At 66.3% G+C, this 55582-nt stretch carries 51 protein-coding genes and 1 riboswitch (2 of these 52 cut by a window edge); of the genes, 31 read left to right on the top strand and 20 right to left on the bottom strand.

The features are described from left to right. The 12 genes from nrdR to ACVRRC_RS19095 all read left to right on the top strand — a co-directional run. Window positions 1-163, top strand: the 3' portion of a protein-coding gene (nrdR, locus tag ACVRRC_RS19150; protein ID WP_003304016.1) for a transcriptional regulator NrdR. Its footprint begins 305 nt before the window's first position; 163 of the gene's 468 nt are visible here — the last part of the coding sequence; its start codon lies off the left edge, out of view; its stop codon occupies window positions 161-163. Further along, on the top strand, window positions 160-1260 hold the full coding sequence (ribD, locus tag ACVRRC_RS19145) for a bifunctional diaminohydroxyphosphoribosylaminopyrimidine deaminase/5-amino-6-(5-phosphoribosylamino)uracil reductase RibD (RefSeq protein ID WP_472997379.1): 1101 nt from the start codon (window positions 160-162) through the stop codon (window positions 1258-1260). The genes nrdR and ribD overlap by 4 nt, the downstream gene beginning before the upstream one ends. Before the next feature lie 537 nt (window positions 1261-1797). Then, entirely contained in the window at window positions 1798-2460 is a 663-nt protein-coding gene (locus tag ACVRRC_RS19140) for a riboflavin synthase (protein WP_011912026.1), read from the top strand. 11 nt (window positions 2461-2471) lie between these two features. Next, window positions 2472-3551, top strand: a complete 1080-nt coding sequence (gene ribBA / locus ACVRRC_RS19135; protein WP_013981740.1) for a bifunctional 3,4-dihydroxy-2-butanone-4-phosphate synthase/GTP cyclohydrolase II — start codon at window positions 2472-2474, stop codon at window positions 3549-3551. A 59-nt stretch (window positions 3552-3610) separates the two neighbouring features. Further along, window positions 3611-4087 (top strand): 6,7-dimethyl-8-ribityllumazine synthase, encoded by a 477-nt coding sequence (gene ribH, locus ACVRRC_RS19130; RefSeq protein WP_003289143.1) that lies wholly within the window; start codon window positions 3611-3613, stop codon window positions 4085-4087. Beyond that, window positions 4084-4569 (top strand): transcription antitermination factor NusB, encoded by a 486-nt coding sequence (gene nusB / locus ACVRRC_RS19125; RefSeq protein ID WP_011912029.1) that lies wholly within the window; start codon window positions 4084-4086, stop codon window positions 4567-4569. Before ribH ends, nusB begins: the two co-directional genes overlap by 4 nt. Window positions 4570-4581: 12 nt before the next feature. Further along, complete coding sequence (thiL, locus tag ACVRRC_RS19120) at window positions 4582-5544, top strand: thiamine-phosphate kinase (RefSeq protein WP_472997378.1); 963 nt, start codon at window positions 4582-4584, stop codon at window positions 5542-5544. 51 nt (window positions 5545-5595) lie between these two features. Then, window positions 5596-6093: a phosphatidylglycerophosphatase A family protein gene (locus tag ACVRRC_RS19115; protein ID WP_011912031.1), complete on the top strand. Its 498-nt coding sequence runs from the start codon at window positions 5596-5598 to the stop codon at window positions 6091-6093. Between the two features lie 89 nt (window positions 6094-6182). Beyond that, complete coding sequence (locus tag ACVRRC_RS19110) at window positions 6183-6830, top strand: retropepsin-like aspartic protease family protein (RefSeq protein WP_013981743.1); 648 nt, start codon at window positions 6183-6185, stop codon at window positions 6828-6830. 123 nt (window positions 6831-6953) lie between these two features. Continuing rightward, a complete protein-coding gene (gene ribA / locus ACVRRC_RS19105) occupies window positions 6954-7571 on the top strand; it encodes a GTP cyclohydrolase II (RefSeq protein ID WP_017244894.1) in 618 nt (205 codons plus the stop codon). Then, entirely contained in the window at window positions 7568-7975 is a 408-nt protein-coding gene (locus ACVRRC_RS19100; RefSeq protein WP_125886477.1) for a hypothetical protein, read from the top strand. Before ribA ends, ACVRRC_RS19100 begins: the two co-directional genes overlap by 4 nt. Continuing rightward, window positions 7975-8775, top strand: a complete 801-nt coding sequence (locus ACVRRC_RS19095) for a cobalamin-binding protein (RefSeq protein WP_125886478.1) — start codon at window positions 7975-7977, stop codon at window positions 8773-8775. Before ACVRRC_RS19100 ends, ACVRRC_RS19095 begins: the two co-directional genes overlap by 1 nt. A 22-nt stretch (window positions 8776-8797) precedes the next feature. Here ACVRRC_RS19095 and ACVRRC_RS19090 read toward each other — a convergent pair whose 3' ends face one another. The 4 genes from ACVRRC_RS19090 to ACVRRC_RS19075 all read right to left on the bottom strand — a co-directional run bounded on the left by ACVRRC_RS19090 (window position 8798) and on the right by ACVRRC_RS19075 (window position 17742). Next, window positions 8798-10663, bottom strand: a complete 1866-nt coding sequence (locus ACVRRC_RS19090) for a TonB-dependent receptor domain-containing protein (protein WP_265661363.1) — start codon at window positions 10661-10663, stop codon at window positions 8798-8800. A 97-nt stretch (window positions 10664-10760) separates the two neighbouring features. Further along, a riboswitch (cobalamin riboswitch) is annotated at window positions 10761-10977 on the bottom strand. A gap of 106 nt (window positions 10978-11083) precedes the next feature. After that, window positions 11084-14737 carry an AAA family ATPase gene (locus tag ACVRRC_RS19085; protein WP_472997377.1) on the bottom strand — a complete coding sequence of 1218 codons (3654 nt, stop codon included), beginning with the start codon at window positions 14735-14737 and terminating at the stop codon, window positions 11084-11086. Further along, window positions 14734-15969 carry an exonuclease SbcCD subunit D C-terminal domain-containing protein gene (locus ACVRRC_RS19080; RefSeq protein WP_053528033.1) on the bottom strand — a complete coding sequence of 412 codons (1236 nt, stop codon included), beginning with the start codon at window positions 15967-15969 and terminating at the stop codon, window positions 14734-14736. The genes ACVRRC_RS19085 and ACVRRC_RS19080 overlap by 4 nt, the downstream gene beginning before the upstream one ends. A 900-nt stretch (window positions 15970-16869) precedes the next feature. Continuing rightward, window positions 16870-17742, bottom strand: coding sequence for a helix-turn-helix transcriptional regulator (locus ACVRRC_RS19075; protein WP_011912039.1), 873 nt, complete (start codon window positions 17740-17742; stop codon window positions 16870-16872). A gap of 312 nt (window positions 17743-18054) precedes the next feature. Between ACVRRC_RS19075 and ACVRRC_RS19070 the strand changes: the two genes are divergently transcribed. Then, a complete protein-coding gene (locus ACVRRC_RS19070; RefSeq protein ID WP_014595808.1) occupies window positions 18055-18270 on the top strand; it encodes a hypothetical protein in 216 nt (71 codons plus the stop codon). Window positions 18271-18277: 7 nt separating this feature from the next. Here ACVRRC_RS19070 and ACVRRC_RS19065 read toward each other — a convergent pair whose 3' ends face one another. The 4 genes from ACVRRC_RS19065 to ACVRRC_RS19050 are packed head-to-tail and all read right to left on the bottom strand — an operon-like array spanning window position 18278 to window position 20879. Further along, window positions 18278-19594: a sensor histidine kinase gene (locus ACVRRC_RS19065; protein WP_472997376.1), complete on the bottom strand. Its 1317-nt coding sequence runs from the start codon at window positions 19592-19594 to the stop codon at window positions 18278-18280. Then, window positions 19591-20256, bottom strand: a complete 666-nt coding sequence (locus ACVRRC_RS19060; protein ID WP_011912041.1) for a response regulator transcription factor — start codon at window positions 20254-20256, stop codon at window positions 19591-19593. The genes ACVRRC_RS19065 and ACVRRC_RS19060 overlap by 4 nt, the downstream gene beginning before the upstream one ends. Further along, window positions 20256-20561, bottom strand: coding sequence for a PepSY domain-containing protein (locus tag ACVRRC_RS19055; RefSeq protein WP_011912042.1), 306 nt, complete (start codon window positions 20559-20561; stop codon window positions 20256-20258). Before ACVRRC_RS19055 ends, ACVRRC_RS19060 begins: the two co-directional genes overlap by 1 nt. Before the next feature lie 9 nt (window positions 20562-20570). Further along, window positions 20571-20879 (bottom strand): PepSY domain-containing protein, encoded by a 309-nt coding sequence (locus ACVRRC_RS19050; protein ID WP_014595811.1) that lies wholly within the window; start codon window positions 20877-20879, stop codon window positions 20571-20573. 162 nt (window positions 20880-21041) lie between these two features. On the opposite strand from ACVRRC_RS19050, the gene ACVRRC_RS19045 reads away from it, so the two are divergent. Further along, a complete protein-coding gene (locus ACVRRC_RS19045; protein ID WP_045159153.1) occupies window positions 21042-21401 on the top strand; it encodes a copper-binding protein in 360 nt (119 codons plus the stop codon). Window position 21402: 1 nt separating this feature from the next. Here ACVRRC_RS19045 and ACVRRC_RS19040 read toward each other — a convergent pair whose 3' ends face one another. Next, on the bottom strand, window positions 21403-22182 hold the full coding sequence (locus tag ACVRRC_RS19040) for a DUF899 domain-containing protein (protein ID WP_472997375.1): 780 nt from the start codon (window positions 22180-22182) through the stop codon (window positions 21403-21405). Window positions 22183-22394: 212 nt separating this feature from the next. Between ACVRRC_RS19040 and ACVRRC_RS19035 the strand changes: the two genes are divergently transcribed. The 3 genes from ACVRRC_RS19035 (at window position 22395) to ACVRRC_RS19025 (ending at window position 24540) form a co-directional block, all read left to right on the top strand. Beyond that, window positions 22395-22658: a PepSY domain-containing protein gene (locus ACVRRC_RS19035; protein WP_014595814.1), complete on the top strand. Its 264-nt coding sequence runs from the start codon at window positions 22395-22397 to the stop codon at window positions 22656-22658. A gap of 150 nt (window positions 22659-22808) precedes the next feature. Beyond that, window positions 22809-23693 (top strand): RluA family pseudouridine synthase, encoded by an 885-nt coding sequence (locus ACVRRC_RS19030; RefSeq protein WP_423567070.1) that lies wholly within the window; start codon window positions 22809-22811, stop codon window positions 23691-23693. Between the two features lie 64 nt (window positions 23694-23757). Then, complete coding sequence (locus ACVRRC_RS19025; RefSeq protein ID WP_472997374.1) at window positions 23758-24540, top strand: DNA-formamidopyrimidine glycosylase family protein; 783 nt, start codon at window positions 23758-23760, stop codon at window positions 24538-24540. A 50-nt stretch (window positions 24541-24590) separates the two neighbouring features. On the opposite strand, the gene ACVRRC_RS19020 is transcribed toward ACVRRC_RS19025, so the two are convergent. The 5 genes from ACVRRC_RS19020 to ACVRRC_RS19000 all read right to left on the bottom strand — a co-directional run bounded on the left by ACVRRC_RS19020 (window position 24591) and on the right by ACVRRC_RS19000 (window position 31107). Then, on the bottom strand, window positions 24591-25487 hold the full coding sequence (locus ACVRRC_RS19020; protein WP_472997373.1) for a ribose-phosphate pyrophosphokinase: 897 nt from the start codon (window positions 25485-25487) through the stop codon (window positions 24591-24593). Then, a complete protein-coding gene (locus ACVRRC_RS19015; protein WP_014595818.1) occupies window positions 25487-27067 on the bottom strand; it encodes a thymidine phosphorylase family protein in 1581 nt (526 codons plus the stop codon). Before ACVRRC_RS19015 ends, ACVRRC_RS19020 begins: the two co-directional genes overlap by 1 nt. A gap of 111 nt (window positions 27068-27178) precedes the next feature. Next, entirely contained in the window at window positions 27179-27949 is a 771-nt protein-coding gene (locus tag ACVRRC_RS19010; RefSeq protein ID WP_048328572.1) for a 3-hydroxybutyrate dehydrogenase, read from the bottom strand. A 154-nt stretch (window positions 27950-28103) separates the two neighbouring features. Next, window positions 28104-29495 carry a GntP family permease gene (locus tag ACVRRC_RS19005; RefSeq protein ID WP_014595820.1) on the bottom strand — a complete coding sequence of 464 codons (1392 nt, stop codon included), beginning with the start codon at window positions 29493-29495 and terminating at the stop codon, window positions 28104-28106. A gap of 271 nt (window positions 29496-29766) precedes the next feature. After that, window positions 29767-31107, bottom strand: a complete 1341-nt coding sequence (locus tag ACVRRC_RS19000; protein WP_045159158.1) for a short-chain fatty acid transporter — start codon at window positions 31105-31107, stop codon at window positions 29767-29769. A gap of 111 nt (window positions 31108-31218) precedes the next feature. On the opposite strand from ACVRRC_RS19000, the gene ACVRRC_RS18995 reads away from it, so the two are divergent. Continuing rightward, complete coding sequence (locus ACVRRC_RS18995; protein ID WP_270066867.1) at window positions 31219-31635, top strand: DUF192 domain-containing protein; 417 nt, start codon at window positions 31219-31221, stop codon at window positions 31633-31635. 31 nt (window positions 31636-31666) lie between these two features. Here the strand turns inward: ACVRRC_RS18995 and ACVRRC_RS18990 are convergent, their stop codons facing one another. Then, complete coding sequence (locus tag ACVRRC_RS18990; protein ID WP_014595823.1) at window positions 31667-32137, bottom strand: Lrp/AsnC family transcriptional regulator; 471 nt, start codon at window positions 32135-32137, stop codon at window positions 31667-31669. Between the two features lie 241 nt (window positions 32138-32378). On the opposite strand from ACVRRC_RS18990, the gene ACVRRC_RS18985 reads away from it, so the two are divergent. The 10 genes from ACVRRC_RS18985 to ACVRRC_RS18940 all read left to right on the top strand — a co-directional run bounded on the left by ACVRRC_RS18985 (window position 32379) and on the right by ACVRRC_RS18940 (window position 47472). Beyond that, on the top strand, window positions 32379-35849 hold the full coding sequence (locus tag ACVRRC_RS18985; protein WP_472997372.1) for an indolepyruvate ferredoxin oxidoreductase family protein: 3471 nt from the start codon (window positions 32379-32381) through the stop codon (window positions 35847-35849). Window positions 35850-35970: 121 nt separating this feature from the next. Then, window positions 35971-37065 carry a Glu/Leu/Phe/Val dehydrogenase dimerization domain-containing protein gene (locus ACVRRC_RS18980; protein WP_336315433.1) on the top strand — a complete coding sequence of 365 codons (1095 nt, stop codon included), beginning with the start codon at window positions 35971-35973 and terminating at the stop codon, window positions 37063-37065. Window positions 37066-37193: 128 nt separating this feature from the next. Then, window positions 37194-38603 (top strand): sodium-dependent transporter, encoded by a 1410-nt coding sequence (locus tag ACVRRC_RS18975; protein ID WP_045633067.1) that lies wholly within the window; start codon window positions 37194-37196, stop codon window positions 38601-38603. Window positions 38604-39010: 407 nt separating this feature from the next. After that, window positions 39011-40096: a 4-hydroxyphenylpyruvate dioxygenase gene (gene hppD, locus ACVRRC_RS18970; RefSeq protein WP_014595827.1), complete on the top strand. Its 1086-nt coding sequence runs from the start codon at window positions 39011-39013 to the stop codon at window positions 40094-40096. Window positions 40097-40285: 189 nt separating this feature from the next. Next, window positions 40286-41425 (top strand): homogentisate 1,2-dioxygenase, encoded by a 1140-nt coding sequence (locus tag ACVRRC_RS18965; protein WP_014595828.1) that lies wholly within the window; start codon window positions 40286-40288, stop codon window positions 41423-41425. Further along, window positions 41425-42408, top strand: coding sequence for a fumarylacetoacetate hydrolase family protein (locus ACVRRC_RS18960; protein ID WP_011912061.1), 984 nt, complete (start codon window positions 41425-41427; stop codon window positions 42406-42408). Before ACVRRC_RS18965 ends, ACVRRC_RS18960 begins: the two co-directional genes overlap by 1 nt. Continuing rightward, window positions 42398-43057, top strand: coding sequence for a maleylacetoacetate isomerase (gene maiA / locus ACVRRC_RS18955; protein WP_242100574.1), 660 nt, complete (start codon window positions 42398-42400; stop codon window positions 43055-43057). The genes ACVRRC_RS18960 and maiA overlap by 11 nt, the downstream gene beginning before the upstream one ends. Before the next feature lie 81 nt (window positions 43058-43138). Further along, on the top strand, window positions 43139-44599 hold the full coding sequence (locus ACVRRC_RS18950) for a sodium-dependent transporter (protein ID WP_011912063.1): 1461 nt from the start codon (window positions 43139-43141) through the stop codon (window positions 44597-44599). A 188-nt stretch (window positions 44600-44787) separates the two neighbouring features. Next, entirely contained in the window at window positions 44788-46665 is a 1878-nt protein-coding gene (locus tag ACVRRC_RS18945) for a methyl-accepting chemotaxis protein (protein WP_472997371.1), read from the top strand. 123 nt (window positions 46666-46788) lie between these two features. Next, window positions 46789-47472, top strand: coding sequence for a type 1 glutamine amidotransferase domain-containing protein (locus ACVRRC_RS18940; RefSeq protein WP_125856313.1), 684 nt, complete (start codon window positions 46789-46791; stop codon window positions 47470-47472). Between the two features lie 3 nt (window positions 47473-47475). Here ACVRRC_RS18940 and rimA read toward each other — a convergent pair whose 3' ends face one another. Both rimA and ACVRRC_RS18930 read right to left on the bottom strand, forming a co-directional pair. Then, complete coding sequence (gene rimA / locus ACVRRC_RS18935; RefSeq protein ID WP_014595832.1) at window positions 47476-48288, bottom strand: S6 modification regulatory phosphodiesterase RimA; 813 nt, start codon at window positions 48286-48288, stop codon at window positions 47476-47478. Between the two features lie 50 nt (window positions 48289-48338). Then, window positions 48339-50012 carry a cation:proton antiporter gene (locus ACVRRC_RS18930; RefSeq protein WP_236450873.1) on the bottom strand — a complete coding sequence of 558 codons (1674 nt, stop codon included), beginning with the start codon at window positions 50010-50012 and terminating at the stop codon, window positions 48339-48341. 181 nt (window positions 50013-50193) lie between these two features. On the opposite strand from ACVRRC_RS18930, the gene ACVRRC_RS18925 reads away from it, so the two are divergent. Next, window positions 50194-51519, top strand: a complete 1326-nt coding sequence (locus ACVRRC_RS18925; protein WP_045159164.1) for a DEAD/DEAH box helicase — start codon at window positions 50194-50196, stop codon at window positions 51517-51519. A gap of 61 nt (window positions 51520-51580) precedes the next feature. Continuing rightward, entirely contained in the window at window positions 51581-51901 is a 321-nt protein-coding gene (locus tag ACVRRC_RS18920; protein ID WP_049324765.1) for a DUF2845 domain-containing protein, read from the top strand. 74 nt (window positions 51902-51975) lie between these two features. Here ACVRRC_RS18920 and ACVRRC_RS18915 read toward each other — a convergent pair whose 3' ends face one another. Further along, window positions 51976-52563, bottom strand: coding sequence for a LysE family translocator (locus ACVRRC_RS18915; RefSeq protein ID WP_053527343.1), 588 nt, complete (start codon window positions 52561-52563; stop codon window positions 51976-51978). A gap of 101 nt (window positions 52564-52664) precedes the next feature. Further along, complete coding sequence (locus tag ACVRRC_RS18910; protein ID WP_053527342.1) at window positions 52665-53504, bottom strand: AraC family transcriptional regulator; 840 nt, start codon at window positions 53502-53504, stop codon at window positions 52665-52667. 195 nt (window positions 53505-53699) lie between these two features. On the opposite strand from ACVRRC_RS18910, the gene adhP reads away from it, so the two are divergent. Further along, window positions 53700-54722, top strand: coding sequence for an alcohol dehydrogenase AdhP (gene adhP, locus ACVRRC_RS18905; protein WP_013981783.1), 1023 nt, complete (start codon window positions 53700-53702; stop codon window positions 54720-54722). A gap of 27 nt (window positions 54723-54749) precedes the next feature. On the opposite strand, the gene ACVRRC_RS18900 is transcribed toward adhP, so the two are convergent. Beyond that, a protein-coding gene (locus tag ACVRRC_RS18900) for a TIGR03862 family flavoprotein (RefSeq protein WP_472997370.1) crosses the window boundary here: on the bottom strand, window positions 54750-55582 show its 3' portion. 451 nt of this gene lie beyond the right edge of the window; only the last 833 of its 1284 coding nucleotides appear in the window; its start codon lies beyond the right edge, outside the window; the stop codon is at window positions 54750-54752.

The raw sequence follows: 55582 nt of genomic DNA, 5'->3' as shown, positions 1-55582 counted from the left end.
GATCAAGTCGCGCGTGCTCGGCGAGCTGGTGATGGCCGAGCTGCAGAAGCTCGACGAGGTCGCCTATATCCGCTTTGCCTCGGTCTACCGCCGCTTCCAGGACCTCAACGAGTTCCGCGAGGAAATCGAGCGGCTGTCCCGCGAGCCGGCCAAGCCCGAATGACGGCCGATCACGCCTGGATGGCCCGGGCGCTGCAGTTGGCGCGCAAGGGGCTTTATTCGACCCATCCGAACCCGCGGGTCGGTTGCGTCATCGTCGCCGATGGCGAACTGGTCGGTGAGGGCTGGCACGTACGCGCCGGCGAGCCACATGCCGAAGTCCATGCGCTGCGTCAGGCCGGCGAGCGCGCCCGCGGTGCCACCGCCTACGTCACCCTCGAACCCTGCAGCCATTACGGGCGCACGCCGCCCTGTGCCGAAGCGCTGGTCAAGGCCGGTGTCGGGCGCGTGGTGGCGGCCATGCAGGACCCCAATCCGCAGGTCGCCGGGAACGGTCTGGAGCGGCTGCGCAGCGCCGGTATGGAAGTTGCCAGCGGCGTGCTGGAAGGCGAGGCGCGGGAACTCAATGCGGGCTTTATCAAGCGCATGGAAAGCGGCCTGCCATACGTGCGCGCCAAGCTGGCCATGAGCCTGGACGGGCGCACCGCGATGGCCAGCGGCGAGAGCCAGTGGATCACCGGCCCGGCGGCGCGTGCCGAGGTGCAGCGCCTGCGCGCCCGCTCCAGCGTGGTGCTGACCGGCGCCGACACCGTGCTGATGGATGCCGCGCGGCTGACCGTACGCGGCGCCGAACTGGGGCTGGATGCGGAAACGACCGCGCTAGCGCTGCAGCGCCCGCCGCTGCGGGTGCTGGTCGATAGTCGGCTGCGCGTGCCGCTGGATGCGCCGTTCTTTCAGGCCGGTCCGGCGCTGGTCGTCACGGTGGTCGCCGGCTGCGAGGAGACCTATCGTCGCGCCGGCCACGAGGCGCTGGTGCTGGGGCAGGAGCGGGTCGACCTGACCTCGCTGCTGCGCGAGCTGGCTGCCCGTGGTGCCAACGAGGTGCTGGTCGAGGCCGGACCGCGGCTGGTCGGTGCGTTCGCCAGCCTCGGCCTGATCGACGAGTACCAGCTGTTCATGGCGGCCAAGTTTCTCGGCTCCTCGGCGCGGCCGCTGCTGGAGCTTCCGCTCGAGCGCATGAGCGAGGCGCGCGAGTTGAAGATCGTCGACATCCGGGCGGTGGGCGACGACTGGAAGATCCTGGCGCGCCCGGCCAACTGATCGGCAACCCGTGTCGGCGGTGTCCGCCGATAGCCTGCGTCTTGCATTCAGATAGCTGCTACCGGGCGATAACGGGCTGCCCCGCGTCGCTATTTGTGTTAAAAACGCTGCCGGGCCGCAAACGGCCCAACGTTCTCAGGGCGGGGTGCGATTCCCCACCGGCGGTAATGGCGCAGTAACAAGGATGAAAGCGTAGCGAGCGCTGAGCAGGCAAGGCGTGATTCGACGAGAAGGCGGGCTTTACTGGGGGCAGCGAGGCCTTGGTAAATGAGCACTTCGAGGAGGAGCACAACGCAGCATGCTCTGCGCGCAGTAGCTTTCAATCGCGTCTAGCCCGCGAGCGCTTGCTTCGGCAAGGTCAGCAGACCCGGTGTGATTCCGGGGCCGACGGTATAGTCCGGATGAGAGAGAGCGGGATATTCCGATGGGCGCCGTCCGTGCACCCGTCATGCATCCCTATCGATCCGTAGCGCCCTGTTTTTCAAAAACAGGAGTTCGTCGTATGCAGCGTTTTATCCGCCTTCCACGGGAGGCCACATGTTCACCGGAATAATCGAAGCCATCGGCACCATCCGTGCGCTCACCCCCAAGGGCGGCGACGTCCGCGTGTTGGTCGAAACCGGCAAGCTGGATCTGGGCGACGTCAAGTTGGGCGACAGTATCGCCGTCAACGGCGTCTGCCTGACGGCGGTGGAGCTGCCGGGCAACGGCTTCTGGGCCGACGTCAGCCGCGAAACCCTGGCGCGCACCGCCTTCATCGATCTCAAGGCCGGCAGCCGGGTCAACCTGGAAAAGGCCCTGACCCCCACCAGCCGCCTCGGCGGTCATCTGGTCAGCGGCCATGTCGATGGTGTCGGCGAGGTCGTGGCGCGGGAAGATAATGCCCGCGCCGTGCAGTTCCGCATCCGCGCGCCGCGCGAGCTGGCCAAGTACATTGCGCTCAAGGGCTCGATCACAGTGGACGGCACCAGCCTCACGGTCAATGCGGTCAACGGGGCCGAATTCGAGCTGACCATCGTGCCGCACACCCTCGGCGAAACCATCATGGCCGACTACCGCCCCGGGCGGCAGGTGAACCTGGAGGTCGACCTGCTGGCGCGCTATCTGGAGCGCCTGATGATGGGCGACAAGGCCGCCGAACCCAAAGCCTCGGGGCTCACCGAAGGTTTTCTCGCCGAGCACGGCTACCTGAAGAATTGAGGAGACGCCCGATGGCGCTCAATACCGCTGAAGAACTGATCGAAGACATCCGCGCCGGCAAGATGGTCATCCTCATGGATGACGAGGACCGCGAGAACGAGGGCGACATCATTGTCGCCTCCGAGTGCGTGACCGCCGAGCACATCAACTTCATGGCGCGCTTCGCCCGCGGCCTGATCTGCATGCCCATGACCCGCGAACGCTGCGAGCTGCTCAAGCTGCCGCTGATGGCGCCGCGCAACGGCTCGGGCTTCGGCACCAAGTTCACCGTTTCCATCGAGGCCGCCGAAGGCGTGACCACCGGCATTTCCGCGGCTGACCGCGCGCGTACCGTGCAGGCCGCGGTGGCGAAGAACGCCAAGGCCGAGGACATCGTCAGCCCCGGCCACATCTTTCCGCTGATGGCGCAACCGGGCGGCGTGCTGGCGCGTGCCGGCCACACCGAGGCCGCCTGTGACCTGGCGCGCATGGCCGGGTTCGAGGCCAGCGGCGTGATCTGCGAAATCATGAATGACGACGGCACCATGGCGCGCCGTCCTGAGCTGGAAGTCTTCGCCGAGCAGCACGGGCTGAAGATCGGCACCATCGCCGACCTGATCCACTACCGCATGATCCACGAGCGTACCGTGCAGCGGGTTTCCGAGCAGCCGCTGGAAACCGAGCTGGGCCAGTTCAACCTGGTCACCTACCGCGACGGCGTCGAGGACACCGTGCACATGGCGCTGACCCGCGGTGAGATTTCCCCGGAAGAGCCGACCCTGGTGCGCGTACACAACATGGAGCCGCTGCGTGATCTGCTGCTGGTCACCGTGCCGGGTCGCTGGAGCCTGCGCGCTGCGATGAGCGAGGTGGCCAAGGCCGGTAAGGGCGTGGTGCTGCTGCTCGGCAATCCGCTGACCGGCCCGCAGCTGCTGGCGCAGCTGACCCGCCAGCAGCCGCCGACCCCGGCCACCTACAGCACCGTCGGCGCCGGTTCGCAGATCCTGCGTGACCTGGGCGTGCGCAAGATGCGCCTGATGAGCGCGCCGATGAAGTTCAACGCGATATCCGGCTTCGATCTGGAAGTTGTAGAATACCTCCCGGCCGAATAAATCAGAGGCGCCGCGCAGTCCGCGGCGCCTTCGTTCTTTAAAGAAATGAGAAAGCACCCATGCCCCTGAAGACCATCGAAGGAACCTTCATCGCCCCGCAGGGCAAATACGCCCTGGTCGTAGGCCGCTTCAACAGCTTCGTCGTCGAGAGCCTGGTCAGCGGCGCGGTCGACGCGCTGGTTCGCCACGGCGTCAGCGAAAACGACATCACCATCATCCGCGCACCGGGTGCCTTCGAGATTCCGCTGGTCGCCCAGAAGGTCGCACAGCAGGGTGAATACGACGCCATCGTCGCCCTCGGCGCGGTCATCCGCGGTGGCACGCCGCACTTCGAATACGTCGCCGGTGAGTGCACCAAGGGCCTGGCCCAGGTCTCCATGGAGTTCGGCGTACCGGTCGCCTTTGGCGTGCTGACCGTCGATTCCATCGAACAGGCCATCGAGCGTTCCGGCACCAAGGCCGGTAACAAAGGCGCCGAAGCCGCACTCTCCGCACTGGAAATGGTGAGCCTGCTGTCGCAGCTGGAGGCGAAGTGAGCCTGAATCACGACGATAGCCAGGACGCACCGCAGCCCAAGGCCAAGGGCAAGATCGCCACGCGCCGGGTCGCTCGCAGCCTGGCGATGCAGGCGTTGTATCAGTGGCACATGGCCGGTCAGAGCCTCAACGAGATCGAGGCGCAGTTCCGCGTCGACAACGATTTCAGCGGTGTTGACGGTGCCTACTTCCACGAACTGCTCAATGGCGTGGCGCGCAAGAAGACCGAGGTCGACCAGGCCATTGCGCCGAATCTCGACCGTCCGCTGGACGAGCTCGATCCGGTGGAGCTGGCCATCCTGCGCCTGTCGACCTACGAGCTGATGCAGCGCATCGACGTGCCGTACCGCGTGGTCATCAACGAAGGCATCGAGCTGGCCAAGGTCTACGGCGCCACCGACGGACACAAGTTCGTCAACGGCGTGCTGGACAAGCTGGCCCCATCGTTGCGCAGCGCCGAAGTGCGCAACCACAAGCGCTGAGGGCCGCTCGCCTTGCTGGGTGAGTTCGAGCTGATCCGTCACTACTTCGCCGCCGCCGCTTGTGCCAGGGCCGGCGGCGAAGTCGTTCTCGGCATCGGCGATGATTGCGCCCTGCTGCAGATCCCCTCCGGTGAACAGCTGGCCGTGTCCACCGACACCCTGGTCGCCGGCGTGCATTTCCCCGATCCCTGCGATCCGTTCCTGCTCGGCCAGCGCGCCCTGGCCGTCGCCGCCAGCGACCTGGCCGGCATGGGCGCCACACCCATCGGCTTCACCCTTGCCCTGAGCCTGCCGAGCGGCGATCCGCTCTGGCTCGCCGAGTTCGCCCGCGGACTGGATGCCATGGCGCTCGACTGCAGCCTGCGTCTGATTGGCGGCGATACCACCCGTGGCCCGCTGAGCCTGACTGTCACCGTGTTCGGCCGCGTGCCGTCCGGGCAGGCACTGGTTCGGTCCGGCGCGCAGGTCGGCGATCTGCTCTGCGTCGGCGGCGTGCTGGGCGAGGCATCCGGCGCGTTGCCGCTGGTGTTGCGGCAGGCCAAAGCCGATGCGGATGTCGCCGAACACCTGCTGGCGCGCTACTGGTCGCCGCAACCGCAGCTGGCCCTGGGCGAGGTGCTACGAGGCAAGGCCACGGCGGCGCTGGATATCTCCGACGGCCTGCTGGCTGACTGCGAGCATATTGCCAAGGCATCAGGCGTCGCGCTGCAGATCGAGCGTGATCGGCTGCCGTTGTCCGAGCCGCTGCGCCGTTTCGCCGGCGACGCCGAAGCGCTGCGTTGCGCGCTGGCTGGCGGCGACGACTACCTGCTGGCCTTCACCCTGCCGCCTGCCGAGCTGGCGCCGCTGCAGGCTGCCGGCTGGCCGGTGCAGGTCATCGGCCGGGTGATGGCGGGGCAGGGTGTTCAGCTGATCGATGCAGCGGGCAACGAAGTGCCCGTCTCCGAGCGCGGCTACAACCATTTCAATGCGTAAGCGCCGCTGCGAGAGCAGCCGCTTGCCTCCGACCCGATAAGGAACGCTGTTTTGACTGATACCTCACCGGTCGCGGCGAAGCCCCAAACCCTGGTCTGGTCCAACCCCTGGCACAACCTGGCGTTCGGCTTTGGCTCCGGGTTGATGCCCAAGGCGCCGGGCACCTGGGGTTCGCTGGTAGCGCTGCCGTTTGTGCCGCTGTGGCAGTTGCTGCCAGGCTGGGGCTATCTGCTGATGCTCGGCCTGACCATGCTGTTCGGCGTCTGGCTGTGCGGCAAGGTGGCGCGCGAGCTCGGCGTGCACGACCACGAAGGCATCGTCTGGGACGAATTCGTGGGTATCTGGATCACCTTCTGGCTGGTGCCGGAGGGCTGGTACTGGCTGCTGCTCGGCTTCGTGGTGTTTCGCGTGATGGATATCGCCAAGCCGTGGCCGATCAGCTGGGTGGATCGGCATATCCATGGCGGGGTGGGCATCATGCTCGACGATATCCTTGCCGGGGTCGCCGCCTGGGCGGTCATGCAGGGGCTGGTGGCGCTGTTGGTTTGATTGTGCGTCCGGTCGCTGCAGGTCGCTGACGGTTGGTGGATGATCGGCGGCTCCGGTCCGGGCGGCCAGATTTCGAGGAAGGAATAGCCATGCGTAGCATCCCCGTTCTGTTCGCCGGCCTGTTGCTGCTGCCCGCGCTGACACAGGCCGCCTCAATGGTGCAGGTGGTCGGGCTGTTTCCCGGCGCGGCGGTGGTCAACGTCGACGGCCAGCGCAAGCTGGTCAAGGTCGGGCAGACCGGGCCGGGCGGCGTTCAGGTGGTCAGTGCCGATGCCAGCGGCGCGGTGCTGAGGGTCGACGGCGTCGAACGTCACTACAACCTGAGCCGCGAATACAGCGGCGCCTACGCGGCGCCGAGCAAGACCCAGCTGAGCGTGGCCAAGGGTACCGGCGGCCATTACTGGATCGCCGGTGCGATCAATGGCCAGCCGATCCAGTTTCTCGTCGACACCGGCGCCACCTCGGTGGCCATCAACGAGCACCAGGCCCGCCGGCTGGGCATCGACTACCGCGTCAACGGTCGGGCGATGGTGGTGAGCACCGCCAGCGGCACGGCCAAGGCCTGGCGCGTGCACTTGAACAGCGTCAAGGTCGGGGCGATCGAAGTGCTCGGCGTCGAGGCCGTCGTCGTCGAGGGCGGTTCGCCCACCGACGCGCTGCTCGGCATGAGCTTTCTCGGGCGCGTCAGCTGGCGCGAGGAGCAGGGCGTGCTGGTGCTGGAGTCGAAGACGTCCTGAGCGCCGACGGGGTTGCCGGTCTGGACGGCAGTATCGGCGCGCTCGTCGGCGAAACTCTCGCGCCTGATTCGCCCGCAGTTAGTGTTACAATGTCCGCTTTTCTGCCGCCTGGGACTTCCGCCCGTGTCTGTCGTGTTCGTCGCCGCTTCCCAACTGCCGACGCCGTTCGGCGTGTTCACCATGCATGGTTTTCTCGACCAGGACACTGGCAAGGAACATGTCGCGCTGACCCTCGGCGATGTGGCCGATGGCAAGCCGGTGCTGGGGCGTCTGCATTCCGAATGCCTGACCGGCGATGCGCTGTTCAGCCTGCGCTGTGACTGCGGCTTTCAGCTGGAAGCGGCGCTGCGCGCGATAGCCGACGAAGGCCGCGGCGTACTGCTTTATCTGCGCCAGGAAGGCCGTGGTATTGGCCTGCTGAACAAGATCCGCGCCTACGAGCTGCAGGATGCCGGCGCCGATACTGTCGAGGCCAACGAGCGCCTGGGCTTCGCCCCGGACATGCGCGACTACGGTATCTGCCTGCCGATGCTCGAGCATCTGGGCATCGGCGAAATCAAGCTGATGACCAACAACCCGCGCAAGGTCAAGGCGCTGCAGGGCTTCGGCATCCGCGTGGCCGAGCGCAAACCGCTGCAGATCGCACACAACCCGCACAACCGCAAGTACCTCGCGACCAAGGCCGGCAAGCTCGGTCATATGCTCGGCGAGATCCACCAGGGCGAAGCCGAGCAGTCGTGAGCCGCGTCGCCGCCCGCCGCCAGCTTGCGCGTGACGGCTGGCTGCATACGCTGCTGATGGTGGTGCCTGTGTTGGTGCTCGGGCGCGCATCGGTGGTGTTTGCCGATTGGGGGCAACCGCTCTTCGCTGCTGGCATGGTTTCGCTGTTCTTCAGCCTGCGGGCCTTCACCGCCTTCAAACATGTATTGATCGCCACCGAACAGGCGCTGGACAGTCCTGCCGAGGCGGAAGCCTGGGCGCGTTTGCGCCGCGTTCGCCGACGCGGCCTGTTGATCGCGTCGCTGCCGGCCTGGTTCGCGGCCGCCGGGGCTCTGCTGGGCATGGAGCCGGTCGCCCGCCTGTTGCTGGTATTCGGCAGCCTGGTGCTGCTGGTGCTCTACCGTATTCCGCGGCAGCTGCACTGATGCGTCTCCTGCTGCTGACCGCCCTGGCACTGCTGGCCACGTTGCCTGCGGTTGCCGCGCAGCGGGTAGTAAGCCTGGCGCCCTCGCTCAGCGAAATCATGCTGGAACTCGATGCCGTAGACCGCCTGGCCGGTGTGCTGGACGGCGGCGAACGTCCCGCTGCCCTGGCTCAGGTACCGTCGGTGGGGCGTTATGGACAGGTGGAGATGGAGACCTTGCTCAGCCTGCGCCCCGATCTGGTCCTGCTCTGGCCGGACAGCGTGCCGCGCAGCCAGCGCGAGCAGCTGCAGCAGTTCGGTATTCCCGTGCTGGTGGTGGCGCAGACTCGCCTCGACGGGCTGGCCGAGCAATTCAGGGTGATCGGCGAGGCGGTCGGCCGCACGGAGCAGGGCGAGCGCCTGGCCGAGGCGTTTCGCGCCGGCCTTGCCGAGCTGCGCACAGCCTATGCCCGTGAACGGCCGTTGCGGGTGTTCTACCAGATCTGGAACCGCCCGCTGTATACCCTCGGCGGGCAACAGATCATCAGCGAAGCCATCGAGGTGTGTGGTGGGCAAAACATTTTCGCCGACCTGACCCTGGCCGCCCCGCAGGTGAGCATCGAAGCGGTGCTCGCCCGCGACCCGGAAGTCATCCTGGCCGGCAGCGGGGCGCAGCTGGACGAGTGGCAGGCCTGGCCACAGCTCGATGCCGTGCGCAACGGGCGATTGCTGGAAGTGCCGGACAAGGGCCTGGAGCGACCGAGCTTCCAGATGCTGGGGGCGATCCGGAAGCTCTGCGAGGTGATGGCGGCAGCGCCCTGAGCGGGCGCGCCGGTAAACGTGATTAGAGCGAGGGCGTCCAGGTGACGGCGAACAGCGCGGTGCGGCCTTCGGTGTTGTATCCGTAGCGTCCGTTGGTGGTGCTGTAGGTGGTTTCCGCATAGTCCTTGTCGAACAGGTTGTTCAGCTTCAGGTCCAGCTTAACCTCCGAGTTGGCCTGCCAACTCCCACGCAAGCCAAGCAGGCCGTAGCCGCCGAGCTCGATGGTATTTTCAGCGTTGTCATAGCGTCCGCTGACGGCGCGCCAGCCCGCGCCGACCGAGAAGTCACCGAACTGGCGGTCCAGATCCAGGCTTAGCGTGCGCTTGGCGCGACGGGCGAGTGTATGACCGCTATCGCGATCGCGCGGGTCGATCAGACCGGCCGCGAGGCTAGCCTGCCAACCGAACACGTCCTGCCGGAGGGTGGCCTCCAGGCCGTTGATCCGTGCAGTCTGGACATTCTGAGGAATCCAGAAGGCGTCCGAGACGATGGCGTCCTCGATGTCAGTGCGGTACAGCGACAATTCCAGCGACCCGCTGTCGCTATAGCGGTTGCGCCATTGGAGCTCGTAGCTCTTGGATTTTTCGGGCGTAAGGTCCGGGTTTCCGAACAAGGAGTCGTACAGTTCGTTAAATGTCGGGGCGCGGAAGCCCTCGCTGTAGGACACGATCACGTCGTTGCGGGTATCCAGCGGTACGGTTAGCGCCGCGTTCCAGGTGTTCTCGCTGCCGTACTGTTCGTTCTTGTCGTGGCGCAGGCCAATCTCTGTAGAAAAGGCGTTGCCGGTATAGCGGTGCTGGATGAAGGCCGCCTGGTTCCAACGGGAGTCCTGGGCAAAGTCGCTCGAGCTGTGCAGCTGGTCCTCATGCCAATCGGCACCCAGCAACAATTGATGGGCCGGATCGAGCTGAAGTGTATTCACCCAGCTGGCCGAGTCACGATAGGTCGAGTAGCTGAAAAACACATAGTCAGGAGCCAGGGGGCTGTCGTTTCCGGTGTCCCGCTTGTCCTCGCTGTGCCCGACCTCAAGGCGGCTGTTCCAGACATCATTGAGTTTGGCGTCAACGAACCCGGAGATGCTGCTCAACTGGAAATCCACGGTCGGCTGAAAGCCGTCGAAGGTGTCGTCGAACTCAAGTTCGCCTCGCTGATCGAGCGCGCTGATACCCGCCTCGAGCCGATCATTAAAGCGGTGTGCAACGTTCAGACTGAGCGAACGATTGCGGTAAGCGTCGTCATCGCCATTGGCGCCGAAACTATCGCGCGTCGCGTCGATACCTTGGGTTTCATCCATCGCGGCCCCCAGGTTGAAGCGAGTCTGCCCATTCCCACCGGAGAGGTTCAGGCTGCGTTCGAAGGTGCCGTTGCTTCCCGCGCCGAAGCGGACCGCAGGCGCAAGCCCCTGACCGCTGCCTTGGCGGGTGAAGATTTGCACCACGCCGCCGATGGCATCCGAGCCATACAGCGCCGACCGCGGGCCGCGCACGACTTCTATCCGTTCGATCTGATCGGGGCTTAGAAATTCGAGGCTGCTGGTGCCGCTGGAGGTTGCGGCGATGCGCTGACCATCGACCAGAACCAGGGTCTGGGTACCGGAGGTGCCGCGAAGAAACAGGCCGGTTTGGCTGCCTGCTCCGCCTGTGCGGGTGATGCTTACGCCTGGCACACGTTCCAGCAGCTCCGCGACGCTGCGAATCTGCAACCGCTCGATATCATCTCGGTTGAATACAGTGGTTGCCGCCGGGGTCTGGCTGCGTCGCTGTGGTTCGCGGTTTGCGCTGACCACCGTATCGGACAGCTTCAGCGCTTCGTCGCGTGTCAGCTCAGCAGCAAACACCTGCACGCCAGGCAGCAGCGCCACGGCGAGGGCAAGTCGGGACAGTTTCATTCTTGGAATTCCTCAAAAGATCGCAGACTTTTGAGGAGGGCAGGAACAAGCGCGGGGATGACGGGCAGCAGCGCTTGACGGTGCTGCCCTCCGCAACACCAGTCGAATCCGTCAGGCCGGTCTCCGGGCTTTCGACACGCATCACGCTCACCTTCCCATGTCGGAACACAGTGGTTGTCGAGCGGACGGCGATTCCTGAGGATCGCGGTCGATTACCGTTGCGGGGGCAGCGCCGGCCTTGCTCTTCGAGCGCACCGGCTTCCCGTTTAATGCGGACCTTGCGGTCGTGCACACCTGGGCGGATAAGAAAACGCGCGAACCTTACGGCCGATGCTGGCGAAACACAAGCGGACCGATGGCCGCAAGCCTGTCAGCGCCGGGTCTGCGACGGCGGCAAGGTCGCGCCTGAAAGCGCGACCGCTAGGACAGCCCGCCGACGATCTTCAGCCCGCTCTGCCCGTTGCCCTGGCGCTGCACCTGAATCTGCACCGGGATGCGTTCGTGCATCTCGGCCACGTGGCTGATCACTGCCACCTTGCGGCCCTGGGCTTGCAGCGAATCCAGCGCGTCCATGGCGATCTGCAGCGACTCGGGATCGAGGCTGCCGAAGCCCTCGTCGATGAACAGCGATTCGATCCTGAGCTTGCTCGACGCCATCGAGGCCAGGCCCAGTGCCAGGGCCAGCGAGACGAGGAAGGTCTCGCCGCCGGACAGCGAATGCACCGAGCGCAGCTCGTCGCCCATCTCGGTATCCATCACCAGCAGGCCCAGCGGACTTCCGCCGCGCTTGAGCCGATAACGGCGGGCCAGCTGACGCAGCTGCACGTTGGCGTGCTGCACCAGAAGATCCAGGTTGTAGGCCTGGGCGATCTTGCGGAAGGCGCCGCCGTCGCTCGAGCCGATCAGCGCGGCGATACGCCCCCAGCGCTGCATTTCGGCGCGCGCCTCGTCGATCTGTGCCAGCAGCGCGTGGCTCTGGTGGCGGCGCTTGTCGTCGTCGAGCAGCGCGGCCCGGGTTTCGGCGCAGCGCTGCTCGGCCTGTTCGCAGCGGTGCAGCTGTTCGGCATGTGCCTGTTGCAACTGCTCGGCTTCCGGCACTTCGGCCTGTTGCTGCTGGTGGCTGGCCAGCCGATTGAGGCAGCCATCCAGCCGTTCGCGGCAGCGGGTCAGGGTTTCGGCGTTCTGCTGCAGGCGCTGGCGCGCCTCGGCCAGCAACGCGTCGTCCATCTGCAGCAGCTGGGCGAGGGTGGTGTCGTCCAGCGCCGGATGGGCGGTACGCCAGGCGCCCAGTTCCGCGTTCAGCGCGTCGCGTTCCTGCTGCAACTCGGCGTGGCGCTGGCGGCAGTTCTGTTGCTCGCTGTGCAGGCGCGTCAGGCCAAGCTTGCTCTCGTTGAGCTGCTGATCGATCCCGGCCTGGGTTTGCCGCGCAGTCTGGATGGCCGCGTCCAGCTGATGTTGCCAGGCGCTGGCGCTGCTTTGCTCGCCAAGGCTGGTCCGCAGCGCCTGCTGGCAGGCGAGCAGAAGCTTTTCGCGCTCAGCCTGCCGCACGCTGCAGCCTGCCTGTTTCTCCTGACGATGGTGCTGTTGCAACTGTTCGTCGCTGCGGCGCTGCTCGCCCTGGCGAAGCTCCTCGCTCAGCTCGGACTGCGCCTGCAGCTGCTGCAGCCGCGTGGCGATGCTGGCGTCCAGCTGCATAAAGGTCTGCGCCGGGTCTTCGCGCCAGCGCTGCAGTTGCTCGACGGGCAGCAGTTCGGCAAAGGCCGCCAGCTCCTCGTCGAGCTGCTGGCTGTCGCGGGCCAGAGCATCGCGCTGGCGCGCGAGCCGTTGAGTCGCCTCGACACAGGCCTCGCGCGCGGCCTGCCAGGCCTGCTGCAGAGTTTCGCTGCGCTGTTGCAGGGCGAGCAGTTGCTGCTGAAGCTGGCTGGCGCTGGCGATCTGGCCTTTGAGAGTCGTCAGTTGTGTTTCCAACCATTGCGAACGCTCGGCTTCAGGCTGCTCAAGCAATCGTGCGTGCGCGGGCAGAGCGAGCAGGCGCGGCGCCAGGGCCTGCAGCTGCGCGTCGACTTCGCTCTGGCGCTGCTGGGTCTGGCGCAACTGTGTGCTAAGCGCGACATGGCGATCGCGCAGCTCCTGCAGGCGCTGGTCCTGTTGCTGTAATGCCTGACGCGCGCGCTCGGCCTCGCTGTCATCGTGCCGAGCAAGGCTGGCGACCAGTGCATCGGTCTGTTGCCAGGGATGCTCTTGGCTGCCGCAGACCGGGCAGGGCTCGCCGGGCACCAGTGCCGCGCGCAACGCCTCGACCTTCTCGCTACGCGCCAGACGCTGGCGCTCGAGCACGGCAAGGGTGACCGTGAGCGCCTGCTCGGCCGCATCTCGATCGACGCGAGCCTGTTTGCCCAGCGGTACCAGGCTGTCCAGTTCGGCCTGCTGGTCGGTGGCGGCGTCGGCCAATTCGCGCTGGCTGGCTTCGAGCGCACGCTGCTGCGACCAGAGCTCGCGCAGGGCCTCGGTTTCGCGCTCGGCCTGGCGCCAGTCGTCGAGCTGTCGATGCAGTCGGGCCAGCTGTTCGGCCAGCCCGACGTCGCTGTCGCGCTCGCGTTGCAGGTCGTCCAGCGCCTCGCGGGCCACATTCTGCTGGGTTTCGGCGGCCTGGGCCTGCGCTTCCAGCGCGGGGAGCTCGCGCTGGCCTTGCTGCAGACGTGCCGCCAGCTGGACGGCCTGTTGCAGACGCGGACGGTAACCGTCCCATGCCGCACAGAGTGGTTGCAGGGCTGCACTCGTTTCGAGTGGCTGTGCCAGCGCCGCGAGCTGTTCGGCGGTGCGCTGTTGCTGCTGCTCGAGCTGTTTGAGCGTTGCCTCGCCGGCGCTGGCCGCGGCATCGGCCTGGATGCTTTCTTCGCGGATCAAGGCGAGGTCGGCGTTCAAATGCTGCAGGCGTTCTTCTTCACGGCGCGCCTGGACGAGCCGCGGCTCGGCGTCCTGGCGCGCCTGTTCGGCCGAACGCAGTTGCTCGCTGGCGGCGCTGCATTGGCTCTGCAGCTCGGCCAGGCGCTGCTGCACGGCCTGTTCCTCATGCTGCAGGCGCGCCAGGCTGTCGGCGGCCTTGTCCAGCAGCGGGCCGAGATCCTGCAGTCGCAGGAAACGATGGCGTTGCGGCGCCAGTTGCTCGAACAGGTCGAGGATGCGCCGGGCCTCGGCGAGGTTTTCGCGCTCGTCTTCGGCATCCTGCAGTTGCTGGCATGCCGCTTCTCGCTCGTTTTCCAGGCGCTGCAGTTCGCTGAGCCATTGCCGCTGCGCTTCCAGCGCCTTGAGCTGCTGCTGCAGCGCTTTCAGTTCGTCGAGCTGAGCCTGATGTTCGTTCTCCAGAACCTCGCGCTGCTCGGGCTCCAGTGGTTGCAGGCCGCCGGCCTGCTGCTCCAGACGGGCGAGGCCTTCCTTCGCCTCCTTGGCGGCCTCGAAGGCGGCCTGGCCGAGGCGGCTGTAGAGGCCGGTATCGGTGAGCTTTTCCAGGAGGGTGCCGCGCTCGTTGTCGTCGGCCTTGAGGAAGGCGGAAAATTCGCTCTGCGCCAGCAGCACGGCGCGGGTGAACTGGGCCAGGGTCAGCCCAAGGCGGGCTTCGAGCAATTCCTTGAATTCGCGTTTCTTGCCGCTGGCCAGGAGCGTGCCGCTGTCGAGATCCGTAAGGCTCTGGCTGCTGGCCTGCAGGCGGCCGTCGATCTTCTCGCGGGCGCGCTTGACCTCCCAGCGTGCGCGGTAGCGGTGGCCGTCGACGCCGACGAAATCGACCTCGGCGTAACCGCTGCCGCAGCCGCGGCGCAGCAGGTTGCGCTCGTCGCCACCGCCGATCTCGGCATCTACCTCGGGCACCTTGTTCAGCGGCGAAACGCTGTCGAGCCGCGGCGTGCTGCCGAACAGCGCCAGGCACAGGGCGTCGAGAATGGTGCTCTTGCCGGCACCGGTGGGCCCGGTGATGGCGAACAGCCCGGCGCTGGCCAGGGGTTCGGCGGTGAAATCGATGACCTGCTCACCGGCCAGCGACGCCAGGTTCTTCAGGCGGATGGCGAGGATTTTCATCGGTCATCCTCCGTATGGGCGAACTCGACCCGTTGCAGCAGCGTGGCGAAATCATCCAGCGCCTGTTCATCCGCCGGGTTGCCGTACTGTTCTTCCCAGGCGCGGGCGAACAGTTCCTGCGGGGTGATCTGGTCGAGGCCGAGCAGCACTTCCGATTCCGTCTCGCCGCGCTTGCCGGCGTATTCGCTGGCGATGCGCACCAGTCGGCAGGCCTTGCCGGTTATCGCGGTTTCGATGCGCTGGCGCAGGTCCGGCAGCGGTTCGTCGAGCAGCACGCGTACCTCCAGCCAGGGCAGATGTTCGTCGAACAGGCCGGTGGGCGGCAGCGCCTCCAGCGCGGCGATCACCTCGGCCAGCGGGGCGCGGCCGATGCGGATCATCTCCACCGCACGCGGCACCGCCAGGCTGTCGACCTGTTTCAGGGCCTCGCCATCGAGCTCGACGAGCAGCACTTGGTGCGGGTAATTGACCTCCGCGAAGGACAGCGGCAGCGGCGAGCCGCTATAGCGGATGCGGGCCTGCCCGGCGACCTGCTGCGGCTTGTGCAGGTGGCCGAGGGCGACGTAGGCGACGGGCTCGGGAAACAGGCTGGCCGGCAGGGCCTCGGCATTGCCGATGACGATATTGCGCTCGGACTCCTCCGAGACCGCGCCGCCGGCCATGTGCGCATGGCTCATGGCAACCAGCGCCTGGCCGGGCTGGCGTGCGGATTCGGCGGCGTCGATGAGGCGTTCATGCACCTGGCGAATGCCGGCCATGTAGTCGTCGCCCAGCGCCATTCCGGTAACCTCGGCTGGGCGCAGGAAGGGCAGGGTGAGGCACCAGGCGGCGGTGTTGCCAGCGGCGTCGTGCAGCGGCACCAGCAGCCGCTGGTGGTCCAGCTGGCCCTCGGCGACCCAGCTGATGCGGCCGACGGCATGGGCATTGAGGCGCTTCATCAGCGGCGCCGGCAGCTCGATGCGCCCGCCCGAGTCGTGGTTGCCGGCGATCATCACGATGTCCAGCTGCGGGAGTTTTTCGTGGGCGCGGACGATGAAGTCGTAGAGGCGTTCCTGGGCCTTGAGTGGCGGGTTGACCGTGTCGAACACGTCGCCGGCGATCAGCAGGGCGTCGGCGCGGTGGGTGATCAGCTGGTCGAGCAGCCAGGCGAAGAACTGCACGTGTTCGTGGTCGCGGTCCTGGCCGTGGAGGGTCTGGCCGAGGTGCCAGTCGGAGGTGTGGATCAGGCGCATGGGCTCAGGCTCATTGTGTGCGGGCGCAGCGGCGAACCGCTGGCTTGGTTTGTGCGGCGGGCAGTTGCGTCGGATGTAAGGCTTGTGGGCGCGGTTGGATGTGGCTGTCACTTATCGTGCTGTTCTGACGCGCTGGTTTCGCCCTGCTGGGCGACTCACTTTTTTCAGTCGCAAAAAAAGTAAGCAAAAACGCTTGCCCCTGCATCCGGGTCTCGCTGCGCGAGACTTCCCTCATTTCATCCACGTTCCGGGGGCCGGCGTACAAGGGCCATCCATGGCCCTTTACGCCTATCGCGGCATCCATGCCGCTCACTCCCCTCCACGCGGATTCCATTCGGCCTCCTGAAAGGGGCGTTTGGTGTTGCCTGAAAGCTTGTGCAAATGGCAATGGGCGGGGGGCGATGTAATTGGCCACATCTACACTCTGCTTGGTTGATCCGCGTGGCAATACACAGGGCGTAGGGACCATCAATGGTTCTGCACGCGATAAACGGCACAGACTTTCGCCTCTACTATCTCTCGGAAACTCACAGGCGCCTCGGACCCAAGTCCCCGTCAGGAGGCCGAACGTAGTCGCTGTGGAAAGGGTTGAGCGGCATGGATGCCGCGAGAGCTGCGCAGGGCCATGGATGGCCCTTCGCAGCGTGCCCCTGGAATGGCGATGGAGTGAGGGTACCCTTCGCGCAGCGAAGGGCCGGATGCCGGGGTGGCCTTCTTTTTGGTTACTTTTTCTTGGCCAGACAAGAAAAAGTGACGCGCCGTGAGAGGCGCAACCCGGATTCCAGGCCCAGGAAAGCGCGGCGCTCACATACCGAAATCCGTGCCGACGCTCTTCGCGGTCAAGACCGCTCCCACATGGAGGCAGCGGTCCTTCACGGTCACGACCACCCTCACAAGCCCTCACGAGTACAACCACCCCTTCAACGCCTGCAGATTCCCCACCTGCAGCTGCTGCGCCGCCGCATTGGCCTGCACGGTGTTCGGGTCGATGCCGAAGCGCTGCAGCACGTACTGCACCAGTGCGCCACGGGTCTCCACCGGCAGTTGACCGTCGAGCATGCCGTAGTCCACCTCGATGATTGCCTTCTGTGCCGGGCTCAGGCGCGCATCCGGCTCGATCAGCACCGTCACTGGCGTGTTCCAAGCCTCGTCCTGCTCGCGGGTGTGTTCGCTTTCGTCCATCAGGTCCGGCTCGCCACGGAAGCGGCTGAGCACGAAGTCGCGGTACGCGCGGTTCTTCTCGCAGTAGGCCCGCACATGCCAGCGCATGCCGGTGAAGACCAGCGTGTGCGGCGCCATCACGCGGATCTCCACCTCCGGGTTGGCCAGCGAGACGTACTCGCTCTCCAGGCGCAGCCCCTCGCGGCAAGCCTGCAGGATCGGGCGCAGCACCTCGGGGCGGATGCTGCGGTCCGGCACCTGCAGCACTTCCGTATGTGCATAGGCCAGCGCCAGGCCTTCGATGTGCGGGGCGCGCACGCGGTTCTGGTCGAGCAGGTGCAGGTAGGCGCTGGCGCTGCCGTCGATGAACAGCGGCTGGAAGGCCTTGCTCGGCTTGTAGCCTTTCAGGTGACGGTCATATGTCAGGTTTTTGGGCGCATGTTCGTTGAGGTAGGTGTTGATGTCCTTCGAGGCCTGCTGGCGGCTGATGCCGAAGCTCTGCATCAGGTGGCCCGTGGTCAGGCGGCCTTCCCACCAGGCGATGGTCTCGATCAGCCGGTAGCGCAGTGCCAGATCCCAGCGTATCTGACTGATCGATTGCTTCCTTTTCATCGCTGTTGCACCTGTACCAAAGGTTTACATGCCTATGTCGAGCAGGTCGACGTGTCGTGCAACGCTACATATATTCAGGGCGTGTTTCAACTCGGCGAGGTGACCGACATGAATCTGCTGATCGCTGCACTCACGTGGTCCGGCGTGGCCTTTGTCGCGATGGCGGTACTGGCCTGGCTGGCGTACGCCGACGGCGAGCGAAAAGGGTGAACGGGTTACCGTTTGGTGAAGGCTGAGCGCTTCCCGATGGACGGCTGGAATCTCCGACCCCTGAACATGGTCTTTGTGTCAGGCTCACTGTAGAGATGCTCCATGAAGACTTTGTCCCGTCATCTGGCCGAAACCTTCACTTCGCAATACCGCACCCGTGTCGAACCAAAGGCGGACGGCCGTCTGGAGGTTCACGTCGGTTACCCGATCAATGGCACCCACGCCACGCGTATCGTCGCCGGGCACCAGGTACAGAACACGCTGTTGGTGGAGACCATTCTCGAAGACATGCGTAACGAACTGGCCCGCCCGCAGTAACCCCCGCTCAGCGCACCGCGGGCAGTGCGATACGCACGCGCAGCCCACCCAGCGGACTTTCCTCCAGGCTCCACGCTCCACGCCACGCCGTCAGGATGTCGCTGACGATTCCCAGCCCCAGGCCGTGCCCTTCTGCGCTTTCGTCCAGCCGCACGCCGCGGTTGATGACCTGCTCGCGCTGTGCCGCGGGAATTCCCGGCCCGTCGTCGTCCACCAGCAGCACGAAGCCGTCGCGCGTCTGCTCGATGGTCAGCTCGACGCGGCTGCGCGCCCATTTGCAGGCGTTGTCCAGCAGGTTTCCCAGCAGCTCGAGCATGTCTTCGCGATCACGCGGCACACGGCAGCCAGCCGGGGCATGCCAGCGCAGCTCGAGGTCGGAGCGGTGAATCATCGCCAGGGTGTCGAACAGCGCCGGCAGTTCGGCATCGCAATCGAAATGGGCACCGGGCAGCACATCCACCGACAGCCGTGCGCGACCCAGCTCGCGGCTCACGCGCTGCTGGATCTGCTCCAGCTGTTCCAGCAGGCTGGCCCGCAACTCGGGGTGGGCGGCCAGTTCTTCGCGTTGTACCAGGCTGCCGAGTACCGCCAGCGGCGTCTTCAGCGCATGACCAAGGTTGCCCAGTGCATGCCGTGAGCGTTGCAGGGTTTCCTCGGTATGGCTGAGCAGGTGGTTGATCTGCTCCACCAGCGGTTGCAGTTCCACCGGCGCCTGCTGGTCCAGCTGCTGGCGCTGGCCCTGCTGCAACTGGGCGATCTGCTGTCGGGCGCGCTCCAGCGGGCGCAGCGCCAGGCCCATGGCGTAGCGCTGCAACAGCAGCAGGGCGAGCAGCGCGAAGCCCACCAGCCCCAGGCCGCTCAGCCGCACGCGGGCGAAGCTGTCGAGAACCGGTGTGTAGTCCTGCGCCACGCTGATGATGATCGGTTGGCCGTCGCGGCGGTATTCCGCGCGGTAGCCCAGCAGGCGTTGCTCCTGCGGGCCATCCAGCAGGTCCTCGGTCAGGCCCGGGCGCTCCGGCCATTGCGGCGTGGCGTCCCACAGCGAGCGTGAACGCCAGGTGCGGCCGGGGAGCTCGATCTGGAAGTAGTGTCCGGAAAACGGTCGTTGATAGCGCGGGTTCAGGCGCTGCAGATCCAGCTGGTCGCCGTTCGGCCCTTTGACCAGCGCTACCAACAGGCCCTCGGTCTCTTCGCGCAGATCGGTTTCCAGGCTGCGCCTGAGACCGGATTCGAACAGCCAGAGGCTGGTCTGCACGAGCACCAGCGCCACCAGCAGCAGGGTGGCGATGAGGGCCAGGCCGAGGCTGCGCTGGATCGACTTCACGCCGCGCCGCCGAAGCGATAGCCCTGGCCGCGGCGCGTTTCGATCAGCTCGCGGCCGAGCTTGCCGCGCAGCCGGTTGACATGTACTTCGATGACGTTGGAATCGCGCTCGGTTTCGCCGTCGTACAGGTGTTCGGTGAGTTGGGTTTTCGACAGCAGCTGGCCCGGATGCAACATGAAATAGCGCAGCAGGCGGAACTCGCCAGCGGTCAGCTCGATGTCCTGGCCGTCCTTGCGGCAGCACTGGCGCGACTCGTCCAGCTCCAGGCCTCCGGCCTGCAACATCGGCTGGTTGGCCAGACCGTGGGCACGGCGCAGCAGCGCCTGGATGCGCAACAGCAGCTCCTCGGGATGGAAGGGTTTGGTCAGGTAGTCGTCGGCGCCGGCCTTGAGACCATCGATGCGCTCGGCCCAGGAGCCGCGTGCGGTGAGGATCAGTACCGGTGTGGTGACGCCGGCGGCGCGCCAGGCGTGCAGCACCTCCAGCCCCGGCTTGCCGGGCAATCCGAGGTCGAGAATGATCAGGTCATAGGGCTCGGTCGCGCCCTGGTATTCGGCGTCGCGGCCATCGGTGAGCCAGTCGGTGGCGTAGCCCTGGCGGCTGAGACTGGCGACCAGTTCGTCAGCCAGCGGAACGTTGTCTTCGACCAATAGCAGACGCATCAGTCTTCCTCGTCCTTGATCAGGCGGCCATCGCGAGCATCGAACTCCAGCTCGCGGGCAACGCCCTGGGTGGTCAGCAATTCGATTTCATAGACGTAGAGGTCATCTTCCTCTTCCAGCTCCGCTTCCAGCAGACGCGCCCCGGGGTAGCGTTCCATTGCCCGCTGGATCAGCGTCTCCAGCGGCAGGATCAGCCCTTCGCGGCGCAGCCGCAGGGCCTCGTCCTGGTCCAGGTCGCGGCTCACCGCCGGGGTGGCGGCGAGCAGCAGAACCAGTGGCAGCGTTACAAGAAGAGGGGCACGCATGGGTGGCCTTTAGTCGTCCTGTTGATCCTTCAGCACTTCGCCGGTCTTGGCGTCGAGCTCCAGATCCCATTGCACACCTTTGTCGTCGCGCAGTTCAAGCTGATAGACGTAGCGGCCGTACTCTTCTTCCAGTTCGGACTCCTCGATGGTGGCGCCGGGGTGCTTGGCCAGGGCCGCTTCGTTGAGTTTCTCGAACGACTGGATGGTGCCGGCGTCACGCAGGCGCAGGGCTTCATCCGGGCCGATGTCCTTGGCCAGCGCCAGGTTGGCACCAAGGGCGAGGGTGGCGGCGGTCAGCAGGGTAGTCAGTGTTTTCATGGTGTTGATTCCTGTGGTTGGTTTCGACGATTCACAGGTTACGAGGGCTGGCTTACACGAAACTGAATGTCGCCCGCCGGCTACGAATGCACCATTCGAGCGAGGGCGCCGAGCGCCCCGGCGACTACGCTTGCAGTGGTTCATCAGATGACGGGTAGCGCCATGAAACCTCTGTCGTTCTCGCTGTTGGCTGCGCTCTGGCTGAGCAGCGGCCACGCCTTGGCAGAAGACCTGCTCAAGCCCTCCACGGCTGCGCCAGCGGTGGACGATGTTCTGCCCGGTGACGGTCTGGAAGCCGCCACCACTCACCAGGCCCAGGGTGTGATCCGCGAGCTGGACCGACACCAGGGCAGCGTCACCATCGCCCACGAGGCGATACCGGAGCTGAAGTGGCCGGCGATGGTGATGCCGTTCAAGGCCAGCGCCGCTCAGCTGCAGGGGCTGGGCGTGGGCGATGCGGTGGAGTTTCGCTTCACCGACGGCGAGATGGACCCGCAGATCGTCAGCATCCGGCGACGTTAGCTCAGCGCCGCATCTGCTCGTGGCAGCAGCCGGCGGCCGGCTCCGTTCGCCCGTCAGTGGCGACGCGATCATCGCTGTCGTAGCGGTCATGCAGACGGACCCAGTCGGTAAGGTCGTGTCGCGGGCCGGTCTCGTTGCGGCCGTTCGGCGTCATGTCCAGCAGCACGTAGGTACCGAGCAGCTCTTCGGCGCCGCGACCAAAGGCCGAAAAGGTGTGGAAGATCTCGCCCTGTGTGTCCCGGTAGAAGACGCTGAAACCCGACAGCTCCTCGCAGACGAAGGGCTGCCAGGCATAGTTGTAGAAAACCTTGCCCTCGACGATGTCCTCGTCATCGAAGGAGACGCGAAAGTCGCGGTTGAACGAGTTGCCGGCCGACGACAGCCAGCGGAACTGCCAACCCATACGACGGCGGAACGCCTCCAGCCGCTCGAATGGCGCGCGGGAGATGGCGGCGAAGCTGACGTCATGATGCAGCAGGTGCAGCAGCGCGCCGCCGATGTGATCGGCCTCGAAGGAGCAGCCCACGCAACCCTCGCTCCAGTCCGGGCCGAACATGAAGTGCTTGATCACCAGCTGGCTGCGGCCCTCGAACAGCTCGCTCAGGCGAACCGTGCCGCCAGCATCGTGAAAGCGGTAATCCTGGCCGATGCGCCGCCAGGGCAATTGCCGGCGCTTCTCGAAGAGTGCGTCGCGTTGGCGGGTGAGCTGCTTCTCCTCGCGCAGATGAGCGCTGTGGGCGGCGAGCCAGTCCTGGTCGGATACGACTTTGTGCGTTGTCATGGCAAAAACCTCCGTGCATGGATCGGTGGCAGGGCCCGCGTCGCGCAGCGATGCCCCTATGAAGGAGTCGTCTGGCACCTGCCGGAATCGACAACGAGCCGGCGAATGCACGCCGCGGCGGTTGAACTTAGCGGCCGCCGTTGGGCTCGTATTTCAGGCAGGGGCCAGCACCAAAGGCCCGATACGATCCCGTTCGCAGAAGGAAAAACGAGATGTACAACAAGACACTGACCGCCGCGTTCGCTGTTGCCATCCTGGGTTCCGGTGCCGCCTTCGCCGCCGACAAGCCCGGCGCCGACTGGATCACCCTCGAGCAGGCCGTGGAAAAGGCCAAGGCCGCCGGCTACACCGAGCTGCACGGCATCGAAGCCGATGGCGACGGCTGGGAAGGCGAGGGCATGAAGCAGGACGGCAAGAAGTACGAGTTCAAGATCGACGGCCGCACCGGCGAGGTGACCAAGGACAAGGAAGACTGATACGTCTGCCGCGCGGCCGAAACGCCGCGCCGGGTTCGTCGGCCGTCCGGGTCGTGGACTCGTCTCTCGTCTGCCGCGGCGCTTCCGGCAGGAGGCAGCCGCCGGCAGAGCGGGTATCATCGACGCTCCTGTCGTTGTGCACCCGATCCGATGCCCCCCTCCAATTCCCGTCCCAGCACCCTGCACCTGCCCCAAGGCGACTGGCCTACGGTGCTCGACTGCCTGTGCGAGCGCTTTCCGGCAATCGACCGCGCCACCTGGCTCGATCGCATGGCCCGCGGCCGGGTGCTGGATGCCGACATGCAGCCGATCGACGCGGCCCGGCCGTACCGGGTCGGCATGCGCGTGCATTATTTCCGCGAGGTGCCCAACGAGACGCCGGTGCCGTTCGAAGAGCGCATCCTGCACGTCGACGAACATCTGGTGGTGGCGGACAAGCCGCACTTTCTCTCGGTGATGCCGGCTGGCGAATACGTCAACGAAACCCTGCTGGCGCGGCTCAGCAAACGGCTGGGTAACGCCGATCTGGTGCCGATTCATCGTATCGATCGCCTCACCGCCGGGCTGGTGCTGTTCTCGGCCAACCGCGAGAGCCGCGACGCCTACCAGGCGTTGTTCCGCGAGCGGCGGATCGCCAAGCGCTACGAGGCGATCTGCCCGGCACTGCCCGGGCTCGAGTTTCCCCTGCGCCGGCAGCTGTGCATGGTGCCGGGCGAGCCGTTCTTCCTGATGCGCGAAGGCGACGGCGAGCCGAACAGCGAAACGCTGATCGAGGTGCTCGAGCGCCGCGACCACCTCTGGCGCTACGCCCTGACGCCGATCACCGGGCGCAAGCACCAGCTGCGTCTGCATATGGCGACCCTCGGCGCCGGCATCTGCAACGATCCCTTCTACCCGCAGCTGCTACCGCGCGAGGAGCGCGACCAGGACGATTACAGCCGCCCGCTCAAGCTCCTGGCGAGCGGCTTGCGCTTCCGCGATCCGCTGAGTGGTGAACCGCGCGAGTTCGAGAGCAGGCTGCAGCTGGCCTGGTAGCGCGCTACGCACCTTCGCCGCACGGGCGAGTCTGATCGAGAAAGGCAGATCAGCTGGTGCATCCATGCCCGAAGGTCCATCCATCGTCATTCTCCGCGAGGAAGTCGCGGCGTTCACCGGTCAGCGCATCGAGCGCGCCGAAGGCAGTGCCAAGGTCGACATGGCACGGCTGACCGGCCAGGTGGTGCGTGAATTCCGCAGCTGGGGCAAGCATCTGCTGATTGAGCTGGAGGATGTCTCCGTGCGCATCCACCTGCTGCTGTTCGGCAGCTACCGCATCAACGAACGCAAGGACGCCACCGCACGGCTGAGCCTCGGCTTCGCCGACGGCGAGCTGAATTTCTATGCCTGTTCGGTGCAGTTGATCGAGGGGCCGCTGGATGCGGCCTACGACTGGAGCATGGATGTGATGAGCGCGGCCTGGAGCCCGCGCGCGACGCTCAAGCGGCTGCGCGAACGCCCGCGACTGCTGGCCTGCGATGCGCTGCTGGACCAGACGCTGTTCGCCGGCTCCGGCAACATCATCAAGAACGAGGTGCTCTATCGCATCCGCGTGCACCCGCTGTCGCTGATCGGCGAACTGCCGCCGGCCAAGCTACGCGAGCTGGTGCGCGAGGCGCGCACCTACAGCTTCCAGTTTCTCGAGTGGAAGCGGGCCGGCGTGCTCAAGACCAACTGGCTGGCGCACGGCAAGACCACCTGCGTGCGCTGCCGAATTCCGCTGATGAAGGCGAAAGAACTGGGGCGCAGCCGGCGCCGGGCGTTCTTCTGCGAGCGCTGCCAGAAGCGCTACGGCGATGCCACGCAGATCAGCCCCGACCAGCCGAGCGCGGTGGATGAGGGGTAGGGCGGACAACGGCGCAGCCTTGTCGGCGCGGCAGTCGGGCTCCTATCGCCTCAATGCAGTAGCGGCCTGAGCGCCTCGGCCAGCTGCGGCGCCATGCTCACGGCGTTGCTTTCATGGGCGATGCAGTCGGTGCTCCAGACGTGCCCGACGCCAGCCGCGCGGATTACCTGCAGGGCATCACCGGCGAACAGCGCGTGGGTCACGGCCACGTCCACCGAGGCGGCGCCGGCGGCCAGCAGTTTCTGCGCGGCCTCGGCAAGGGTGCGACCGGAGCTGGCGACGTCATCGAGCAGTACCACATGGCGCCCGGCGAACTGCAGGTCCGGCAGGGCGATCTCCACTTGATGGTCGCCATGGCGCAGCTTGTTGCACACGCCATGCTTGAAACCATGCTCGGCGGCGGCCGCCTCGATCCATTGCAGCGCCTCGGCATCCGGGCCGATCAGCAGCGCCTCGGGATGCCGTTCGGCGATCAGTCGCGCCAGCGCCGGGGCCGCGCAAAGGGTGACCGCATCGGCCAGCGGCACCGCCTCCTGCAAGGTGGCGACCCGGTGCAGGTGCGGGTCGACGGTGATCAGTGCGTCGAACTGGCCGGCCAGCAGCTGGCCGATCACCCGCTGGCTGACCACCTCGCCCGGGTTGAAGGCGATGTCCTGGCGCATGTAGGCCAGATAGGGCGTGACCAGGATCAGTCGCTTGGCGCCCAGGCGTCGCGCTTCGCCGGCCACCAGCAGCAGCTCGACCAGCTTTTCGTTGGGGTGGTCGAGGCCGCGGTAGAGCACCAATTGCTCGGCGATCGCTTCGCCTTCGGCCAGCGGCAGGCGCAGGCGCAGCTCGTCATCGGGAAAACGGTGGCGCTCGACTGAGGCGGCGGGCAGGCCGGAGGCTTCGGCCAGGCGCAGGGCGGCGGCGCGCTCGTCATCGAAATACAGCAGCTGGCTTTGCATCAGAACTCCACGAATACGGTTGGGACCTGCTCGGGGCTGCCGAGGCTGACGCCGCTGGCGCGTTCGGTGGCCTGGCGGGCGAAGGCGAGGTCGGCGGGAAAGTCCGCGTAAACGCGATACAGACAGTCGCCGGCCCGCACCGGTTCGCCGAGCTTGCGCAGGATGTCCACGCCGGCGCCCTGCACCTTGGGTGCGCCGGCCAGCCGGGCGATGCGTGCCAGCTGCAGGTTGTCGATGCCGGTGACCACCGCGTCGCAGTCGGCCAGTACATCGAAGCTGAGCCGTGCCAGCGGCGGATGGTTGTGATCGAACGGCTTGCCGCCCTGGGCGGCGATGATCGAGCGCATCTTCTTCAGCGCCCGCCCGGAGTCGAGGATGTCACGGGCGATGGCATAACCGTCGCCGCCGCGCACATCGGGATCGAACTCGAGCATGCGCCCGGCCAGGCGCAGGGCCTTCTGACGCAGGTCGATCGGCGCCGCCGGGTCGTTCTGCAGCACCTGCATCACGTCGCGCGCCTCAAGTACCGGGCCGATGCCATTGCCGATCGGCTGGCGACCGTCGGTGATGACAACGTCCAGGGTCAGGCCCAGGCGCGTGGCCACGAACTCGAACAGCTTTCGCAGGCGCTGCGCCTCGGCCATCGAGCGCACCTTGGCGGTCGGGCCGATGGGAATGTCCAGCAGCAGATGGGTGGAGCCGGCGGCGATCTTCTTCGACAGGATGGAGGCGACCATCTGCCCCGGCGAGTCGATCGACAGCGGCCGCTCGACGGCGATCAGCACGTCATCGGCCGGGGAGAGGTCGCTGCTGCCGCCCCAGGCCAGGCAGCCGCGTTCCTCGCGGACCATTTCGCAGAGGCGCTCGAACGGCAGTTCGACGTTGGCCAGCACCTCCATGGTGTCGGCGGTGCCGGCCGGCGAGGTGATGGCCCGCGAGCTGGTCTTCGGGCAGAGCATGCCGTGGGCGGCGACGATCGGCACCACCAGCATCGAGGTGCGGTTGCCGGGGATGCCGCCGATGCAGTGCTTGTCCACCACCGGGTGCTCGCGCCAGTCGAGCCGGCGGCCGACGCGGATCATCGCGTCGGTGAGAAAGAAGACCTCCTCGCGATCCAGCTCGCCCTGGTTGCAGGCGACCACGAAGGCGGTCAGCTCGATCTTCGAGTAACGGTGTTCGGCGATGTCGCGCATGATCGCCAGGAAGTCATCCCGGTTCAGGCGCTCGCCGGCGATCTTGCGATGCAGCGCCGGGATCGATGCGGCCGGCTCGGCCTGGGCGATCGCCGCGGGTACACCGGCTTCGGCGCCGAGCTGGGCGAAGGCATCTTCGGACAGGCCCAGCTCGTCGCAGCCGACGATGCTCGGGTCGTCCACCAGGTTGAGGCTGGCGAGAATGCGCCGGCCGTTGACGCGTATCTCCACCTTGGCCAGCGCCTGGAAGCCTTCGGCGCGGCAGGCGGCGCAGTCGCGGTGCAGATAGGCGACATTCTCGCGGTAGGTGTCGATGGCGACCCGGCGCAGCGCCAGGTGCACCGGGGCTTTGCCGTTGAGCGGCGTGTCGCTGGAAATGCTGGTCATGCGGGCGGTTTCGCTGGGGAGGTGATGGCTATCTAGCCTCAGCCCGCGGCCGCTTGCCAAGCAGGCGCGCCGGTTATGCCCGGTCGCGTTGCCGCAGGTCAGTAAACCCGATCATTGCGCCACCCAGCCGCCATCCATGTTCCATGCCGCGCCGCGCACCTGGTCGCCGGCCTCGCTGCAGAGAAACAGCGCCAGGGCGCCCAGCTGCGCCGGGGTGACGAAATCCAGCGAGGGTTGCTTCTCGGCCAGCAGATCGTGGCGGGCGCGTTGTTCATCGCCGTCCTGACGGGCGCGCTCGTCGATCTGCTGTTGCACCAGTGGGGTCAGCACCCAGCCGGGGCAGATGGCGTTGCAGGTGATCGGCGTGGTGGCGGTTTCCAGCGCCACCACCTTGGTCAGCCCGACCAGGCCGTGCTTGGCGGCGACGTAGGCGGACTTCTGCGCCGAACCGACCAGCCCGTGGGCCGAGGCGACGTTGATGATCCGTCCCCAGTTGCGCTCGCGCATGCCGGGCAGGGCCAGGCGTGTGGTGTGGAACGCCGAGGACAGGTTGATGGCGATGATGGCGTCCCAGCGCTCCACCGGGAACTGCTCCACCGGCGCGACATGCTGAATGCCGGCGTTGTTGACCAGAATGTCGATGCCGCCGAAGTCGCGCTCGGCATAGGCGAACAGCTCGGCGATCTGTGCCGGGTCCGACACGTCCGCGCCGTGGTGGCCGACCTTGTGGCCGTGCCGGCCGACTTCGGCCAGCGCTGTCGAGGCATCGCCGAAACCGTTGAGGATCAGGTCGGCGCCGGCTTCGGCCAGCTTCAGCGCGATGCCGAGGCCGATCCCGCTGGTGGAGCCGGTGACCAGGGCGGTCTTGCCTGTGAGGTTCATGCGATTCTCCCGTGTGGCGGCCGTCGTGCGCGGCGCCCTTTGCTTGTTGTTGTCGGAAGGCACAGCTGATCGCGCGGCGCTCGTCGTGCCGCCGGCCGGAAGCGCCCGGCCCGCAACAGCGGCGCACAACGCCCGGCGAGCCGGGCGCGCCCCATCAGACGATGCCGGTAGCGTAGTACACGCCGATCACGAAGAAGGCCGCGGCGGTGGCGATCAGGGTGATGGCGAAGATGTCCTTGTAGGATTCGCGGTGGGTCAGTCCGGTGACTGCCAGCAACGTGATCACCGCGCCGTTGTGCGGCAGGGTGTCGAGCCCGCCGGAGGCCATCGAGGCAACCCGGTGCAGCACTTCCAGCGGTATCTGTGCGGCGTTGGCCGCGGCGACGAAATTGTCGGCCATCGCGGCCAGGGCAATGCTCATGCCGCCGGAGGCCGAGCCGGTGATGCCGGCCAGCAGGTTAACGGTGATGGCTTCGTTGATCAGCGGATTGGGAATCGCCGACAGCGCATCGGCCACCACGATGAAGCCCGGCAGCGAGGCGATCACCGCGCCGAAGCCGAATTCCGACGCGGTGTTCATCGCCGCCAGCAGCGAACCACCGACCGCCGTGCGGCTGCCCTCGGCGAGCTTGCCGCGCAGGGTGCCGAAGCTGGTCGCCAGTACCAGGGCGATGCCCAGCAGCAGCGCGGCCTCCACCGCCCAGATCGCGGTGAGCTTGCCGACCTCGGTGACCAGCGGTGCGCTCATGCCGGGCAGCTGCAGCGTGTGGCTGGTGCCGTAGAACTCGGGAATCCAGCGGGTGAACAGGAGATTGGCGACCAGCACCAGCAGCAGCGGCGACAGCGCCAGCCAGGGGTTGGGCAGGGCGATGTCGGCGGGCGTCTCCGGCTCGTTGCGCAGGTTGGTGCCATAGCCTTCGCCGGCGGCAATGGCCTTGCCGAGCTGCCACTTGAGATAGAGCATGCCCAGGCCGAACACGAAGACCGTGCCGATCAGGCCGAGCCAGGGTGCGGCCCAGGTGTTGGTATTGAAGAAGGTGGTGGGGATGATGTTCTGGATCTGCGGCGTGCCGGGAATGGCCGTCATGGTGAAGGTGAACGCGCCGAGGGCGATGGTCGCCGGGATCAGGCGCTTGGGCATGTTGCTCTGGCGGAACATCTCGGCAGCGAACGGGTACACCGCGAACACCACGACGAACAGCGACACGCCGCCATAGGTCAGCAGCGCGCAGACCAGCACGATCACCAGCATTGCCTGGCTGGTGCCGAGCAGGCGGATCGCCGCGGCGACGATGGAGCGCGAAAAACCCGACATCTCGATCAGCTTGCCGAACACCGCACCGAGCAGGAACACCGGGAAGTACAGCTTGATGAAGCCGACCATCTTCTCCATGAAGATACCGGTGAAGGCCGGCGCCACGGCGGACGGGTCGGTGAGCAGCACCGCCCCCATGGCGGCGATGGGGGCGAACAGAATGACACTGTAGCCGCGGTAGGCGGCGAGCATCAGCAGGGCCAATGCAGCAAGGGCGATGACGACGCTCATCGGGGACGATCTCCTGGCCCCGTGCGGCACGACCGAACGCTGCCGAGGGCATTCGGGGACTCGCTGCTGCACGGCAGGCGCACTGTTTTTCTTGTTTCGGCTGCGGACAGGCCGCACGGTGATTTAGCGAGTTCCGTGCCAGATACGCAACTCGCTGATTTGCATGGTGTTTATCTTGAGTGTCCAGATCGCTGGACGGGGCTTATGTCTTGCCTGCAGGACAGCACGGTCCAGCATTCCGGACAGCGTTGCCGTCCGGAATGCTCCGGCCTCAGGTCAGGAAATAGAGCCCGCCGGCGATCACCACACCGGAGAACACCAGGCAGAGCAGGCAATAGCCCATGATGTCTCGGGCACCGAGCCCGGCGATGCCCAGCAGCGGCAGGGCCCAGAACGGCTGGATCATGTTGGTCCAGGCATCGCCCCAGGCGATCGCCATGGCCGTGACTTCCGGCGCCACGCCCAGCGCCGCGCCGGCCGGCAGCATGATCGGCCCCTGCACCGCCCACTGGCCGCCGCCGGAGGGCACGAAGACGTTGACCAGCCCGGCGCTGAGAAAGGCCAGCACCGGGAAGCTCTCGGCCGACGACCAGGCGATGAAGGTGTCGGTGACCTGCCGGCCGAGGGACAGGCCAGCGGCGTTGGCGCCGACCATCATCCCCATGATCCCGGCGTAGAAAGGGAACTGCACGACGATGCCGGCGATGCCGCGGATGCTTTCCTCGATGGCGCGCATGTAGCGCTCCGGCGTGCCGTGCATCAGCAGGCCGGCGAAGAGGAAGATCGAGATCACGATGTTCAGGCTCAGCGCCAGACCGTTCTCGCTGAAGTGCCGGTAGAAGAACAGCACCGCCAGCGCGACCATGATCAGGCCGAGAATGCGGCTGTCGTCCAGGCGCTGGGTGGCAGTTTCCCGCGGGATATCGCTCGGCTGGGGCTCTTCCAGCAGCGCCGGATCGACCACTTTCGGCGTCTTCGGCTGCATGGCCCAGTTCAGCAGCGGCAGGCCCACCACCAGCACGGCGATGATGATCAGGTTGTAGGAAGCGAACAGCGTCTGGCCGACGCCGATGGCTTCGGTCAGCGCGCCGCCGGTCATCTTCTCCAGATCGGCCCCGCCGCTGGCCAGCGACAGCGGAATCGAGCCGGAAAAGCCGCCGTGCCAGATCAGGAAGCCGGAGTAGGCCGAGGCCACCAGCAGCGGGTAGTCGACGCCGCGCACCTGGCGCGCCAGCGCGCGGGCGAACACGGCGCCGATCACCAGGCCGAAGCCCCAGTTGATCCAGGAACCCGCCAGCGCCACCAGAGTCACCAGCACGATGGCCTGGCCCGGGGACTGCGGGATGCGGGCCATGCGGTCGAGCAGGCGATTGATTGCCGGGGCCCGTGCCAGGGCATGGCCGGTGACCAGGATCAGCGACATCTGCATGGTGAAGGCCAGCAGGTTCCAGAAGCCATTGCCCCAGTGCTGCGCCATGGCCGGCAGGCCCTGACCGGTGCTGAGCATGGCGGCGATCAGCACGATCAGCGTGAGCAGGATGGCGAAGACGAAGGGCGAGGGAAGGAAGCGTTGCACCAGGTAGACGCTGGCGGCGGTTATTCTGTTGAGCACGATGGGGTTCTCCCTTGTTGTCGTTATGTCGCCGCGCAGGTGCGGCGCTTCGCTTATGAGTGCGGCGGCGGCCGGCTGTTCCCGCTGCGCTGCGCCTGAGGAGGTTGGTCGATGCGTGTTGCGCTTTCACTGTCGCTGCTGCTGTTTGTGGCTTCCGCTCAGGCACAAGAGCCGCTGCGGCTGCGCATCCAGGGGCATGAGCTGCACGCCGAATACGCGCAGACCGTCGCCCAGCGCGAGCGCGGGCTGATGGGGCGCCGCGAGCTGGCCGTCGACAGCGGCATGCTGTTCCGCTTTGATGAAGTGCGCCGCCACTGCCTGTGGATGAAGGACACGCCGCTGCCCTTGTCGGCGGCGTTCTTCGATGAGGCTGGGCTTCTGGTCGATGTGATCGACCTGGAGCCGTTCAATACGGAGATACGCTGTTCGAAGCGGCCCGCGCGTTATGCCCTGGAGATGAACCAGGGCTGGTTCGACGAGCGTGGAGTCGAACTGGGCGCGCGGCTGGCAGGGATTCCGGTGGAGTAGGCCAACCCTGCCCAGCGACCCGCGTCCCGCCTCAATCCAGCGGTAACTCCGTGGTCCGCTTCACTTCGCTCATGGCGATATGCGAGTGCGCCTCCTGCACGTGGGGGCGCTGCAGGAGCTGGTCACGCAGGAAGCGTTCATAACTGTCGATATCCCGTGCCACCACCTTGAGCAGGTAATCCGACTCACCGGCCATGGTGTGGCACTCCAGCACCTCGGGATAACCCACCACCGCCCGCTCGAACTCGTCGAGGTTGCTGCGCCCGTGGGCCGAGAGCTTGATGTTGACGAACACCGTCATGTTCAGCCCGAGTTTCTTCGGGTTGAGCAGGGCGACCTTGCGCTCGATCAGCCCTTCCTCCTGCATGCGATGGATGCGTCGCCAGCAGGGCGATTGCGACAGCTCGACCTTCTCGGCGATTTCCGCAGCGGACAGATCGGCGTTGTGCTGCAGCAGCAGGAGGATCTTGCGATCGATGCTGCTCAGAGGTGTGGACTGCATGGTCGTTCCTGTTTTGTTGTTGTTTGCGAATGGGTCATGCACAGAACCGCTGTTCTACCGCAAAAGTAGAAAGAAAATCTCTCCGCGTCATGGCCAGACTGTTAATCGACACGCGACGGTGGGGTGATCCCCTGCCGATTGCCGGCGTGGAGAGACAACCGTGCGGTTTCTCCATGACTGCGTCAGGCGGGTAGCGAACAACGCCACCCTGACTCCGATAACAACAAATTAGGAGCGCCCCATGTCTCTGGCCGAGATCCGTCTGGACGACAAGTACCGGCTTGCTACCGGTCATCTGTACCTCACCGGCACCCAGGCGCTGACCCGCTTGCCGATGCTGCAGCATCAGCGTGATCAGGCCCGTGGTTTGAACACCGGTGGCTTCATCTCCGGCTATCGCGGCTCGCCACTGGGCGGGCTGGACAAGAGCCTCTGGGAAGCCCGCGACTACCTCAAGCAACACGCCATCCACTTCCAGCCGGGCGTCAACGAAGAGCTGGCCGCCACCGCGGTGTGGGGCAGCCAGCAGACCAACCTGTTCCCCGGCGCCAGGTACGACGGCGTGTTCGCCATGTGGTACGGCAAGGGGCCGGGCGTCGACCGTGCCGGCGACGTGTTCAAGCATGCGAATGCGGCGGGTGTGTCGCCCAAGGGCGGTGTGCTGCTGCTGGCGGGTGACGACCACGGCTGCAAATCCTCGACGCTGCCGCACCAGAGCGAGCATGCCTTCATCGCCGCCTCGATTCCGGTGCTGAATCCGGCGAACGTTCAGGAAATCCTCGACTACGGCATCATCGGCTGGGAGCTGTCGCGCTACTCCGGCTGCTGGGTGGCGCTGAAGACCATTGCCGAGAACGTCGACTCCTCCGCCGTGGTGGAAGTCGATCCGCTGCGCGTGCAGACGCGTATCCCGGAAGATTTCGAGCTGCCCGAAGACGGCGTGCACATCCGCTGGCCGGACCCGCCCCTGGCTCAGGAAAAGCGCCTCAACCTGTACAAGATCTACGCCGCACGCGCCTTCGCCCGGGCCAACAACCTGAACCGGGTGATGCTCGATTCGCCGAATCCGCGGCTTGGCATCATCACCACCGGCAAGTCCTATCTCGACGTGCGTCAGGCGCTGGACGACCTGGGCCTGGACGAAGCGCTGTGCGCCTCGGTCGGCCTGCGCGTGCTCAAGGTCGGCATGAGCTGGCCGCTGGAACCGGTCTCGGTGCACGAGTTCGCCCAGGGGCTGGACGAGATTCTGGTGGTCGAGGAGAAGCGCAGCATCATCGAGGACCAGCTCACCGGACAGCTCTACAACTGGCCCGTCAGCAAGCGTCCGCGGGTGGTCGGCGAGTTCGACGAGCAGGGCAACTCGCTGCTGCCGAACCTCTCCGAGCTGACCCCGGCGATGATCGCCCGGGTGATCGCCAAGCGCCTCGCGCCGATCTACACCAGCGACAGCATCCAGGCACGCCTGGCCTTCCTGGCCGCCAAGGAGAAGGCCCTGGCCGCGCGCAGCTACAGCACCGTGCGCACGCCGCACTACTGCTCCGGCTGCCCGCACAACACCTCCACCAAGGTGCCCGAGGGCAGCCGCGCCTCGGCCGGTATCGGCTGTCACTACATGGTGCAGTGGATGGACCGGCGCACCGAGACCTTTACCCAGATGGGCGGCGAGGGCGTCAACTGGATCGGCCAGGCGCCGTTCACCGACACCCCGCACATGTTCCAGAACCTCGGCGACGGCACCTACTTCCACTCCGGCAGCCTCGCGGTGCGTGCGGCAGTGGCAGCCGGCGTCAACATCACCTTCAAGATTCTCTACAACGATGCCGTGGCCATGACCGGCGGCCAGCCCATCGACGGCGAGCTGCGCGTCGACCAGCTCAGCCGGCAGATCTTCCACGAGGGCGTCAAGCGCATTGCCCTGGTCAGCGACGAGCCGGACAAGTACCCGACCCGCGATACCTTCGCGCCGATCACCAGCTTCCACCATCGCCGCGAACTGGATGCGGTGCAGCGTGAGCTGCGTGAATTCAAGGGCGTTTCGGTGATCATCTACGACCAGACCTGTGCCACCGAGAAGCGTCGTCGGCGCAAGCGCGGCAAGCTGGAAGACCCGGCCAAGCGCGTGTTCATCAATCCCGCCGTGTGCGAGGGTTGCGGCGACTGCGGCGAGAAGTCCAACTGCCTGTCGGTGCTGCCGAAGGAAACCGAGCTGGGCCGCAAGCGCGAGATCGACCAGAACGCCTGCAACAAGGACTACTCCTGCGTCGAGGGCTTCTGCCCGAGTTTCGTCACCGTGCATGGCGGCGGGCTGCGCAAGCCCGAAGCCGTGGCTGGCGGTATCGAGGCGGCCGCCTTGCCCGAGCCGCAGCATCCGTCGCTGGAGCGGCCATGGAATGTGCTGATCCCCGGCGTCGGCGGCAGCGGCGTGACCACCCTCGGCGCGCTGCTCGGCATGGCCGCGCACCTGGAAGGCAAGGGCTGCACCGTGCTCGACCAGGCCGGTCTGGCGCAGAAATTCGGCCCGGTGACCACTCACGTGCGCATCGCCGCTAAGCAGAGCGACATCTACGCGGTGCGTATCGCCGCCGGTGAAGCCGACCTGCTGCTGGGCTGCGACCTGATCGTCGCGGCGGGCGATGAATCGCTGACCCGCCTCAACGAGCAGATCAGCAATGCCGTGGTGAACAGCCACGAGTCCGCCACCGCCGAGTTCACTCGCAACCCGGACGCCCAGGTGCCCGGCGCGGCCATGCGCCAGGCGATCAGCGACGCGGTCGGCGCCGACAAGACCCACTTCGTCGATGCCACCCGCCTGGCCACGCGGCTCTTGGGCGACAGCATCGCCACCAACCTGTTCCTGCTCGGCTTTGCCTATCAGCAGGGGCTGCTGCCGATCAGCGCCGAGGCTATCGAGAAGGCCATCGAACTCAATGGCGTTGCCGCCAAGCTGAATCTGCAGGCCTTCCGCTGGGGCCGTCGTGCGGTGCTAGAACGCGAAGCCGTGGAGGGGCTGGCGCGCCCAGTCGAGGCCGCCGAACCACTCTGTAAAACCCTGGAAGAGATCGTCGAGTGGCGCGTGGACTTCCTTACCCGCTACCAGAACGCCGGGCTGGCGCGCCGCTATCGCCAGCTGGTCGAGCGCGTGCGCGATGCCGATACGGCGGACGATCTGGCGCTGTCCAAGGCCGTTGCCCGCTACTACTTCAAGCTCCTGGCCTACAAGGACGAGTACGAGGTGGCGCGGCTCTACAGCGAGCCGGAATTCCGCCAGCAGCTCGAGGCGCAGTTCGAGGGCGACTACAAGCTGCAGTTCCACCTCGCCCCGGCCTGGCTGGCCAAGCGTGACGCGGTTACCGGCGAGCCGCGCAAGCGCGAACTGGGGCCGTGGATGCTCAATGCGTTCGGCGTGCTGGCCAAGTTCCGCTTCCTGCGTGGCACGCCTCTGGACCCGTTCGGCTATGGCCACGACCGCCGCGTCGAACGCCAGTTGATCAGCGAGTACGAGAAGACCGTGGACGAGCTGCTGGTCCAGCTCAAGCCGACCAACTACCGCACCGCCGTGGCCATCGCCGCGCTGCCGGAGCAGATCCGCGGCTACGGCCCGGTGAAGGAGCGTTCCATCGCCAAAGCCCGCCAGCAGGAAAAGTTGCTCCGCGAGCAGCTGGCCAAAGGCGACGAGGTGCAGAGCGTACGGCTGTTCCAGCCGGCGGCGTAGCTCGCAGTGCGCTAGCGGGGTGAAATCGGTCGCCCCGCGTGAGCACACCGCCGCAGGCGATACCCGCTAACGAGGCCCTGTCCGTGACAGGCCACCAGACAAACAAGAACGAGGTAACCCAATGTCCGTCTTCGCTCATCCTGACTTCGACCGCCACGAGCAGGTGGTCTTCTGCCATGACCAGGCGTCGGGTCTGAAAGCCATCATCGCCATCCACGACACGCGCCTCGGGCCGGCGCTGGGTGGCTGCCGGATGTTCCCCTATGCCAGTGACGACGAGGCCCTGCGCGATGTGCTGCGGCTGTCGCGCGGGATGACGCTGAAATCCTCGCTGGCCGGGCTCAAGCTCGGCGGCGGCAAGGCGGTGATCATCGGCGACCCGCATACCGGCAAGAGCCAGGCGCTGCTGCACGCCATGGGCGACTTCGTCGACAGCCTCGGCGGGCGCTACATCACCGCCGCCGACTCCGGCACCGGCGATGCCGAAATGCAGGCCTTTGCCCAGCGCACCCGCCATGTGGTCGGCGCCACGCCGCGCACCCTACTCGACGGCAGCGTCGCCAGCGGCGACCCTTCGCCGTCTACCGCCTACGGCGTCTTCGTCGGCCTCAAGGAAGCGGTGCGCCAGCGCCTCGGTCGCGACGAGCTGACCGGGCTGAAGGTGGCGATCCAGGGCGTCGGCCATGTCGGCCTGGGGCTGGCGCGGCACCTGAAAGCGGCCGGCGCCGAACTGTGGGTGGCGGACATCTTCGATGCCAACGTCAAGCAGGCAATGGACGAGCTGGGAGCCAACGTGGTGCGCCCGCAGGACGTCTACGGTCTCGACGTAGACGTCTTCGCGCCCTGCGCCATGGGCGGCATCCTCAACGAGCAGACCCTGGAAGTGCTGCGTGCCCCGGTGATCGCTGGGGCTGCCAACAACCAGCTGGCCAGCGCCGAGATCGGCGTCGAACTGCAGCGGCGCAACCAGCTCTACGCGCCGGACTACGCAATCAACGCCGGCGGCATCATCGACGTCTACTACCAGCGCAACGGCGGCAGCGCCGCACAGATCGATGCCCATGTGAACGCCATCGCCGGCACGCTGCGCGAGATTTTCGAGCGGGCCGCCGCCAGTGGCGAGTGCACCTCGGTGATCGCTGACCGCCTGGCGCTCGAGCGCTTGCAGGCCGGCGGCGCGCCGCAGGTCGCGACGCTGCAGCGGCAGGCTTCATGACGGCACATGGCCGGTCGCCCGAGCGCGCCGGCCTTCGCTGAGCGGGGCGGCGGGCTCTGATCGCCAGCGCCGTGCCCGCTCCGTTCGTTCGCACCATCCCTGACAAAAACAACAAGCAGGAATCCGCAATGACCGATAAAACCAGCCTCGCGGCCGGCACCTTCGCCGGCGCGCGCGCACGCATCCAGGACAACGCCAGCCGAGGCCTGTGGTCCTCCCGCTGGGTGTTCTTCCTCGCCGCCACCGGCTCCGCGGTGGGCCTGGGCAATATCTGGAAATTCCCCTACGTGACCGGGCAGAACGGCGGCGGCGCCTTCGTGCTGGTCTATCTCGCCTGCATCCTGTTGATCGGCATTCCGCTGCTGATGGCCGAGGTGATGATCGGCCGCCGTGGTCGGGCGAACCCTGATGGCGCCGTGGCGCGGTTGGCGCGCGAGGCCGGGGCCAGTTCGCGCTGGCGGGTGGTGGGCTGGCTCGGAGGGCTGACCGGCTTTCTCATCCTGAGTTTCTATCTGGTGGTGGCCGGCTGGGCGCTGGCCTATGTGCCTGCGACGTTCAGCGGCGGCTTCACCGGGGTCAGCGGGGAGGCCAGTGGTGCGCTGTTCGGCGCGCTGCTGGCGGACCCGCTGCGCCTGGTGGTGTGTGCCACGCTGGTGCTGGCGGCGACCATGCTGATCGTCGGCTTCGGCGTACGCGGCGGGCTGGAGCGATCGCTGCGCTTTCTGATGCCCGGGCTGTTCGTGCTGATGCTGGTGCTGGTGGTCTACGCCGCCATCGAAGGCGAGTTCGCCCAGGCGCTGCAGTTCCTCTTCGTGCCGGACTTTTCCGCGCTGACCGCGCAGAGCGTGCTGGTCGCCCTCGGCCATGCCTTCTTCACCCTGAGTCTGGGCTGCGGCGCGATGATGGTCTACGGCTCCTATCTGCCGGAAGGTACCTCGATCGCCAAGACGTCGATTCTGGTGGCGCTGGCCGATACCGCGGTGGCGCTGCTGGCCGGCCTGGCGATCTTCCCGCTGGTGTTCGGCAACGCGCTGGAACCGGGGGCCGGGCCGGGGCTGATCTTCGTCACCCTGCCGATCGCCTTCGGCCAGATGCCGCTGGGGCAGGTCGTGGGCGGGCTGTTCTTCGTGATGCTGGTGATCGCCGCGCTGACCTCGGCCATTTCGCTCTCCGAGCCGAGCATCGCCTGGCTCACCGAGCGCTTCCGCATCAGCCGGACCAAGGCCGTGCTGGGCAGCGGCCTGGTGCTCTGGCTGCTGAGCCTGGGCAGCGTGTTCTCGTTCAACCACTGGGCGGACTACCAGCTGTTCGGCAAGACCTTCTTCGACAGCCTGGACTACCTGACCACCAATTGGCTGATGCCGCTGGGCGGGCTGGGCACGGTGCTGTTCACCGGCTGGGTGCTGCAGCGCCACGTGGTCAGCGAGGCCATCGGCATTCGCAACGCCGGGCTGTTCCAGGCCTGGTGGAAGCTGCTGCGCTACGGCACGCCGGTGGCCATCGTGCTGGTATTCCTCAACCTGCTCGGGCTGATCTAGCGCGACCTTGGTCGTCCGTGCAGAACGCGCCGGTGGGCTGAAGCCCATCCAAGCATGCTGCGGGCTTCTCAGGAAGCCCTTTTGGTGGGCTCAGGTCCATCCCATCGAAGCCTACACAGGCACAGATGGGTGGGCTTCAGCCCACCTTTTTTATGCGCGACGCCATTGCGCCAGATGACATGTGCGGCAGCTTGTCGCACCAGACTGTCAGCTTTTCGTTACGCCTGGCAAGCCGCCGAGCCAGGCTTTTCAGCGAAAAACGCGCTGTAAGGAAAACCTGACAGCGGGGATGGCGCCAGCCGCTTTCCGTGCCCGTAAACAGCATTGTTCGCCGCCTTGGCCTGGGGTGTGATGGGGCCAGCCAAGCCGTGCAACGGCAGTCCTCACAACAATAATCAGGAGGCGATATGAACGCCGTGAACAAGATCGAACAGCACAACCCCATCGGCACCGACGGCTTCGAGTTCGTCGAATTCACCGCGCCGAATGCAGAGGGCATCGAGCAGCTGCGCACGCTGTTCACCCAGATGGGCTTTACCGAAACCGCCAAGCACCGCTCCAAGGAGGTCTGGCTGTTCCAGCAGCACGACATCAATATCGTGCTCAACGGCAGCCCCACCGGGCATGTGCGCGAGTTCGGCGAGAAGCACGGCCCGAGCGCCTGCGCCATGGCCTTCCGGGTGAAGAATGCCGCGCAGGCCGCTGCCTACGTCGAATCGCAGGGCGCCAAGCTGGTCGGCAGCCACGCCAACTTCGGCGAGCTGAACATCCCCTGCGTCGAAGGCATCGGCGGCTCGCTGCTGTATCTCGTCGACCGGTACGGCGACAAGAGCATCTACGACGTCGACTTCGAGTACATCGAAGGGCGCACGCCGAACGACAATGCCGTCGGCCTGATGTGTATCGATCACCTGACCCACAACGTGCGTCGCGGGCAGATGGACGTCTGGTCCGGTTTCTACGAGCGCATCGCCAACTTTCGCGAGATTCGCTACTTCGACATCGAGGGCAAGCTGACCGGCCTGTTCTCCCGTGCCATGACCGCGCCCTGCGGCAAGATCCGCATCCCGATCAACGAGTCGGCCGACGACAAGTCGCAGATCGAGGAATTCATCCGCGAGTACCACGGCGAGGGCATCCAGCACATCGCGCTGTCCACCGACGACATCTACGAGACCGTGCGCCGCCTGCGCGCCAACGGCGTGGACTTCATGACCACCCCGGACACCTACTACGAGAAGGTCGATACCCGCGTTGCCGGCCACGGCGAGCCGCTCGACCAGCTGCGCGAGCTGAACCTGCTGATCGACGGCGCGCCGGGGGATGACGGCATCCTGCTACAGATTTTCACCAACACGGTGATCGGCCCGATCTTCTTCGAGATCATCCAGCGCAAGGGCAACCAGGGCTTCGGCGAAGGCAACTTCAAGGCGCTGTTCGAATCCATCGAGGAAGACCAGGTGCGTCGTGGCGTGATCAAGGCGGGCGAGTAGTCCGGCGTCGAGGTGGGGTTGCGTAGGGTGGATGTCGCAAAGCACATCCACGCGTTCGGCGGGGGCAACGGGCCCGCATGGGGCTGACCCGGTTCAGACGCGTGGAAGATGCTTCGCAGTCTTCCACCCTACGCATCGGCAACCACCGCAGCGCCATTCAGATCACGCGGTATCACGAAGGAGAGGCACATGAGCCGCAAATGGATCAGTTTCCCCATCCGCGAGGGTAAGAGTTCGCGTCAGGCGCACTGCGATTTTCCGCAGGGCACCTACGAGCGCGAAATGGGCCGCGAAGGCTTCTTCGGCCCGGCTTCGCACCTGCATCACAAGCATCCGCCGACCGGCTGGATCGATTGGGAAGGCCCGCTGCGCCCGCACGCCTTCAACTTCAATCACATCCCCAGCGAAGGCGACTGCCCGCTGCAGGCGCCGCTGGCGCTGCACAATGCCGACGTCAAGCTGCGCCTGTGGAAGACCAACGGCGCCATGCGCCACCTGGTGCGCAACGGTGACGGTGACGAACTGCTGTTCATCCACGAGGGCGCCGGGCATTTCTACTGCGACTTCGGCCACCTGGAGTTTCGCGACGGCGACTACCTGATGATCCCGCGCGGCACCGCCTGGCGCATCGAGGCGACGCAGCCGGTGTTCATGCTGCTGATCGAGAACACCGACGGCGCCTACCAGCTGCCGGAAAAAGGCCTGGTCGGCCCGCATGCCATCTTCGACGCCGCCGTGCTCGACCATCCGCGGCTGGACGACGCCTTCCGCGCGCAGCAGGACGAGAACCCCTGGCAGATCCGCATCAAGCGGCGCGACCAGATCACCACCGTGACCTACCCGTACAACCCGCTGGACGTGGTCGGCTGGCACGGCGACAACACCGTGGTACGGCTCAACTGGCGTGACATCCGCCCGCTGATGAGCCATCGCTACCACCTGCCGCCGTCGGCGCACACCACCTTCGTCGCCAACGGTTTCGTGGTCTGCACCTTCACGCCGCGGCCGGTGGAATCCGATCCGGGGGCGCTGAAGGTGCCGTTCTTCCACAACAACGACGACTACGACGAAGTGCTGTTCTACCACCGCGGCAACTTCTTCAGCCGCGACAACATCGAGCAGGGCATGGTGACCTTCCACCCCTGCGGCTTCCCCCACGGGCCGCACCCGAAGGCGCTGAAGAAGGCCAGCACCGACCCGGCGACCTTTGCCGACGAGGTGGCGGTGATGATCGACACCCGACGCGCGCTGGAAGTCGGCGAGGCTGCCGCAGCCGTCGATGTCCCCGAATACGTCAACTCCTGGCGTGCGCCGGGCAAGGAATCCTGATGAAACTCGCAACCCTCAACCAGGGCCGCGACGGCGTGCTCGTCGTCGTTTCCCGTGATCTCGCCCAGGCGGTGAAAGTGCCACAGATCGCCGCCACGCTGCAGGCCGCGCTGGATGACTGGAACTACTGCAAGCCGAAGCTTGAAGCGGTCTACCAGCGCCTCAACGACGGGCTGGAGGAGGGCGCATTCGCCTTCGACCAGACCGCCTGCCACAGCCCGCTGCCGCGCGCCTATCACTGGGCGGACGGCAGCGCCTACGTCAATCACGTCGAGCTGGTGCGCAAGGCGCGTGGCGCCGAGATGCCGGAGTCCTTCTGGCACGATCCGCTGATGTATCAGGGCGGTGCCGATGCCTTTATCCCGCCGCACAGCCCGATCCGCCTGGCCGACGAGGCCTGGGGCATCGATCTGGAAGGCGAGCTGGCGGTGATCACCGACGACGTGCCCATGGGTGCGACGCCGGCCGAGGCGGCCGCGCACATCCAGCTGCTGATGCTGGTCAACGACGTGTCGCTGCGCAACCTGATCCCCGGCGAGCTGGCCAAGGGCTTCGGCTTCTACCAGAGCAAGCCGTCGTCGAGCTTCTCGCCGGTGGCGGTGACGCCGGACGAGCTGGGCGAAACCTGGCGCGACGGCAAGGTGCATCGGCCTCTGGTCTCGCATATCAACGGTGAGCTGTTCGGCCAGCCGGATGCTGGCACCGACATGACCTTCAACTTCCCGACCCTGGTAGCCCACGCCGCGCGCACCCGTCCGCTGGGCGCCGGGACCATCATCGGCTCGGGCACGGTGTCGAACTACGATCGCAGTGCCGGCTCGTCCTGCCTGGCCGAGAAGCGCATGCTCGAGGTCATCGAGCACGGCGAGGCGAAGACGCCGTTCCTCAAGTTCGGCGACCGGGTGCGCATCGAGATGTTCGATGCCGCCGGGCAGAGCATCTTCGGCGCCATCGATCAGCAGGTCGAGCGCTATGAGCACTGAGCTGACGCTCTACGGCTACTGGCGCTCCAGTGCCGCCTACCGGGTGCGCATCGCGCTGAATCTGAAGGGCCTGGCCTATCGGCAGGTGCCGGTGCATCTGGTCAAGGATGGCGGCCAGCAGCGTGCGGCCGATTACCGCGCCCTCAACCCGCAGCAGCTGGTGCCGTTGCTGGTCGATGAAGCCAACGGTGGCGCGCGCATCAGCCAGTCGCTGGCGATCCTGGAGTACCTCGACGAGGTGTTTCCGGTGCCGGCCCTGTTGCCGGCCGATCCGGTCGAGCGCGCCCAGGTGCGCTCGCTGGCCATGCACATCGCCTGCGAGATCCATCCGCTGAACAACCTGCGCGTGCTGCAGTACCTGAGTGCCGAACTGGGCGTCGACGACGAGGCGAAGAACGCCTGGTACCGGCACTGGGTCGCGCAGGGACTGGCGGCGGTGGAGCAAGGGCTGGAAACCTTTGGTGACAAGCTTTCACTGACCAACCGGCCAGGTTACCTGGAGGCGTGCCTGGTTCCGCAGGTATACAATGCGCGCCGTTTTGCCTGTGACCTCGCGGCGTATCCACGCATTCTCGAGATCGTCGCACGCTGCGAGACGCTTCCGGCCTTCCTGCAGGCCGCGCCGGAGGTGCAGCCCGACGCTCAATGAAAGACTGAATCCGCCTTGCACGCCGCCGCGCCCTGCGCGACGGTCCCGATCCCGTCACAGATAACAACAAACAGGTGACGTATGACTCGTGAAAAACCGAAGAACCTCTGGCTCTCGCGCTGGGGCTTCATCCTCGCGGCAACCGGCTCGGCCGTGGGCCTGGGCAACATCTGGAAATTCCCCTACATCACCGGCGAATTCGGCGGTGGTGCCTTCGTATTGATGTACCTGCTGTGCATCCTCGCCATCGGCGTGCCGGTGATGATGTGCGAGATCGCCATTGGCCGCCGCGGCCGTGGCAGCCCGATCGACGCCATCGGCCGGGTGGTCCGCGAGAACAACGGCAATCTGTTGTGGAAGGCAGTGGGTGGCATGGCCATGACGGCCGGCTTCCTGATCCTCTGCTTCTACGTCGTGGTCGCCGGCTGGGCCTTCGCCTACACGGTGAAGATGCTCGACGGCTCGTTGGCCGCCACCAGCGTCGAGGCGCTTGGTGGGGTGTTCGAGGCGCACAATGCCAACCCGTGGGAACTCGGTGGCTGGAGCCTGCTGGTTGCGCTGCTGACCCTGTGGATCGTCGCCAAGGGCGTGCAGAAGGGTATCGAGAACGCCGTGCGCTGGATGATGCCGGGCCTGGCCGTGCTGCTGCTGATCCTCGTGGGCTACGCGGTGACCAGCGGCGGATTCGATCAGGGCTTCGCTTTCCTGTTCAGCTTCGATACCTCGAAGATCACCGGCGAGGCGCTGCTGGCCGCGCTCGGCCACGCGTTCTTCACCCTCAGCCTGGCGTCCGGCGCGATCCTCACCTACGGCTCGTATATTCCGGATGACCAGTCCATCGCCCGCACCACCTTTATGGTCGCCATCGCCGATACATGTGTGGCGCTGCTGGCGGGCCTGGCGATCTTCCCGATCATCTTCGCTAACGGCATGGACCCGACCGCCGGCCCTGGCCTGATTTTCATGAGCCTGCCGCTGGCCTTCCAGCAGATGCCGTTCGGTACCGCCTTCGGCGTGCTGTTCTTCGCCATGGTCTCGATCGCCGCGCTGACTTCGGCGATCTCCATGATCGAGGCCACCGTCGCCTACCTCAACGAGAAGCACGGCATCTCGCGGATGAAGGCGGCCATCGGTTCGGGCGCGGTGCTGCTGGTGATCAGCATGCTGGCGATGCTCTCGTTCAACCTGCTGTCGGGCTGGACGCCGATGGGCAAGAACTTCTTCGACTGGCTGGATTATCTGACCTCGCGCTGGATGATGCCGCTGGGCGGAATCTTCATCGTGCTGCTGGCCGGCTACGCGCTGCGCAGCGAAATCATGCGCGACGAGCTGAACCTGCCGCCGCTGGGCTACGCGCTGTGGCTGTTCATGGTGCGCTACGTCTGCCCGGTGCTGATCCTCATGGTCTTCCTCCATGCCCTTGGCTGGCTGGGCTTCGACCCGCTGCAGCGCTGGTACTGGATCGCCGGAGCGATCGGTGCGCTGGCGGTGCTGGGTGAAATGTTGCGCCCGCGGGTGATGCCGGCGCTGGCCGGGCGCTGAGGGCTTGGCGCGGCGCCTCCACCGGCGTCGCGCCGACCGCTCGTCGGCGGGGCCGGTCCTTCCGTTGATCTGCGTCATCCGCACGTAAAGTTCAGCTGGGCGTGGCCGACATTTTTGGGTGACAGCCAGGGATATGGCGCACGGAACAGGGACGCTCGATTGCCCGAACCGTCGCGGACCATGCTGCCATGCCCAAACACCTGAAGTTCAGCCACAAGATTCTCCTGGCCGCATCGCTGATCGTGATCGCGACCTTTTCGTTGTTCACCCTGTTCAACGACTACCTGCAGCGCAACGCCATTCGGGACAACCTCGACAGCTACCTGAACGAGATGGGTGACGTCACCGCGCACAACATCCAGAACTGGCTGTCAGGCCGTCTGGTTCTGCTGGAAAGCGTGGCACAGACCATTGCTCGAGACAGCGCCACCGACCAGGTCGAGGCGCTGGTCAAGCAGCCGGCGCTGAGCTCGACCTTCGCCTTCAGCTACCTGGGCCGCGCCGACGGCGAGTTCATCGTGCACCCGCGCTTCGAACTGCCGGCCGGCTACGACCCGCGCCAGCGTCCCTGGTACAAGGATGCCGTGGCCGCCGGCCGCACCACCCTGACCGAGCCCTATCAGGACGCCGCCACCAACGAACTGATCATCACCGCCGCCACCCCGGCACAGGCCCTCGGTGTGGTGGGTGGCGACCTCAGCCTGAAGGTGCTGGTGGACATCATCAACGCCCTGGACTTCAACGGCATGGGCCATGCGTTTCTGGTCAGCGGCGACGGCAAGATCCTGGTGCATCCGGATGGCAGCAAGGTGATGAAATCCCTCGGCGAGCTGTTCCCCGGACATGCGCCGTCGCTGGATGCCAACTACAGCGAAGTCGAACTGGACGGGCAGACGCGCATCCTCAGCTTCAGCCGCGTTGCGGGCCTGCCATCGGTGACCTGGTACGTCGGCATCTCCCTGGACAAGGCCAAGGCCTATGCCGCGCTGGACAGCTTCCGCACCTCGGCGGTGGTTGCCGCGCTGATCGCCGTGGGCGTGATCCTGCTGCTGCTCGGCATGCTGATGCGTGTGCTGATGCGGCCGCTGACCGACATGGGCCGCGCCATGGCCAACATTGCCGAAGGAGAGGGCGATCTGACCCGCCGCCTGACGGTGCAGAGCCACGACGAGTTCGGCGAGCTGGCCTCGGCTTTCAACCGTTTCGTCGAGCGTATCCACACCTCGATCCGCGAGGTGTCCTCGGCAACGCAGCAGGTCAACGAGGTTGCGGCACGTGTGCTGGCGGCATCCAACTCTTCCATGGCCAATTCCGACGAGCAGGCCAGCCGCACCAACAGCGTGGCGGCGGCGATCAACGAGCTAGGGGCGGCGGCCCAGGAGATCGCCCGCAACGCGGCGGATGCCTCGCAGCAGGCCAGCGGCGCCCGGCATCAGGCCGAGGACGGCCGTCAGGTGGTGGAGCAGAATATCCGCGCGATGCGCGAGCTGTCGGCGAAGATCAGCGCCTCCTGTTCGCAGATCGAGGCGCTCAACGCCAAGACGGTGGACATCGGCCAGATCCTCGAGGTGATCCAGGGCATTTCCGAGCAGACCAACCTGCTCGCCCTGAACGCTGCCATCGAAGCCGCGCGGGCCGGCGAGGCAGGTCGCGGTTTCGCCGTGGTCGCCGACGAGGTGCGCAACCTGGCGCATCGTACCCAGAGTTCGGCGCAGGAAATCCAGCAGATGATCGAGCAGCTGCAGGTCGGCGCCGGCGCTTCGGTGCAGACCATGACTGAAAGCCAGCGCCAGAGCGAGTCGAGCGTCTCCATCGCCGACCGCGCCGGCGAGCGCCTCGGCGAGGTGACCCAACGCATCGGCGAGATCGACGGCATGAACCAGTCGGTGGCCACCGCCACTGAGGAGCAGACCGCGGTGATCGAGTCGCTGAACATGGATATCACCGAGATCAACACGCTGAACCAGCAAGGCGTGGAGAACCTGCAGTCGACACTGCGCGCCTGTGGCGACCTGGACCAGCAGGCGCGCCGGCTGAAGCAGCTGGTGGACAGCTTCCGCATCTAACCGGAACGGTGGTCGTGAGGGCGCTTCGGCGCCCTTTTTTCATGGCGGCGGGCGGGCCGCGGAGCAATGTGCCGCTAATGGCAGTCTGAACTTATCCCGCCGCGCATCCATCAGGAGGCTTCCATGAAAATTCTCATCGTGCTCACGTCCCACGACCAGCTGGGTGACACCGGCGAACAGACCGGCTTCTGGCTGGAGGAGTTCGCCGCCCCCTACTACGCGTTCAAGGATGCCGGCGCCGAGGTGGTACTGGCTTCGCCCAAAGGCGGCGAGCCGCCCCTCGATCCGAAAAGCGACCAGCCTGACGCCCAGACCGAGGCCACCGAGCGCTTCAACGGCGACGGCGAGGCGCAGACGTTGCTGGCCAACACCTACCGGCTGGATCAGGTCTCAGCAGAGGATTTCGACGCGGTGTTCTACCCCGGTGGCCATGGCCCGCTATGGGACCTGGTGAACAACCCGGCCTCCATCGCGCTGATCGAGTCCTTCGTCAAGGCCGACAAGCCGGTAGGGGCGGTCTGCCATGCGCCGGCGGCGTTGACCGAGGTGCGCGGCAAGGATGGCGAGTATCTGGTCAAGGGCAAGCGCGTCACCGGCTTTACCAATGGCGAGGAAGCGGCGGTGGAACTCACCGAGGTGGTGCCGTTCCTGCTCGAGGACCGGCTGCGCGAACGCGGCGGCCAGTACAGCAAGGGTGCGGACTGGACGCCCTATGTGCAGGTCGACGGGCTGCTGGTGACCGGGCAGAACCCGGCCTCATCGGAAGCGGCGGCGCAGGAGCTGCTCAAGCTGCTGCGCGCAGGTTAGACGTCAGCGCGGCCAGGCGAGCCGTTCCGCCTGGCCGCAACTTTCGAACAGCGGCCGGCTGAACAGGTAGCCCTGCATCAGATGGATACCCAGATCATGCAGGGCGCTGCATTCGTCGGCGGTCTCGACGCCTTCGCCGATGACCTGGATGCCCAGTTCCTCGCACATCGCAACGGTGCCGCGGACGATGGCCTGGCGTGGGCGGCTCTGGTCGATGCCGCGGATCAGGTCCATGTCCAGCTTGATGATGTCCGGCTGGAAGTCGGCCAGCAGGTTGAGCCCGGCAAAGCCCGCACCGAAGTCGTCGATGGCGGTGAGAAAGCCGATGCGCTGGTACTCGCGGAACACCTCGGTGAGCCATTTGCCGTCGCTGATGCGCTCGCCTTCAACGGTCTCGAAAATGATCCGCTCCACCGGGAAATCATGGGCACGGGCCGCCTCCAGCGTCGAGCGGATGCACAGCTCGGGGCGGTAGATGGCGTTGGGCATGAAGTTGATCGACAGTCTGCTCTGCATGCCCAATCTTGCAGCGGTCTTGATGGCCTTGACCCGGCCTGCCTGGTCGAAGCGAAAGCGGTTGTCCTCGTTCACCTGGGCCAGCACCGTGGGCGCCGGCTCGCCTGCTGTGCCACGCACCAGCGCTTCGTGAGCGAAGATCTGCCGGCTGCGCAGGTCGACAATGGGCTGAAAGGCGTAGCTGAAGCCGAAGCCCAGTCGCTCGCCACTGGCGCAGCTGGGGCAGGCGCCGTGCTCGGTGGCACCATGGCACGGGTAGGCATCTGGCGCGGGGTTGTGAGCGGTGTTTCCTGGATTCATGAAGACACTCGGTGGCGGGCTGACGGTCAGGTTAACGGCCGCATCGGCGATCACTGCAGTCCGCCGGTCCGTTCGCCGCCCAGCTCTTCGAGCAGGCTGCGTGCGGCGTAGTCTGCCGCATCGGTGAATGGATTGAGCACCCGCGCGACGCCGGCCGCGTCCAGCGCCTTGCCGTGCTGGTCGTCGCGCACCACGCCGGCGATCTTGCCGGTGAAGCCGGCATGCTTGAGCGCGTGGAGGAAGGCGCGATTGGATTCCCATTGCGGAAAGCTGGTGACCACCCATTCGGCATGCTGCAAGGGCAGCGACTCGAGAAAGCTCGGGTCCTCGCCATCGCCGAAGCGTACCGGCAGCCTGGCACGGCGCAGCGCGCGCACCGCTTCCGGATCGAAGTCCACGCCCAGCACCGGCATGCGCCCGGCGGCCAGCTGTTGCAGCAGGCGCGAGCCATATCGGCCCAGGCCGAAGATGATGATGCGCGGCTGCCCCTGGGGACGACCCTGCGCTTCCACCTCCAGCTCACGATAGGGACGCTTGCGCTCGAACAGCCCCAGCCACGGTGCCAGCCGTTCGTAGAGCGGTTGCGAGAACAGAATCATGTAGGTCGAGAGCATGATGGTCACCAGGCCCACCAGCGTGGTCAGGCCCAGCGCCTGCGGCCCGACATGGCCGAGGCTGATGCCCATGGCGACGAAGACGATGGAGAACTCGCTGATCTGCGCCACCGTCAGCCCGGCGAGAAAGCCGGTGCGCTTGCGATAGCCCATGTAGCCCATGATCGCCATGACGATCAGCGGGTTGCCGATCAGCACGAACAGCGCCAGCACGAGGGCTGGCAGCAGCTCGTTGCCGAGGGTGGAGAAGTCCAGCTTGCCGCCCAGGTCGATGAAGAAGAACAACAGCATGAAATCGCGAATGCCGGTCAGCCGGGCGTTCATTGCTTCGCGGTACGCCGTGGAGGCCAGCGAGAAGCCGGCGACGAAGGCGCCGGCCTCCTTGCTGAAGCCGACATAATCGCCCAGCGCGGCAAGCCCGGTGCCCCAGGCGATGGCGAAGATCAGCAGCAGCTCCTGCGAGCGCGCCATGCGGCTGACCAGATCCGGCAGCACGTAGCGCATCAGCAGGTAGAGCAGCACCGCCGCACCGCCCAGGCGCAGCAGCAGCGAGCCGGACACCTCCGCCCAGCCGGCATCGCCAGCACCGCGCAGGGCACTCATGGTCATCATCGCCAGCACCACGGCCAGATCCTGGACGATCAGGAAGCCCACTGCGATGCGCCCGTGCAGCGAGTCCAGCTCCTGTTTGTCCGAGAGCAGTTTGACGATGATGATGGTGCTGGAGAAGGTCAGCGCCACGGCGATGTAGATCGCCTCCATGGCGCTCTTGCCCATCAGCAGGGTGAGCCCGAAGCCGAAGATGATGGTGAAGGTCAGCTGCCCCAGCCCCGTGGCCAGCGCCACCGGGCCGATATTGCGGATATGCGCGAGGTCGAGCTTGAGGCCGACCACGAACAGCAGCACGGCGACGCCGATCTCGGCCAGCAGATGGATCTGGTCAGCGGCGTTGACCGGCCCGAACACTGCCGGCCCGAGCAGGATGCCGACCACGATGTAGGAGATCAGCAGCGGCTGACGCAGGCTCACGGCGATGGCGCCGACCACTGCCGAGATGATCAGCAGCAGGGCGAATTCGGCGAAAGGGCCATGGGCGAGCAGCGCTTCCATGTGGGCTCCGTGAGGGCATCGGGCAGCGGGACCGCCTTATCCTGCGACAGCGCGTCGCTGCATGCCACCATCGCGATGGGAAAAACCGCCGTGCCCTGTTTGGCCGGTGGCGCCGAGCAGGGCGGGCTGCTGCTAGAATCGGTCCTTTTTCACCGCGCCGAATCGGCGCCGCGAGCCTGCCATGACCTTCGCCTCCCTGGGCCTGATCGATCCGCTGCTGCGGACCCTGGAAACCCTCGACTATCGCAAGCCGACGCCGGTGCAGGCCGAGGCCATTCCCGCCGTGCTCAAAGGCCGCGACCTGATGGCAGCGGCGCAGACCGGTACCGGCAAGACCGCCGGTTTCGCCCTGCCATTGCTGCAGCGCCTGACCATGGAAGGCGCCAAGGTGGCGAGCAATTCGGTGCGCGCGCTGGTACTGGTGCCGACCCGTGAACTGGCCGAGCAGGTTCACGAGAGCTTTCGCGTGTACGGGCAGAACCTGCCGCTGCGCACCTACGCGGTGTACGGCGGCGTGAGCATCAATCCGCAGATGATGGCGCTGCGCAAGGGCATCGATGTGCTGGTGGCCACCCCGGGGCGCCTGCTCGACCTCTACCGGCAGAACGCCGTCGGTTTCGCCCAGTTGCAGGCGCTGGTGCTCGACGAGGCGGACCGCATGCTCGACCTCGGTTTCGCTGAAGAACTGGATGCGCTGTTCTCCGCTTTGCCGAAAAAGCGCCAGACCCTGCTGTTTTCCGCGACCTTCTCCGAGCCGATCCGGCAGATGGCCCGCGAGCTGCTGCGCGACCCGTTGTCGGTCGAGGTCAGCCCGCGCAATGCGGCGGCGAAGACGGTCAAGCAGTGGCTGGTGCCGGTGGACAAGAAGCGCAAGAGCGAGCTGTTCCTGCATCTGCTGGCGGAGCGGCGCTGGGGTCAGGTGCTGGTGTTCGTCAAGACGCGCAAGGGCGTCGATCAGCTGGTGGACGAGCTGCAGGCGCAGGGCATCGCCAGCGACGCGATCCACGGCGACAAGCCGCAGGCCTCGCGTCTGCGCGCGCTGGAGCGCTTCAAGGCTGGCGAGGTGCAGGTGCTGGTGGCGACCGACGTGGCGGCGCGCGGACTGGACATTCACGACCTGCCGCAGGTGGTCAACTTCGACCTGCCCACCGTCGCCGAGGATTACGTGCATCGCATCGGTCGTACCGGCCGTGCCGGAGCCAGTGGCGAGGCGATCTCCCTGGTCGCCGCTGACGAGGTGGACCAGCTGGCCGCCATCGAGACCCTGATCAACCAGGTGCTGCCGCGGCATGACGAGCCGGGCTTCGTACCGGATCACCGCGTGCCGGCCACGGCGCTGGGCGGGCAGATCATCAAGAAACCGAAGAAACCCAAGAAGCCCAAGGAAGCAGCCGGCAAGGGCAAGATCCATCTCGGCAACTGGTTCGAGGAGAACGAAAAGCCCAACGCCCGGCCGATTCGCAAGGTGCCGAGCCTGGGCGGCGGCAAACCGGCTAAGAAGCGCTGAGAGTCTTAGAACACTAGCTCTTCGGGTCAGGCTGGAACGTATGAGGCGAGGAAACCTGAGCATGGGTAGCAAAACGACGTCGGTGATCCTGCTGGTCGGCGTGCTGTTCAGCGTATCGGCAGAGGCGTCCATGAGGTGTGGCACCCGCCTGGTTGGTCTGGGCGACACAGATGAGCAGGTCGAGGCCAAGTGCGGTCCTGCCGATCGCCAAAGCGTCGAAGCACCGTCGCTGCGTAGCGATGGTGTCGTACAGCCGGGAGCTGTTAGGGTCGACCGCTGGGTCTACGGTCCGCGAAACGGCGCGGAACATCATCTTCGCTTCATCGATGGCCGTTTGGTTGAAATCCGTATGGTGCGCGAGCCAGAGCCGAGCAAGTTGTAATCCGCTTTCGCCATGCAGCTGTGCCGGTCGTGCAAACGGCAATTCTGTCCACAGTCGCCGTAACGCTCGCGGGCCTACAGGCTCGCCAGCGCCGACACCACCAGCAGCAACGCCATCGCCTGGTTGAAGCGGCGTAGATGCGTCGCCGAGCGCAGCAGCCGGGCCGCACCGGCGCCGAGCAGGGCCCAGGCCGCCAGGCAGGGCAGGGCGATCAGGAAGAACAGCAGCGCGTGGATGGCGTAGCGCCCGGCATCGGCGTTGGCGCCGCTGAACACGCCGACCACCGCCAGCGCCATCATCCATACCTTCGGGTTGATCACCTGCAGCCCGGCGGCACCCAGGGCGCCGAGTCGACGGCTGGCGGCGTCGGCTTCGATCGCTTCGGTCGGGCTGCGGGCGATCTGCCAGGCCAGGTAGAGCAGCCAGCCGACCCCGAGCCAGGCCATCGCCTGCTGCAATGGCGGATGGCGCAGCAGCCATTCGCCGGCGCCAAGGCCTACCAGCAGCACGATCAGCGCCGCGGCCACGCAGGCGCCAAAGATGATGGGAAGCGCCGCCAGCAGGCCGAAGCGCGAGCTGTTGCTCAGCACCAGGATGTTGGTCGGGCCCGGGGTGATGGACGCGACGAAGGCAAACAGCACGAAAGGCAGCCACTGGCTCATCGTGGCGGCCTCGTTTCGTGGGAGCGGTCAGGGCGGGGGCTGGGCGACATGGCGATCGGCTCCGTCGGGTTGCGGATGGCCGAATGATCGCGCCTGCCGGTTCAGCGGTCTGGAAGATTCGAGCAGCGCCTGCGGTAATGGGCCGGGGTCAGGCCGTAGGCGCGGCGAAACCAGCGGCCCATATGACTCTGGTCGGCGAAACCCAGTGTCATCGCCACCCGCGTCGGTGGCTGCCCGCTGGCCAGCAGCTGTCGTGCCCTGGCCAGGCGCAGCTGGACCAGATAGGCATGCGGCGCGATGCCGAACGCGGCCTTGAACGCCCGCGACAGGCGGAAGCGATCAACACCGCTTGCCCAGGCCAACTCGTCCAGGCCCAGGTCCTGCTCCATGTGCGCGTGCAGATAATCCCGTGCCCGCAGTGCCACCAGCGGCATGCGCGGATCGCTGTCGAGCCGCGGGCGCCAGGCCAGATGTCGCGCCAGCTTGGCCAGCAACGCATCCAGCGCGGCCTGGCGGACGATGCGCAGATCGCGGCTCTGCAGCGCCTGGAAGGCTTCGGCAATCACCGCCAGCAACTCGGGCTCGCTGGCCAGCGTCTTGGCGAATGCCGGCTGGCAATCGCCTGGCGCGTCCTCGAACAGCCCGCGCAGCTCGCGCTCCAGCCAGTGCGGGTCGAGGTAGAGCATCGAGTAGGTGAAGCCGCCCCGGGCCGGGGCGTGGCCATCGTGCAGCTCGCCGGGTTCGAGCAGAAAGACCTGGCCCGGGGTGCTGCTGTGCAGTGCCTTGCGGCAATGGAACTGTTGCACGCCCTGTTCGGTGAAGCCGATCAGGTAGCTGTCGTGGAAGTGCGGATCGTAGGCGTGCCCTTCGAAATGGGCGCGGATCGTCTCGATGCCGGTTTCGGCATCCCTGTTCAGCTCGATCCAGTCATTGTTGCCCATGGCGGTGACTCCGGTGACGCTTCGGCGCGCGTTGCTCGGGTTGAGTATCGTCTGCCGGACGGGCCATCGTCTGGAACATTCGTGCAGCGGTGCTCGACGGATGGTCGGCCACTCTGCCCGATGATTGATCTGGGTCTAGGCTTGCTGCCGTCTGCCTGGCGCAGACTCGAACGTCCCGAATCAAGGAGCAAGCCCATGACCCAGACCATGAAAGCGGCAGTGGTTCACGCCTTCGGCGAGCCGCTGCGCCTCGAGGAAGTCAAGGTGCCGATGCCCGGCCCCGGTCAGATCCTGGTGAAGATCGCCGCCTCCGGCGTCTGCCACACCGACCTGCACGCTGCCGAGGGCGACTGGCCGGTGAAACCGTCCCTGCCGTTCATTCCCGGCCATGAAGGCGTTGGCCACGTCGCGGCGGTGGGTGCCGGCGTGACCCGGGTGAAGGAGGGCGATCGCGTCGGCGTGCCCTGGCTGTACACCGCCTGCGGCTGCTGCGAGCACTGCCTGACTGGCTGGGAAACCCTCTGCGAAGGCCAGCAGAACACCGGCTACTCGGTCAATGGCGGCTACGCCGAATACGTGCTGGCCGACCCGAACTACGTTGGCATCCTGCCGAAGAACGTCGAGTTCGACGAGATCGCGCCGATTCTCTGCGCCGGTGTCACTGTCTACAAGGGCCTCAAGGTCACCGGTGCACGCCCCGGCCAGTGGGTGGTGATCTCCGGCATCGGCGGCCTCGGTCATGTCGCGGTGCAGTACGCCAAGGCAATGGGGCTGCACGTGGTGGCGGTGGATGTGGATGACGCCAAGCTGGAGCTGGCCAAGCGTCTGGGGGCCAAGCTGACCATCAACGCGCGCACGGAGAATCCCGTGGAGGTGGTCCAGCGCGATATCGGCGGCGCCCACGGCGTGCTGGTCACCGCGGTGTCCAACAGCGCCTTCGGTCAGGCCATCGGCATGGCGCGGCGGCATGGCACCGTGGCGCTGGTCGGGCTGCCGCCGGGAGACTTCCCGACGCCGATCTTCGACGTCGTGCTCAAGGCCATCAGCATCACCGGCTCGATCGTCGGCACCCGCGCCGATCTGCAGGAGGCGCTGGATTTCGCCGGCGAGGGCCTGGTCAAGGCGACCATCCACACCGACAGCCTGGACAACATCAACCAGATCTTCGACGACATGCGCGCCGGGCGCATCGAAGGCCGTATCGTGATGAAGATGTAGCCGGCCGTGCGGCCGGCAGCGCACCGTTCAGCGCGGCGCGTTTGCCGGCGCGTTGGCACGCAGCCAGCGCAGCATGCCTTCGGCTGCGGCGCGCCCGCTGGCAAAGCAGGCGGTCAGCAGATAGCCACCGGTCGGCGCTTCCCAGTCGAGCATTTCGCCAGCGCAGAACACGCCGGGAAGCCGGCGCAGCATCAGACCCTCGTCCAGTTCCTCGAAGGGCACGCCGCCGGCGCTGCTGATCGCCTCGTCCAGCGGACGCGGGCGGACCAGGCGGATGGGCAGCGCCTTGATCGCGGCGGCCAGGGCCTGCGGGGCCTGGAAGGTCGTGGCATCGGTCAACTCGCGCAACAGCGCCGCCTTGACGCCGTCGAGCTTCAACTGGCGGTGCAGGTGCTTGGCCATGGACTGCGAGCCCCGCGGTCTGGCCAGGGCGCTGGCGACCTGTGTCAGGGTGCGATCCGGCAGCAGGTCGAGCAGTACCGTGGCGACGCCGTCACGGTTGATCGTGTTGCGGATCGGCGCCGAGAGCGCGTAGACCAGGCTGCCCTCGATGCCCGTGGCGGTGAGCACGAACTCGCCCTTGCGTGGTGCTTCGCCGGGCAACGCCAGGCTGACGGTCTTCAGCGGCGCGCCGGCGAATTTCTCCCGCAGGTGCTCGCTCCAGCCGGCTACCTCGAAGCCACAGTTGGCCGGCTGCAGCGGCGCGATGGCGATCCCGCGGTTCTGCAGCAAGGGCACCCAGGCGCCATCCGAACCCAGTCTGGCCCAACTGCCGCCGCCGAGGGCGAGCAGGGTGGCGTCCGCCTCGACCTGGGTTTCGCCTTGCGGCCCGGCGATACGCAGCGCGCCATGCTCGTCCC

Source organism: Stutzerimonas sp. LR2, from assembly GCF_055755175.1.
Note: the sequence above shows the minus strand (reverse complement) of the source record. Positions and strands in the feature narration are given on the sequence as shown.

Excerpts from the sequence above, each read along its gene's own strand:
- ACVRRC_RS18930 (WP_236450873.1), bottom strand. The coding sequence starts at position 50,012 with ATGGAAGCGCTGCTCGCCCATGGCCCTTTCGCCGAATTCGCCCTGCTG.
- ACVRRC_RS19070 (WP_014595808.1), top strand. The coding sequence starts at position 18,055 with ATGAAGACTTTGTCCCGTCATCTGGCCGAAACCTTCACTTCGCAATAC.
- ACVRRC_RS18975 (WP_045633067.1), top strand. The coding sequence starts at position 37,194 with ATGACCGATAAAACCAGCCTCGCGGCCGGCACCTTCGCCGGCGCGCGC.
- ACVRRC_RS19025 (WP_472997374.1), top strand. The coding sequence starts at position 23,758 with ATGCCCGAAGGTCCATCCATCGTCATTCTCCGCGAGGAAGTCGCGGCG.
- ACVRRC_RS18945 (WP_472997371.1), top strand. The coding sequence starts at position 44,788 with ATGCCCAAACACCTGAAGTTCAGCCACAAGATTCTCCTGGCCGCATCG.
- ribBA (WP_013981740.1), top strand. The coding sequence starts at position 2,472 with ATGGCGCTCAATACCGCTGAAGAACTGATCGAAGACATCCGCGCCGGC.
- ACVRRC_RS19010 (WP_048328572.1), bottom strand. The coding sequence starts at position 27,949 with ATGAACCTCACAGGCAAGACCGCCCTGGTCACCGGCTCCACCAGCGGG.
- ACVRRC_RS18980 (WP_336315433.1), top strand. The coding sequence starts at position 35,971 with ATGTCCGTCTTCGCTCATCCTGACTTCGACCGCCACGAGCAGGTGGTC.
- ACVRRC_RS19095 (WP_125886478.1), top strand. The coding sequence starts at position 7,975 with ATGCGTCTCCTGCTGCTGACCGCCCTGGCACTGCTGGCCACGTTGCCT.
- ACVRRC_RS18995 (WP_270066867.1), top strand. The coding sequence starts at position 31,219 with ATGCGTGTTGCGCTTTCACTGTCGCTGCTGCTGTTTGTGGCTTCCGCT.
- adhP (WP_013981783.1), top strand. The coding sequence starts at position 53,700 with ATGACCCAGACCATGAAAGCGGCAGTGGTTCACGCCTTCGGCGAGCCG.
- ACVRRC_RS19015 (WP_014595818.1), bottom strand. The coding sequence starts at position 27,067 with ATGACCAGCATTTCCAGCGACACGCCGCTCAACGGCAAAGCCCCGGTG.
- ACVRRC_RS19005 (WP_014595820.1), bottom strand. The coding sequence starts at position 29,495 with ATGAGCGTCGTCATCGCCCTTGCTGCATTGGCCCTGCTGATGCTCGCC.
- ribD (WP_472997379.1), top strand. The coding sequence starts at position 160 with ATGACGGCCGATCACGCCTGGATGGCCCGGGCGCTGCAGTTGGCGCGC.
- ACVRRC_RS18910 (WP_053527342.1), bottom strand. The coding sequence starts at position 53,504 with ATGGGCAACAATGACTGGATCGAGCTGAACAGGGATGCCGAAACCGGC.
- ACVRRC_RS18965 (WP_014595828.1), top strand. The coding sequence starts at position 40,286 with ATGAGCCGCAAATGGATCAGTTTCCCCATCCGCGAGGGTAAGAGTTCG.
- ACVRRC_RS19075 (WP_011912039.1), bottom strand. The coding sequence starts at position 17,742 with ATGAAAAGGAAGCAATCGATCAGTCAGATACGCTGGGATCTGGCACTG.
- ACVRRC_RS19030 (WP_423567070.1), top strand. The coding sequence starts at position 22,809 with ATGCCCCCCTCCAATTCCCGTCCCAGCACCCTGCACCTGCCCCAAGGC.
- ACVRRC_RS18950 (WP_011912063.1), top strand. The coding sequence starts at position 43,139 with ATGACTCGTGAAAAACCGAAGAACCTCTGGCTCTCGCGCTGGGGCTTC.
- ACVRRC_RS19055 (WP_011912042.1), bottom strand. The coding sequence starts at position 20,561 with ATGCGTGCCCCTCTTCTTGTAACGCTGCCACTGGTTCTGCTGCTCGCC.
- rimA (WP_014595832.1), bottom strand. The coding sequence starts at position 48,288 with ATGAATCCAGGAAACACCGCTCACAACCCCGCGCCAGATGCCTACCCG.
- ACVRRC_RS19080 (WP_053528033.1), bottom strand. The coding sequence starts at position 15,969 with ATGCGCCTGATCCACACCTCCGACTGGCACCTCGGCCAGACCCTCCAC.
- ACVRRC_RS18940 (WP_125856313.1), top strand. The coding sequence starts at position 46,789 with ATGAAAATTCTCATCGTGCTCACGTCCCACGACCAGCTGGGTGACACC.
- ACVRRC_RS19110 (WP_013981743.1), top strand. The coding sequence starts at position 6,183 with ATGCGTAGCATCCCCGTTCTGTTCGCCGGCCTGTTGCTGCTGCCCGCG.
- ACVRRC_RS18920 (WP_049324765.1), top strand. The coding sequence starts at position 51,581 with ATGGGTAGCAAAACGACGTCGGTGATCCTGCTGGTCGGCGTGCTGTTC.
- ACVRRC_RS19085 (WP_472997377.1), bottom strand. The coding sequence starts at position 14,737 with ATGAAAATCCTCGCCATCCGCCTGAAGAACCTGGCGTCGCTGGCCGGT.
- ACVRRC_RS19035 (WP_014595814.1), top strand. The coding sequence starts at position 22,395 with ATGTACAACAAGACACTGACCGCCGCGTTCGCTGTTGCCATCCTGGGT.
- ACVRRC_RS19090 (WP_265661363.1), bottom strand. The coding sequence starts at position 10,663 with ATGAAACTGTCCCGACTTGCCCTCGCCGTGGCGCTGCTGCCTGGCGTG.
- ACVRRC_RS19040 (WP_472997375.1), bottom strand. The coding sequence starts at position 22,182 with ATGACAACGCACAAAGTCGTATCCGACCAGGACTGGCTCGCCGCCCAC.
- ACVRRC_RS19060 (WP_011912041.1), bottom strand. The coding sequence starts at position 20,256 with ATGCGTCTGCTATTGGTCGAAGACAACGTTCCGCTGGCTGACGAACTG.
- ACVRRC_RS19050 (WP_014595811.1), bottom strand. The coding sequence starts at position 20,879 with ATGAAAACACTGACTACCCTGCTGACCGCCGCCACCCTCGCCCTTGGT.
- ACVRRC_RS19045 (WP_045159153.1), top strand. The coding sequence starts at position 21,042 with ATGAAACCTCTGTCGTTCTCGCTGTTGGCTGCGCTCTGGCTGAGCAGC.
- ACVRRC_RS18985 (WP_472997372.1), top strand. The coding sequence starts at position 32,379 with ATGTCTCTGGCCGAGATCCGTCTGGACGACAAGTACCGGCTTGCTACC.
- ACVRRC_RS19140 (WP_011912026.1), top strand. The coding sequence starts at position 1,798 with ATGTTCACCGGAATAATCGAAGCCATCGGCACCATCCGTGCGCTCACC.
- ACVRRC_RS18925 (WP_045159164.1), top strand. The coding sequence starts at position 50,194 with ATGACCTTCGCCTCCCTGGGCCTGATCGATCCGCTGCTGCGGACCCTG.
- ACVRRC_RS18990 (WP_014595823.1), bottom strand. The coding sequence starts at position 32,137 with ATGCAGTCCACACCTCTGAGCAGCATCGATCGCAAGATCCTCCTGCTG.
- hppD (WP_014595827.1), top strand. The coding sequence starts at position 39,011 with ATGAACGCCGTGAACAAGATCGAACAGCACAACCCCATCGGCACCGAC.
- ACVRRC_RS18915 (WP_053527343.1), bottom strand. The coding sequence starts at position 52,563 with ATGAGCCAGTGGCTGCCTTTCGTGCTGTTTGCCTTCGTCGCGTCCATC.
- maiA (WP_242100574.1), top strand. The coding sequence starts at position 42,398 with ATGAGCACTGAGCTGACGCTCTACGGCTACTGGCGCTCCAGTGCCGCC.
- ACVRRC_RS19020 (WP_472997373.1), bottom strand. The coding sequence starts at position 25,487 with ATGCAAAGCCAGCTGCTGTATTTCGATGACGAGCGCGCCGCCGCCCTG.
- ribH (WP_003289143.1), top strand. The coding sequence starts at position 3,611 with ATGCCCCTGAAGACCATCGAAGGAACCTTCATCGCCCCGCAGGGCAAA.
- ACVRRC_RS18960 (WP_011912061.1), top strand. The coding sequence starts at position 41,425 with ATGAAACTCGCAACCCTCAACCAGGGCCGCGACGGCGTGCTCGTCGTC.